Here is a 49,492-nt window from a genome sequence, read left to right on the forward strand (position 1 = left end):
CGCCCGGCCGCGCCGCCCGGCCACGGCCAGGGCGCGCTCTTCGACGCCCTGCCCGGCCCGCCGGGCCCGGGCATCGAGGCGCTGACCCGGGTGTACGCCGACCAGCTCGCCCGGATCGCCGCGACCGAGCACCCCGGCCGGTTCCGGCTGCTGGTCGCCGCCGAGTCGGCCGGCGCGCTGATCGCCGTGGAGATGGGTGCCGCCGGGTTGCCCTGGCGGGCCGAGGTGCACGACGAGATCCTCGCCGAGCTGCTGGGCGAGCCGTCCCCGGTCGGCGGCCCGCCCCGCCGGCTGGCCGAGCTGGCCGCCCGGATCGCCGATGTGTTCGGCGTACGCCAACTGCACGCCGACTCCCCGGCGGAGCTGTTGCGGGCGTTCGCCCGGGCCGGCGTGGAGCTGCCCAACACCCGCGCCTGGGTGCTGCGCGGGGTGGACCACCCGGCGGTGCCGCTGGTCCTGGAATACAAGGAGCTGTACCGGATCTGGACGGCGCACGGCTGGGCCTGGCGCGACGCCTGGGTGCGCGACGGGCGGTTCCAGCCGGAGTACGTCCCGGGCGGGGTGGTCTCCGGCCGGTGGGCCACCCGGGGCGGGGGCGCGCTGCAGATCCCCAAGGTGATCCGGCGGGCGGTGGTCGCCGACCCGGGCTGGCGGTTCGTGGTCGCCGACGCGGGCCAGTTGGAGCCGAGGGTGCTCGCCGCGGTCTCGGGCGACGCCCGGCTCGCCGCGGCCGGCGGCGCCGGCGACCTCTACGCCGCCCTCGCCCAGGACGCCTTCGCCGGTGACCGGGCCCGCGCCAAGGTGGCCCTGCTCGGGGCCATGTACGGACAGACCGGCGGGTCGGCGGTGCCTGCGCTGGCGGTGCTGCGGCGCAACTACCCGACCGCCTTCGGCTACGTCGAGGCGGCCGCCCGCACCGGCGAGGCCGGCGGGCTCGTGCGTTCCTGGCTGGGGCGCACCTGCCCGCCCGGCACGGCCGGGTTCGGCGACGGCGAGGAGGCCGACCCCGACGGCGGCGGCGACCCGCAGTCGCCGCGCGCCCGGGCGGCCCGGTCCCGGGGGCGGTTCACCCGCAACTTCGTCATCCAGGCCACCGCCGCCGAGTGGGCCTCGACCCTGCTGGCGACGCTGCGCGGCGGGCTCGCCGGCACCCGCGCCGAGCTGGTCTTCTTCCAGCACGACGAGGTGATCGTGCACTGTCCGGCGGAGCAGGCCGGCGCGGTCGCCGAGGCGGTCACCCGCGCCGGCGAGCGGGCCGCCGCCCTGCTCTTCGGCGACACCCCGGTCCGCTTCCCGCTGGACCTCTCCGTCGTCGACTGCTACGCGGACGCCGCGTGACGGGGCCCGGTCAGGAGACGGTGGAACACGTGGTCTTCACGAGCCTGGTCGGGGCCGGCGACCATCTGGCGTTCGCGTTGGCGCACCGGTGGACGGAGCGCCGCCTGCGGGAGAGCCGGCTGGGCTGGACGATCCTGCGCAACGGGCTCTACGCGGAGCTGTTCGGCCAGTTGGCAGCCCCCGTCGGCGGCGCGGTGACCGCCCCGTTCGGCGCGGGCGCGTTGGCGGCGGTGGCCCGGCAGGACCTGGCCGACGCGGCCGTGCGGGTGGCCGCCGACCCCGCCGCGCACCGCCACCGTACGTACGAGCTGACGGGGCCCGTCGCGCTCACGGCGGCCGGTCTCGCCGCCGCGCTGGAGGTGCCCTACCGTCCGGTGTCGCTGGGCGAGCGTCGTGCCGCGCTGGCGGGCCCGGGCCTGCTGCCCTTCCAGCCGGCGATGCTGATGTCGATCTACTCGGCCACGGCGGGCGGGTTCCTCGCCGAGACCCACGGCGACCTTGCCCGCCTGCTTCCGCGTCCACCCCGTGACCCGATGTCGGTCGCGGTCGCCGCGGCGAGGGCGTCGTCCTGACCGGCCGCACAGTCCGTGGCGGGCGATCCGGCGGGGTTGCCGGTTGGTAACAGTTGCACTATTTTCCCCTTTCGCCCCGCTACCCGGCTCGCCTCGTCCTCGTTGCTCCCGATGTCCGTACGACGGAGCGGGCCGTGCCTCGCGGCACGGCCCGCTCCATGGTGGAGGGGGCCCAGCTGAACCGGATCGCAGGAATGATCATCGCCGCGGGCGGGGGACGCCGCATCGGTGGCCCGGAGGCCCTGCTGCACCACGGGGAGAAGCCGCTGGTGGACCAGATGATCGACACGATGACCGAGGCGGGCTGCGAGCAGATCGTGGTCGTGCTGGGCGCGGCGGCCGACCAGGTCCGCGAGACGGCCGACCTGAGCCGGGCCACGGTGGTGATCAACCGGGCGTGGGGCACCGGCGTCGGCTCGTCCATCCGGGCCGGCCTGGCCGCGCTCGACGACGAGGGGATCGAGGCGGTCGTGGTCGTCCCGGTCGACATGCCCGGCCTCACCGCCGCCGCCGTCCGCCGGGTGACCGCGCTGCCGTACCCCGACGTGCTGGTCTGCGCCACGTACGCCGGGCTGCGCGGCTACCCGATGCTGTTCGGGCGCCGGCACTGGTCCGGCATCGCCACCCTGGCCAGCGCGGACGTCGGCGCCCGGCCCTACCTGCTGGCCCACAAGGACCAGATCGTCGACATCTCCTGCGACTCGGTCGCCGACGGCAGCCGGATCGACAGCCCGGAACTGATGGCGCTCTACGGGCTGACGGTCCCGCCCCAGCGGGTCGGCGTCTAGATGCCCCGCCCACCGGCGTCGGTGACTGTGCCTGGTCAGCGCCGGAAGGGGCGACCGTGAAGGCGTTGGTGTGGCAGGGCAGCAACGAGCTTGCCGTGACGCGGGTGCCGGATCCGCAGCTGCGCAACGAACAGGACATGATCGTCCAGGTGCGGAAGACCGCCACCTGCGGCTCGGACCTGCACCTGCTGGATGGCTACATCCCGTTCATGGAGCACGGTGACGTGCTGGGCCACGAGTTCCTCGGCGAGGTCGTCGAGGTCGGCCCGCAGGTACGCGAGCACAGGGTGGGCGACCGCGTGGTGGTCTGCTCCTTCGTCGCCTGCGGGCGCTGCTGGCACTGCCGGCAACAGCAGTTCTCGCTGTGCGACAACGGCAACACCAACCCGGCCGTCACCGAGGGCCGGTGGGGCTTTGCGCCGGGCGGATGCTACGGCTACTCGCACGCCCTGGGCGGTTTCGCGGGCAGCCACGCCGAGTACGTCCGCGTCCCCTACGCCGACCACGGGGCCTTCACGGTCCCGGACGGCGTCAGCGACGAGCGGGCCGTGTTCGCCTCCGACGCCGCCCCGACGGGTTGGATGGGCGCCGATCTCGGTGGCGTCAGGGCCGGCGACGTGGTCGCCGTCTGGGGCGCCGGCGCGGTCGGACAGCTGGCAGCACGCGCAGCCGTCCTGCTCGGCGCGGAGCGCGTCATCGTGATCGACCGGATGGAGTACCGGTTGCGGATGGCGCGGGACCACCTGGGGGTGGAGACGCTCAACCACCAGACCCAGGACGTCGGCGGTGAACTGCGGGAACGCAGTGGCGGACGCGGACCCGACGTGTGCATCGAGGCCGTCGGCACGCAGGCCCGCAGCAGCGGCCCGCAGTTCCTGTTCGACCAGGTCAAGCAGCAGTTGCGCCTCGAATCGGAGCGTCCCGTCGCCGCCCGCGAGGCGATCCACCACTGCCGCAAGGGCGGAAGCGTGTTCCTCCTCGGCGGCTACGCCGGCCCGGTCGACAAGTTCCCGCTCGGGGCCGTGACGAACAAGGGCCTCACCCTGCGCGGCGCCCGGCAGCACGGACAGCGCTACATTCCGATGCTGCTGGAGCGCATGGCCCGCGGCGACCTCGTCACCGAACACCTCGCGACCCACACCATGCCGCTCGCCGACGCCCCGCAGGGCTACCACCTGTTCAGGAACAGGCTCGACGGTTGCGTACGGGTCGTCTTCGAGCCGGCAGGGTGACCGCGACCGCCGAAGCGGGCCGGCGCACCGCCGCTCACCCGGGCGCCAGGCGTGACGTCGCTCCTGCCCGTCGGCGACGTGCCCCGCGTCAGGCGGGGACGCACGACGGGCGGTCCTTCCGATAGCGTCGGCGGGCGCGGCGCGGCGCCGCTCGCCGACGCGGGCCGGGGGAGTCCGCAACCGGGGAGGTTCCATGATCGGCACGGTGGCCCGGTACGTCGCCGGGGCGGTGACCGCCTGGCTGGTGTTCGTCGTCGAGGCGGTGGTCTGCTACCTGGCGCTGTTCGTGTTGGCGCTGGTCACGGGTGCTCCCCTGGGCAGTCCGGTGGCCGGGCCGTTCTGGGTGCTGGTCGCCGCCCTGCTGGGTGCCGCGCTCGTGCCGCTGGCGGTGGCGCCGGCCGTCGTGATCGCCGACGCCGCCGCGAGCCGCCGCGGGCCGGTGGCCCGCACGCTGGTGGCCTGCGCCGTCGCCGCGGTGATCGTCGGGCTGTACGTCGGCGGCGTCGCGGCGGTCACGGAGACGGCCGTCGCCGACGCGGCGCTGGCCTGGCCGCTCACGACGGCGGCGCTGCTCTGCCCCGTCGTGGCCTACGCCGCCGTCGTGCACGGCTCGCCGGCCGCGACCCGGTTCCTCGCCCGCTGGCGCCGCACCGGCCCGTCCGACACCGTGCCCGCCCAGCCGTCGCCCGGCGGCTCCGAGGGCCCGGTGCCGGCGGCCCGCCGGGCCGACCACGCCGACCGGCCCTGACGGTGACCGGCGTGCCGGACCGTCCACCGGCCGACCTGGTCCCCGCCGGCGTGCCGGCCGAGCAGCTCATCCACAACACGCTCAACGGGGTGACCGGCGGCATCTGGCGCACCTGCCGGGACGGACAAGCGGCTGTGCTGAAGCTGGTCACCCCGCCCGGCCGCCCCGGCCCGGCGCACTGGGCCGGCAGCGACGAGCCAGGGCATTGGAACTACTGGCGACGCGAGGTCGAGGCGTACCGCAGCGGCCTGGCCACCGCCGCGTACGCCGACGCGGGGCTGGCCGCGCCGACGCCGCTGGCGGTCGACGACCGGCCGGACGGCTCGGTGGCGCTGTGGCTGGCCGAGGCGACCGGCCGGCCGGGCATCGCCTGCACGCCTGTCGACCTCGGCGAGGTTGCCGCCCGGCTCGGCGCAGGACACGCCCGCTGGCTGGGCGATCCCGAGGCGCGGGACCTGCTGCCGGGCGGCCGGGTGCCGGACTGGCTGGCGCGGGACTGGCTGCGGGACTACACGCTCACCCGGCCGGTGGCCGCCCCGGTGCCGTGGGAGCACCCGGTCGCCGTCGCCGCCTGGCCGCGCCCCCTGCGCGACGCCCTGCGCGCGCTGTGGGAGCGGCGGCACGAGGTGCTGGCGGCCACCGACGCGCTGCCCCGCACGCTCTGTCACCACGACTGCTGGCCGATGAACCTGGTGTTCGGCGACGGCGGTCCGGTGCTGCTGGACTGGTCGGGCGTCGGGCCGGGGCCGCTCGGCGAGGACGCGGCGAACCTGGTACTCGACACCGTCCTCGACGGGCTGGTCGACGTCTCCCTGCTCGACGAGGTGGCCGCCACGGTGGTCGACCGCTACGTCGAGGGGCTGCGCGGCGCCGTCGCACCGGCCGTGGTCGTCCGGGCCGTCCGGCTCACCGGGGCGGCCAAGTACTTCTGGCTGGCGCCGATGATGCTCGGCCGGCTCGGCCGGACCGCGATCAGCGGGACGTACGACGGGCGTGACGAGGCGGAGATGATGGCCGGCCGCCGGCCGGTGCTGGAGTTGCTGGCGCGCTGGGCCGCCGAGGCGCTGTCCTGACAGCCCGGGGGGTCGCTCAGCCCTCGATGTTGAAACGCTGCAACACCGACGGGGCGACCAGCCCGAGCGCGGCGAGCACCGAGACCGCCGTCAGTACGGCCCGGACGACGATCACCTCGGTCTTGCTGCCGGCCCGCAGGGCGATCTTGTTCGGCAGGCCGATCGGCGTCCACATCCGACGTTTGATCGGGATCGGCCACAGGATCGGCACGCCCGCCCGGGTGATCATGTCGCCGAGGATGTGCACGAAGCAGCCCACGCCGACGGCGGTGCCGATCAGCGGGTAGCCCCGGTCGCCGGGCAGGTTGGCGAAGGTGAACCAGGCAGCCCCGGCCGACGCGAGGGTCACGATGACCCAGCCGGCCCGCTCCGCCCACTTGTCGAACAGCCCGCGCAGGGCCAGCCCGAACATGAAGAACAGGATGCCGATCACCGCCCACTTGCCGTACGCGGCGCAGAGCGTGGTGGTGCCCCAGCCGACCAGCAGGGTGAACGGGATGGTGTGGGTCAGCGTCCGGTGGCCGTTGTTGCGGCGGGGGTCCTTGCTGAGCTTGGTCGCGTAGTAGACCCCGAGCGAGATCTTCTCCATCACCTCGGCGATGAAGAGCGAGAACACGCCGAAGGTGCGGGCGACGGTGGCCCCGCCCTGGTTGCGGGTCACCTTGCCGGACAGGTCGAGGTCGGGGAAGAGCGCCCCGCCGGCGCAGACCGCGGTGCCGACGGCGAGCTCCAGCGGGGTCTGGTGGTAGTTGGCGAAGTGGTCCAGCGCCCAGGACCCGGTCAGCCACACCGCCGCGCCGGACAGCGCGTGGGACGGTCCCATCATGTCGGCTCGCCCTCCCCAGGGATCTTGAGCGCCAAAACTACGCCACTGTAGTTCGCCGCCGTGGCGCAGGGCATCACCCGGACGGTCCACAGAGGGTGGTGCCGGGGAGGGGGTGCCGGTCGATGCCGGGCCACCAGGAAGTATCGCGTGCCGACGGGCGGGCAGGGCCGTTCTGTCGGCCACCGGACGGCGTGTCGCGCGGGGGTGGGGTGGCACGCCGTCCGGTGCGGTGCCGGCCGGTTCAGCAGGCGGCGCCGCCGACCGCGAGGAGGTTTCCCTCGGGGATGGTGATCTTCGGCCGGGGCTCGCCGAGCCGGGCGGCGGCCTGCCGGGCCCGCGCCGGGCCGTGCTCGCGGCGGGCGGTCGCGTACGTGCCGGTGGTCCGGGCCGCGATGGTGGCCCAGCCGTACCGCCGGCCGACCATGGTGCGGGCCCGCCGGGCCACCCGTCGGGCGAAGACCTCGTCGCCGATGAGCCGGTCGACCGCGCCGGCGAGGGCGTCCGGGTCGCTGTGCGGGAAGGTCACGCCGGTCACGCCCGGCTCGACGATCTCCGCGAGGCCGCCGGTGCGGGCCACCGCGAGGGGCGCGCCGGCCGCCGCCGCCTCCAGGGCCACCATCCCGAAGGGCTCGTAGAGGCTGGGGACCACGGTCGCGTCGGTGGCGCCGAGCAGCGCCGGGAGCTGGGTCGAGTCCAGGAAGCCGGCGAAGCGCACGGTCTGCCCGAGCGCGAGCCGGCGGGCCTCCTCCTCCAACTCGGCGCGGTAGGGGCCGTCGCCCGCGATCACCACCCGCAGCCCGGGGTGCCGGTCGCGCAGGTGCGGCACGGCGTGCACCAGGTGCTGCACGCCCTTCTCGTAGACCAGCCGGCCGGCGTACCCGACGAGAGGGCCGTCCCCGGCGAACCGGGCGCGGGCCGAGGCGACCGCCCCGGGGCGCGCCCGCCAGGCCCGGTCGTCGACCCCGTTGGGCACCACGTCGATCCGGTCGGCCGGCAGGTCGAAGAGCGTGGCGACCTGCTCGCGCATGTAGCCGGAGCAGGCGATCACCCGGGCGGAGGCGTTGCTCAGCCAGTGCTCGACGCCGTGGATGGTGCGGTTCAGCTCCTCCGGCAGCCAGCCCTGGTGCCGGCCGGCCTCGGTGGCGTGGATGGTGCTGACCAGCGGCAGGTCCAGGTGCTCGGCGAGCGTGACGGCGGTGTGCGCGACGAGCCAGTCGTGGGCGTGGATCACGTCGTACGAGCCGGCCCCGGTGGCCCGCAGGGCGGCCCGGGTCAGCGTGTGGTTGAACGCCATCGTCCAGGCGAGCAGGGAGGAGGTGGCCAGCGGGAAGGTCACCGGGTCCTCGGCGGCGCGCAGGATGCGGACACCGTCGGCGTACTCCTCGAGGGGCGCGCCGTCGGCGTGCCGGGTGACGACGGTGACCTCGTGCCCGGCGGCGGCCAGGGCCACCGACAGGGCGTGCACGTGCCGGCCGAGCCCGCCCACGAGCACGGGCGGGTACTCCCAGGAGAGCATCAGCACCCGCTGCTGCCGGGCGGGGTGGATGTCGATCACGTCGGCGTCAGGTGACATGCGGCCCCCTCTGAGTTGTCTCCGAGCGCGCGTGCCGGCATCGCGGAGGGTGCCCGTCGGGTGTCGCGACCGGATCGGCACCCATCCTCCTGGCGGCTGGCTAACCAGCGGAGACGCCGCCGTTGCGGTCGTGTAAAGCGCTACCGGCGGGTGCGGCGCACGCGCAGCACCTCGGCGACCGACCACGCCTGGAACGGGCAGCCGGTCGCGCCGTGCGGCGGGAGGCCGTCGGCCGTCTCGCTCACCGATCCCAGCCCGTATTCGGTCAGATGAGCTTCGATGCCCACGAAAAGGTCGTCAACCGGCAGCTTGGCCCGCCGGGCCGCGTCGGCGTACGGGCCGAGCAGCCAGGGCCACACGGTGCCCTGGTGGTAGGCGCCGTCCCGCTCGGCCGGCCCGCCCCGGTGCCGCCCGACGAACTCCGGCGAGTCGGGGGAGAGGCTGCGCGGGCCCAGCGGGGTGAGCAGGCCGCCGGCGACCCGGCGCAGCGTGGGCTCGTCGGGCTCCAGCGGGGCGTACGGCAGCGACCAGGCCAGCAACTGGTTGGGGCGCAGCAGGTCGTCGTCGTGGTGCGCGGCACCGCCCAGCGGGTACGCCGGCGCGGGCGCGTCCACCACGTCGTGCAGCCAGCCCGCCGGGGCGGGAAACCGGTCCCGGAACGCGGCGACGGCCCGCTCGTGCAGCCGCCACAGGTCGGTCGCGTCCCGCCCGGCCAGCCCGGTCAGCTCGGCGAGGCCGGCCAGCCCGTTGACCCACAGCGCGTTGACCTCCACCGGCTTGCCGGTACGCGGCGTGACCGGCACCCCGTGCACCCGGGCGTCCATCCAGGTCAGCGCCGTGCCCGGGGTGCCGCCCTGGGTGACCAGCCCGTCGGCCGGGTCGACGGCGATGCCGAACCGGGTGCCGGCCAGGTGCGCGTCGACCACCCCGCGCAGAGCGGGCAGCAGTTCGTCGCCGAGGTCGGTGTCGCCGGTGACGGTGACGTGCCGGCTCACCGCGTGCAGGAACCACAGCGTCGCGTCGACGGTGTTGTACTCCACCCGGCCGGTGTCGGCGGTGTTGGCGAGCATCCCCTCCGACAGCGTCGCCGCGTACGCCCGCAGCAGCTCGCGGCCCTCGTCGGCCCGGTTGGTGCAGAGGAACAGCCCCTCGTAGGAGATCATCGTGTCCCGCGACCAGGCGCCGAACCACGGGTAGCCGGCCACCACGTCCGGCCCGGTGCCGGTGCGGATCACGAAGGCGTCCGCGGCCAGCGCGAGCGTCGCCTCGACCGGGTCCGCCGGCGTCGCCGCCGCCACGACCCGCCGGTTGCGGGCCCGGGCCCCCGCCACCACCTCGGTCGCCGGCGGCGGCTCCTGCGCCAGGTCGCCGGCCCAGGCGAGCACCGACACCGTGTCGCCCGGCCCGCCCAGCTCCCCCGAGAAGCGACCGGCGTACCAGAGATCCTCGTCGGGGTGCAGGCCGCGCGCCGCCTCCTCGCGGTGGTGCGCGCCGTGCCACCACTGGCCCTCCGGCGTCCAGTCCGGCCCGGCGAGCCGGAACCCGCCCTCCACCACCGCCCCGCCCGGCACCGGCTCCACCCGCGGGGCCGGCCCGTCGGCGCGGCGCTCGCCGTGCGCGTCCCGCCAGGTGCAGGCCGCCGCCAGTTCCAGCCGCACCGGCCCGCCGGAGACGAGCCGGTGCACCACCGCCACGCACGGGCGGCCGTGCGTCATCGCCAGCTCGCGCTCGATCACCACGTCGCCGACCCGCCAGCGCCACCGGGGCAGGCCGTCGGTCAGGTCGAACCGCTCCAGCAGCTCGAAGCCGCGCGGGTCGACGTCGCCGGAGGCCCACTCGTGCGCGCCCAGGCGCACCCGCGCGCCGGAGGGGAGGACCACCGCCGGGTCCAGGCTGACCAGTCCCACCCGCCGGGACGCCGGCCTCTCACCGGCCACCACCAGCAGGCCGTGGTAGCGGCGGGTCCGCAGGCCGCTGACGGTGCCCATGGCGTACCCGCCGAGGCCGTCGGTGACCAGCCACTCCCGGGTCGCCCCGCCGGTCAGGTCGCCGCACACCTGCGGGCCAAAGCTAATGTCGATCAACTTTCCTCCACCGGCCGCGGCGTGCGACGGACCACGACGAGAATGGCCCGTGTGGTGAAGTCCCCCGGCGGCGTCGAAGATGTGCGAGTGATCACCGACGTGCCGCCCCCCGACGACCGCGCGCCCGACCCCGAACGACTCCGGCTGGCTCAGGCCGACGCCGGGGAGCAGGACTGGCGCGCATGGGGTCCCTATCTGTCCGAACGGGCGTGGGGGACGGTACGGGAGGACTACAGCGAGCACGGTACGGCCTGGGACTACTTCCCGCACGACCACGCGCGGTCCCGAGCCTACCGGTGGAGCGAGGACGGGATGGCCGGCGTCTGCGACGACCGGCAGACGTTCTGCTTCGCCCTCGCCCTGTGGAACGGCAAGGACCCGATCCTCAAGGAGCGGATGTTCGGCCTCGGCGGCGACGGCGGCAACCACGGGGAGGACGCCAAGGAGTACTGGTGGTACGAGGACTCCACGCCCACCCACTCGTGGATGCGCTGGCGGTACCACTACCCGCAGGCCGCCTTCCCGTACGACGAGCTGGTCGCGGTCAACGCCCTGCGCGGCCGGGACGACACCGAGTACGAGCTGGTCGACACCGGCATCTTCGACGACGACCGGTACTGGGCGGTGACCGTCGACTACGCCAAGGCAACCCCGACGGACATGTGCATCGTCGTCACGGTCGCCAACCGGGGCGACCGGGCGGCCACCCTGCACGTGCTGCCCACCCTCTGGTTCCGTAACACCTGGGCGTGGGGGCTGCCCGGCTGCGACCGGGTGCCTCGGCTGGTCGGGGAGGGGTCGCGGCTGGTGGGGGAGCACCGGGTGCTCGGCCAGCTGCTGCTGGAGGGCGACGGCGAGCCCACGCCGCTGCTCTGCGACAACGACAGCAACGCCGAGCGGCTCTGGGGGCTGCGCAGCCGGTCCCGCTACCCGAAGGACGGCATCAACGACCACGTCGTGGACGGGGCCGCGACGGTCAACCCGGCCCGGGAGGGCACCAAGGGCGCGCTGCACTACGTGCTGGACGTGCCGGCCGGCGCGCAGCGGCGGATCCGGCTGCGGCTGACCCGTACCGCCCCGCCGCCGGGCGGCACCCCGCCCCCGCCGGCGGACCTCGGCGACGGCTTCGACGCGGTGGTCTGGGCCCGGCGGGCGGAGGCGAACCGGTTCTTCGCCGGCGTGATCCCGGCCGCGGCGACCCCGGACGAGGCCCTGGTCGCCCGGCAGGCGATCGCCGGGCTGATGTGGGGCAAGCAGTTCTACCACTTCGACGTCAAGCGCTGGCTGGAGGGCGATCCCGGGTCCGCGCCACCGCCCGGTCGCCGACACGGGCGCAACAGCGCCTGGTGGCACATGAGCAGCTTCGACGTGATCTCCATGCCGGACCCGTGGGAGTACCCCTGGTACGCGGCCTGGGACCTGGCCTTCCACTGCGTCAGCATCGCCCGGGTCGACCCCGGCTTCGCCAAGGCGCAGCTGCTGCTCCTGCTCCGCGAGTGGTACCTGCACCCCAACGGGCAGATCCCGGCGTACGAGTGGGCGTTCGGCGACGTGAACCCGCCGGTGCACGCCTGGGCGGCGCTCAAGGTGTTCGAGATCGACGGCAGCCGGGACCACGATTTCCTGGCCCGGGCGATGCACAAGCTGCTGCTCAACTTCACCTGGTGGGTCAACCGCAAGGACACCGGCGGCAACAACGTCTTCGAGGGCGGCTTCCTCGGGCTGGACAACGTCGGCCCGTTCGACCGTTCGGCGGCGCTGCCCGTGGCGGGGGTGCTGGAGCAGTCCGACGGCACCGGCTGGATGGCCATGTACGCCCTCAACCTGCTCGACATCGCGATCGTGCTGGCCGAGCACGACCGCACCTGGGTCGACACCGCCACCAAGTTCTTCGAGCACTTCGCCTACATCGCGGCCGCCGCGTACGAGCAGGGCCTGTGGGACGACGAGGACGCGTTCTTCTACGACGTGCTGCGGCTCGCCGACGGCACGAAGGTGCCGCTGAAGGTCCGCTCGGTGGTGGGGCTGCTGCCGCTGGCCGCCACCACCCGGCTCACCGCGCGTACCCTGCACCGGCTGCCCGAGCTGGGCGCCCGGCTGCGCTGGTTCCTCACCAACCGCCCCGAGTACGCCGACGTGGTCGGCGCCCGGCGGCTCGGCCCGGACGGCCGCCAGCACCGGCTGCTGTCCATGGTCGGCCCGGAGCAGATCGTCCCGCTGCTGGCCCGGATGCTCGACCCCGACGAGTTCCTCTCCGAGTACGGCCTGCGGACGCTGTCCCGGGCCCACCTGGACAAGCCGTTCTCGGTGACCCTCGGCGGCCAGGAGTTCAGCGTCGGCTACGAGCCGGCCGAGTCGACCAGTGGCCTGTTCGGGGGCAACTCCAACTGGCGCGGCCCGATCTGGATGCCGACGAACTTCCTGCTGATCAGCGCGCTACGCGACTACGCCACGTTCTTCGGCGACGACCTGCAGGTGGAGTACCCGACCCGCTCGGGGGTGAAGCGGACGCTCGACGAGATCGCCGACGACCTCTCCGCGCGGCTGATCTCGCTGTTCACCCGCGACGGCTGGGGCCGGCGGCCAATCTACGGCGCCGCCCAGCTCTTCCAGACCCACCCGGACTGGCGGGACCTGATCTGCTTCCCGGAGTACTTCCACGGCGACAACGGGGCGGGCCTGGGCGCCTGGCACCAGACGGGCTGGACGGCGCTGGTCGCCGACCTGATCCTCACCCTGCGCCGCTGACCGGGCGGCGCCCCGGGCACCCGTCAAGGCCCGGCGGAACCCGGATGACCGCGTCGGCGGAGGGCAGTACCGTGGCGCCGGCCGCCAACGGGAGGGAAAGCAATGGCAGACACGACGCGCCGGCGCGGCCGGCAGGTGCTCGTCTTCGACGCCGACGACACGCTCTGGGAGAACAACATCCTGTTCGAGCGGGTGATCGACGACTTCCTGGAGTGGCTGGACCACCCCACGCTCGACCGCGCCGAGACCCGCGCCATCCTGGACGACATCGAGCGGGCCAACACGGTCGCGCACGGCTACGGCAGCAAGGTCTTCCTGCGCAGCCTGGCCGAGTGCCTGGAGCGGCTGCGCCAGCGGCCCGCCACGGAGGCCGAGCGGCGCGAGATCGAGGGTCTGGCGGCGGCGCTGGCCGATCACCGGGTGGAGCTGATGCCGGGGGTGGCCGAGGCGCTGGACGACCTGGCCGGCCGGCACGAGCTGTTGCTGCTGACCAAGGGCGAGCCCGAGGACCAGCAGCGCAAGCTCGACGCCTCCGGGCTGCTGCACCACTTCCGGGCCGCCCACATCGTGCCGGAGAAGGACGTCGACACCTACCGGTGGCTGACCCGGGAGCACGACATCGACCCGGCCGTCGCCTGGATGATCGGCAACTCCCCGAAGTCCGACATCCTGCCCGCCCGCGCCGCCGGCATGAACGCCGTGTTCATCCCCAACGACAACACCTGGGTGCTGGAGCACGCCGAGTTGGACCCGGCCGACCGGGGCGTGCTGCGGCTGTCCGCGTTCCCCGAACTGCTGCTCCACTTCTGAGCCGTACGCTGGTCGCGGGCAGCGGCGCGAGGACCGCGGCACGGTGGTCGCCTCGACGGGGAACAGCGCTGGTCCGGGGGGCCGCGTTACGTCGACATGCCGCTTTTTCACCTTGACATCAATCACGCTCGCTCGGACCCGGTTCGTCCTTGTCCGGCCCGCGGACGCGCGCCTAACCTGATCCGGCGCTCACGGCTCGTCGGGGTGAGTCGGGGGCGCGCCGAAGTCCGGTAGTTGGGCACCGTGGAGCTGAGTGCAGGCGGCAGGCTCGCCGTGGTGAGCCCGGCGTGGGCGGCGTGCCACGCCCGCGCGCTCATTCGGTGATGTCCGCTACCACGCCGGACGGCTGGGGGTCAGGATCGGGGAGTTGCGGACCCGGTCCTGACCCGCCCCCGGCGGACAGACCTCTCAGGAGACCTCGCCGCGCACGATCGCCACCGCCACCCGGCAGAACTCGTCCATGTCCGGCTGGAATCCGGCCGCGATGTCGGGGTGCAGGCCGCCGCGCGTCTCGTCGAGCAGCCGCTGGCAGACCTGCTCGACCGGCTCACCGGCGTAGCTGGCCCGGACCCGTTCCGTCGCGGCCTGCAGCGCCGAGGTCAGCTGGTCCTCCAGCGGGCCGCGCAGCTTCTGCTGCACGGGATCGAGCCCGCGAGGGTCCAGCGTGACATGTGGCTCCGACATCGGCGCTCCCTTCGTCGGCGTCCGCGGTACCCCACCACGGCCGTCGGTCAAACCACGTTCGGTGCGGCGGCGACCCGCACCTGGTACGAGAATTCCTCGGCCGGTTCCTCCACGTACGACAGCCGGCGGATCTGCCGGTCGTCGTCGTAGAGGGCGACGTCCACGAGGACGCCGAGGTGCGCCAGGCCGATGCTGGCCACCCGCTTCTTGTCCTGGAGCACCGCGCACACCCCGCCGAGCAGGGTGCTGGCGTCGGAGGTGCGGTGCCCCGGCGGGCAGCGCAGCACGAGGTCCACCTCGACCGGCCCCGACAGCGGGGTCCAGCCGGTGCGCTGGGCCGCCTCGCAGGCCGCCAGGAGCAGGGCGCGGACCCTCGTCGCCTGCCGGTGCCCGGCGGCGAAGATGGACAGCGCCTCGGTCTTGACCGGTGGCAGGCCGCTCACCTCGAACGTCAGGGCGAGAGCGCGGGTGTCCTGCACGACGGCACCTCCTCGTTGGGGACGATCCTGCCCAACCGGTGGAGCGGTGCAGGGGAGTTCCCGCGAGAACCAACCGATCGGACAGGATGGGGTCGGCCGGAGGCGTGTCGACGTCGGCGGCGAACGCGCTGGCTGCGGAGCTACGGAAACGTTAGTCGACCGGCCGGCCGCTCGGTAGCTCCACGTTCACGGGGTGGGACGCGGCGCGAAGGCGCAGAACTCGTTGCCCTCGGGGTCGGCCAGGACCCACCAGCGGACCGCGTCGTCGGGCTCGCGCAGCAGCGTCGCGCCGGCCCGGAGCAGCGCGGTCGGCTCCGGGTCGGTCAGGTCGACGTCCCAGTGCATCCGGTTCTTGACCGTCTTGCGCTCCGGCACGGGGTCGAAGACCCACCAGTCCCACGGGAAGCCGGCGGCGCCCACGACCGAGGCCGCGCCCGCGTCGCCGGCCTCGACCTTGCCGCCCGTCACCCCGGCCCACCAGGCGGCCTGAGCAGCCGGGTCGGCCGCGTCGACGATCAGCTCGAACGGCCCGGGCCGGGTGCCCTCGCGGGGCGGGAACGCGCAGAACAGGTTGCCGTCGGGGTCGGCCAGCACCCACCAGCCGATCTCCGCGTCCGGCTCACGCACCAGCCGGGCGCCGGCCGCCAGCAGCGCCGCCGGGTCCGCCTCGGCCAGGCGCACGTCCAGGTGTACGCGGGTCTTGACCGTACGCGGCTCGGGCACCTGGTTGACCCAGATCGACTCGGCACCGGACCGGGCGGCCCGGGGGTCGACCCGGGTGTCCCCGTCGCCGAGGTCCACCGCGTCGCCGTCGAGCACCCGCGCCCAGAAGGCCCCCGTCTCGCGGGGGTCGTCGGCGTCCAGGCAGAGGTCCTTGAAACTCGCGATCACGCCCCCATCATCCCGCCCCACCCCGCCCGACCCGCCCCGCCACGCCCGCTCCGCCGACCAGTCCGCCTCTCCGCCCCAGCCTCCATCCGCCCCGTTGATCATGAAGTTAGCGACAACGAAGCGGACAATCCGCCCCAACAACCTCATGATCAACGGGTGAGGCGGGAGGCGGGGGGTCAGTGGCGGGCGCGCTTGATCTCGTGGAAGGCGGGCATCCGGATCAGGGGAAGCAGGCAATCCCAGATCGTCAGGGCGTCGTCGGTGCCGGGGACCTCGGTCAGGATGGGGCCGTGGATGCCGCGTTCGGCGCCGGGCAGCATCAGCACGGGTGAGCCGACGTCCGGGCCGGCGGAGGCGTACGCCAGCGCGTGCGACTCGCGTACCGCGTCGTCCCAGCGGTCGTCGTCGAGGGCCGGCGCGGCCTCCTGAAGGTCCGCCGCCTCGACGGCCGCGTCCACGATCTTCGGCGACAGCGGGTTGCCGGCGTCGTGGCTGCGCGCGCCGACCTCGGCGTAGAACCGGGCGACGTCGTCGTGGCGGCCGTCGGCGCGCAGCGCCTCCACCAGCCGCAGCGCCCGGCTGGAGGCGGACATCGCCTCGGCGAACTGCGGCGCGACGTTCCCCTCGTTGAGGATGGCCAGACTGAACGCCCGCCACTCGAGGTGCAGACCGCGGGCGTCGGCGACGGCGACGAGCCACCGGGACGTGCGCCAGGTCCACGGGCAGGCGGGGTCGAAGAAGAAGGTGGCGTCCATCGACCGAGCCTACGGGCGGCCCGGCGGACCCGCACCACACCCGGCCCCTGTCGGGGTCGTCTCACCAGCGTCAGGTTTCGCGACTTCGCAGGTCGGGCAGTGTTGGGGCCACGAAACGTCGGGGCGGCGGATCCGCAGGTCAACGCCCTGATCGTTCCGCCGTGCGCCGGGGCACGGAGCATCACCCCGGCTTTGGCCGACATGAGGGGAGGGGTGGTGAGCGACCCTGACAAGGCCCGACGCCGGGGACGGCCACGCGTACGCGCGGTGGCCGCGGCCGCGGCGCTGACGCTGGTGGCGCCGATGGCGGCGGCCTGCGGCTCCGGCGGGGACGGCGGCACGCCCACGATCAACCTGTACTACCCGCCGGAGCAGAACCTGCAGAAGGTCGTCGACGACTGCAACGCGCAGGCCCAGGGGCGCTACAAGATCGCCTACCGGGTGCTGCCGCGGCAGGCGGACGACCAGCGGGTGCAGCTGGTCCGCCGGCTGGCGGCACAGGACAGCGGCATGGACGTGCTCGGCCTCGACGTCACCTGGACCCAGGAGTTCGCCAGCGCCGACTGGATCCTGGAGTGGACCGGCCAGGACAAGGCCGAGGTGGAGCAGGGCACCCTCGCCGGCCCCCTCGAGACGGCCCGCTACCAGGACAAGCTCTACGGCGCGCCGAAGAACACCAACGTGCAACTGCTCTGGTACCGCAAGGACCTCGTCCCCGAGCCGCCGAAGACCTGGGACCAGATGATCTCCACCGCCCAGGAGCTGAAGCAGCAGGGCAAGCCGTACCAGGTGCTCACGATGGGCGCGCAGTACGAGGGCCTCGTCGTCCTCTACAACACCCTCGCCGAGAGCGCCGGGGGCAAGATCCTCAGCGACGACGGCGAGCAGGCCGTGATGGACGCCGGCACCGTCCGGGCGCTGGAGCAGCTCCAGCGGTTCGCCACGTCGGGCGTGACGTCGCCGTCGTTCAGCAACGCCACCGAGGACCCCGTCCGGCTGGAGTTCCAGTCCGGCAGCGGCGCGTTCCAGGTGAACTGGCCGTTCGTCTACCCGGCGATGCAGGAGGCCAATCCGGAGCTGGCCAAGCAGGTCGGCTGGGCGCGGATCCCGGGCATCGACGGGAACACCCCGAGCAAGGTCACCATCGGCGGGGTCAACATGGCCGTCAGCGCGTACTCGAAGCACCCCGAGGAGTCCTTCGAGGTGGCCAGGTGCATCCGCAACGAGAAGAACCAGAAGTTCTCGGCGATCAACGACGGCGTGCCGCCGACCATCGAGAAGGTCTACGACGACCCGGAGATGGCCGAGGCGTACCCGATGAAGGAGACCATCCTCGAGGAGCTCAAGGACCCGGCGGTCCGGCCGCTGACCCCGGCGTACCAGAGCATCTCCACCGTCATGTCGGCGATCCTGTCGCCGCCGTCGGCGATCAGGCCGCAGCAGACCGCCGACGAGCTGCGCGACGCCATCGCCGACGCCCTCGACTCGAAGGGGGTCCTGCCGTGAGCGTCAACGCCACGCCCGCCGGCGCCGACGCCACGGCGCAGGCCGAGCGCCCCGCCGGTCGGCACGCCGCGGTGCCGGCCCAGCGGGGCGGTCGCGGCCGGAAGGCCCCGCTGAGCGAGAACAAGAAGGCCGAGCGCCGGCTGGGCTGGCTGCTCTGCGCCCCCGCCGCGCTGGTCATGGTGCTGGTGACCGCGTACCCGATCCTCTACTCGGTCTGGCTGTCGCTCCAGCGCTTCGACCTGCGCTTCCCCGACGAGCGCGAGTTCATCGGGCTGGAGAACTACGTCACCGTGCTGACCAACGAGTTCTGGTGGACGGCGTTCGGGGTGACCGCGCTGATCACCGTGGTCACCGTCGCGGTCGAGCTGGTGCTCGGCATGGGGCTGGCGCTGATCATGCACCGCACGCTGGTCGGCCGGGGCATCGTCCGCACCGCGGCGCTGATCCCGTACGGCATCGTCACGGTGGTCGCGGCGTTCTCCTGGCGGTACGCGTGGACGCCCGGCACCGGCTACCTGGCGAACCTGTTCAGCGACGGCGCGCCGCTGACCGAGCGGGCCAGCTCCCTGGCGATCATCATGCTGGCCGAGATCTGGAAGACGACGCCGTTCATGGCGCTGCTGCTGATGGCCGGTCTGGCGCTGGTGCCGGAGGACCTGCTCAAGGCCGCCTCCACCGACGGTGCGACCGCCTGGCAGCGGTTCACCAAGGTGATGCTGCCGGTGATGAAGCCGGCGATCCTGGTCGCGCTGCTGTTCCGCGCGCTGGACGCGTTCCGGGTGTTCGACAACATCTTCGTGCTGACCGCGGGCGGCAACGAGACCTCGTCGGTGTCGATGCTCGCCTACAACAACCTGATCCGGGGCCTGAACCTCGGCATCGGGTCGACGATGTCGGTGTTGATCTTCATCGCCGTGGCGATCATCGCCTTCGTCTTCGTGAAGCTGTTCGGTACCGCTGCTCCGGGCAGCGACGACGGGGAGAGGCGTTGAAATGGCTGACACCACCACCCGGGCGAAGCTGCGCTGGGGCCTGCTGGACGCCATCGTGGTCGTCTTCGCGCTGGTGCCGGTGCTCTGGATCATGTCCTTGTCGTTCAAGACCCCGGCGACCCTGACGGACGGGAAGTTCATCCCGCGCGAGTGGACGCTGGACAACTACCGGACGATCTTCTCCACCGACCAGTTCGTCCGCGCCCTGGTCAACTCGATCGGCATCGCGTTGATCGCCACCGCGATCGCCGTGGTGCTCGGCGCCATGGCCGCGTACGCGATCTCCCGGCTGGACTTCCCCGGCAAGAAGCTGCTGGTCGGTGTCTCGCTGCTGATCGCGATGTTCCCGCAGGTGTCGCTGGTGTCGCCGCTGTTCGAGATCGAACGGCAGCTCGGCATCTTCGACACCTGGCCGGGGCTGATCCTGCCGTACATCACCTTCGCCCTGCCGCTGGCGATCTACACGCTGTCGGCGTTCTTCAAGCAGATCCCGTGGGACCTGGAGAAGGCGGCGAAGATGGACGGCGCGACGCAGGGCCAGGCGTTCCGGCGGGTCATCGCCCCGCTGGCCGCGCCGGGGCTGTTCACCACGGCGATCCTGGTCTTCATCTTCTGCTGGAACGACTTTCTCTTCGCCATCACGCTGACCTCCACCGAGCGGGCCCGCACGGTGCCGGTGGCGCTGTCGTTCTTCACCGGCGAGTCGCAGTTCGAGGACCCCACCGGGGCGATCTGCGCCGCCGCCGTGGTGATCACCATTCCGATCATCCTGTTCGTCCTCTTCTTCCAGCGCCGCATCGTCTCCGGCCTGACCTCCGGCGCAGTCAAGGGATAGGTGGTAGTCATGGCTGACATCGTGCTCGACAAGGTGAGCAAGAGGTTCCCGGACGGGACCACGGCGGTGCGGGACGTCGACCTGGAGATCGCCGACGGCGAGTTCGTGATCCTGGTCGGCCCGTCCGGCTGCGGGAAGTCCACCACCCTGAACATGATCGCGGGCCTGGAGGACATCAGCTCCGGCGAGCTGCGCATCGGCGGCGAGCGGGTCAACGACAAGGCCCCCCGGGACCGGGACATCGCGATGGTGTTCCAGTCGTACGCCCTCTACCCGAACATGACGGTGCGGGAGAACATGGCGTTCCCGCTGCGGCTGGCGAAGCTGGACAAGGAGACGATCAACCAGAAGGTGGAGGAGGCGGCGAAGGTCCTGGAGCTGTCCGCGCTGCTGGACCGCAAGCCGGCGAACCTCTCCGGCGGCCAGCGCCAGCGGGTGGCGATGGGCCGGGCGATCGTCCGGCAGCCGAAGGCGTTCCTGATGGACGAGCCCCTGTCCAACCTGGACGCGAAGCTGCGGGTGCAGATGCGCACCGTGGTGTCGCGCCTGCAGAAGCAGCTTGGCACCACCACCGTCTACGTCACCCACGACCAGACCGAGGCGATGACCCTCGGCGACCGTGTGGTGATCATGCGGGGTGGCGCGGTGCAGCAGGTCGGCCCGCCGCAGGAGCTGTACGACCATCCGCGCAACCTCTTCGTCGCCGGGTTCATCGGCTCGCCGTCGATGAACTTCCTGCACGCGGTTGTCGAGGACGGCACGCTGCGTACGGCGTTGGGCGACGTGCCGATCGGCGAGCGGATCCGGCGCGAGCTGTCCGGCGGCGACGCGCCGCGTGAGCTGATCCTCGGCATCCGGCCGGAGCACTTCGAGGACGCCGCGTTGATCGACGACGACACCCGCCGCCGGGGCATGGAGTTCGAGGCGCCGGTCGACATCGTCGAGTCGATGGGCTCCGACAAGTACGTCTACTTCAGCGTCGAGGGGGAGCGGGCCAGCGCCGCCGAGCTGGAGGAGTTGGCGGCCGACGCGGGCGCGGACTTCAGCGGCGGCGGCGCCAGCCTGGTGACCCGGCTGTCGGCCGAGTCGCCGGTGGCGGAGGGGCAGCATCGGCGGGTCTGGTTCAACCTGGAGAAGATCCACCTGTTCGACCCGTCGAACGGGCGCAACCTGACCCTGCACGAGGGACGCGCCGCCGGCGCGCTCGCCGACTGACGCGGCGACGTGCGGGGCGGGTGGGTCGCGCTGACCCGCCCGCCCCTTGCCGTTCGGCGGTCAGCGGCGTCGCCGGCTGGCCTCCGGGATCTCCGCCTCGATCCGCTCCCGCCGGATCTGGTCGTCGACGGGCTGCTGCTCGACGACCTCGTCCTTGGCGAGGTGGACCCGCTCGACGGGCACCGTGTCCTTGCCGACCACCGGCCGTTCGGCGCGCAGGGTCATCTCCTGCTCGGCCTCGCCGATGTCGGCGCGGACACCGCGGGCGTCGCCGGCGGCAATGGGCTCCCGCTCGACGTACACCTCGTCGTGCTCGACCGGCACGGTGGTGTGCACGTCCTCGGTGACGACGTACTTGCGCAGCCGCGCCGTACCGGCCGGCTGGCTCTCCGTGCCGACCCGCAGTCGCTCCTCGGACCGGATCAGGTCCTCGCCCGCCGCCGGCGCCCGCCCCCGGGCGGCGCTCGGCGCGCCCTGCGGCTGCAGGTGGTAGTGGGCGTAGAGCTGCTCGATCTGGGCCGTGTTCAGCGGCTCGTCGGTGCCGGCGTCCACCGCGGGGGCGTTCTTCACGGTGGACGTGTCGTAGTCGACCGCGAGCCCGCCGTCGGTGATCCGGGCCTTGTCCAGCGGAGCCATCGACTCCTTTCGGCCCATCGCGCCGGTCTTCACGCTGACCCAGGTCGGCTCGCCGGCGGCGTCGGTCCAGATCTGACCCACGCTGCCGATCTTCGAACCCGAGCGGTCCTTGACGTCCTGTCCGTACAGCGAACTGGCCTGCTGTGCGCTGAGCTTCATGGATCGTCTACCTCCCTCTCGTGTCGCCGGGTGGATACCCGGCCGACCGGAGCGGATTCGTCGGTGGCCCAGTGAATAGGAGCAGTAGGGTGCGGTCGGGGCCGCCGGGACTGATGGGGACGGTGTGGGCGACTCAGGCCGCCCAGTCGACGTGGAGTGCGCGGTCGAGGAAGGTCGCGTAGCGGCCGAGGGCGCGTTCCACCCCGGCCCGCTGCGCCGCGTCGAGCGGCGCCAGCGGGCGGACGCTCACGGCCACCCGGTCCCGGCCGACCGTCCGTTTCCAGGTGCCCACGACCCGGCCGCCGCGCACGACCGTGGCCTGGAAGACGCCGTTGCCGCCCGGCACGATGGCGTCCCGGTGCGCGGCGTCGAGCATCAGCGAACGGTCCTTGTAGCCCAGCAGGTATTCGTCGAAACCGGGCAGCACCAGCGGGTCGTCGTCGACCGGTGCGCGCGGCGCGTCCGGCAGGGCCGCGTCGACCAGCACCTCCTGCCCGTCGACCCGCACGCGGGCCAGGGCGTCGCCGGCCGCGGCGAGGCCCCGGCGGGCGTCGGTGAGCGTCAGGCCCGTCCAGCCGGCGAACTCCCGGTCGGTGACCGGCCCGTGGCCGCGGACGTAGCGGCGGGCGAGGATCGCCAGCGCCTCGTCCCGGTCGGGTCGGTGCGGCGCGGGTGCCCACTCGTCGAGCAGGGCGAAGGTCTGCTCGGTGCCCACGTTCGGTGCGAGGCAGGTGACGCCCCGCACGCTCGCGTACCAGAGCAGGTGGTAGCCGCGCTGCCCGGCGGTGCCGATGCCGGCCGCCTCCAGCGCCGCCAGGCACCGCGCCCGGGTGAGCCGGCCGCCGCCGGCCAGCGCGGCGCCGAGCACGTCGACCGCCCGGTCCGCGTCGGCCTGGGTCAGCCCGAGCTGCGCGCGTCGCGTCGCGGCGGCGGCCAGCGAGCGTACGCCGGTCAGCTCCAGCATCCAGCGGACGTCGCGGGGCGGCACGAGATGCACGGTGCCCCGCATCGGCCAGGTGCGCAGCGCCTCCCGGCGCTCCAGCGCGGCGTGCACGTCGGCGTGCCCGAGCGCGGGCAGCCGGACCCCGAGCGACCACATGCCGCTCGCCAGGTCCTGCGCCTGCATGGCTCCGAACCACTCCACCACGTCGGCGACCCCGCCCGGGTGGGCGGTGGGGTGCGGGCGCAGCAGCAGGCTGGTCATCCGCAGCGCGAGCGCCTCACGGCCGGTCAGGTCCACGGGGTCGGGCTCCTCGGGTCGGGGCAGGGCCACAGCTTAGGACCGGCCCCCGACATCCGACGCATGACGGCCGCCGCAGCGGGAAACCGGCCGCCGGCGGGCGCGTCACGCGCCCCGGAGGGAGCGACATGACTGCGTCCAGCGAGCCGGCCCGGGGTGCCGGCGCACCGACCCGTGCCGGCCGGGCGGGCCCGTCGGCCAAGACCAGCGCCGCCGCGGCCTTCGCGTTGGTCTTCGGGGTGGCCGCGCTGATCAGCGTGCTGACCGTGATCCTGTCCTGGATCGGCCTGCTGCTCGGCATCATCGGCGTGATCCTCGGCATCGTCGGGCTCAAGATGGCCCGCCGGCCCGGGGTGACCGGCCGGGGCGTGGCGCTCGGCGGCCTGGTGCTCAGCGCCCTGGCGGTGCTGATCGGGCTGGCCTTCGCCGCCGGGATCACCACTTTTCTCAACAACGAGAGCGCCGTGGACCGGATACAGCGGCAGGTCGACGACCTGCGCGACCGGTTGGACTGACCCGCTGGGGCATCTTCCCCTGATCATCATGCGTTCGGCATCTCGCTGGTCGGGTGGGCCGGGGATCTCGCCGGCCGTTTGACGCCGCAAGTAACGGGTAGTCGCCGGAGCTGACCCGACATGAGGAGGGAAACACCTGATGGCTGCCCAGACCAAGGTCGCGGTGATCTACTACAGCGCGACCGGCATCACGTACCAGATGGCGCAGGCGGCGTGCGAGGCCGCCGGTGAGGCCGGCGCCGAGGTGCGCCTGCGCAAGGTGCGCGAGCTGGCGCCGGACGAGGCGATCCGCTCCAACTCCGGCTGGCACGCGCACCGCATGGAGACCCAGGAGGTCCCGGAGGCCCAGTTGGACGACCTGTCCTGGGCGGACGTGGTGATCTTCGGAACGCCGACCCGGTACGGCGTGATGGCCGCCCAGCTCAAGCAGTTCATCGACACCACCGGGCCGCTGTGGTCGCAGGGCGCCCTGGCGAACAAGGTCTACTCCGCGTTCTGCACGACGGCCACCTCCCACGGCGGCCAGGAGGCGACCCTGCTGTCGCTGTTCACCGTCTTCTACCACTGGGGTGGGGTGGTGGTCACCCCCGGCTACACCGACCCGAGCCAGTTCGTCGCCGGCAACCCGTACGGCGCCTCGCACACCAGCAACAACGGCGAGACCGCGCCGGACGACATCGCCCTCGGCGCCACCGCCCTGACGACGAAGCGGGCGGTGCAGATCGGTGCCGCGCTGAAGGCCGGCCTGGCCGGCTGAGCCGGCGACGACCGGCGGTCCGGACGGGGGCTCTCGACCCGCCCGGCCCGCCGGTCGCATCCAGCCGTACCCCCGATCGGGACGACTATGCACGCTCGGCCGCCGCCGCCGACCGCTCGCCGGTCGCGGGCAGGTCCCCGGCCGGCGACCGTTCCCCGACCGTCGACAGGTGCCCGGCGGGGGACGGCAGCAGCCCGGACAGCAGGTCGGCCAGGACCGCCAGGCCGTCCGGGCTGAGCACCGACTCCGGGTGGAACTGCACCCCCGCCACGCCCCGCCCGCGCAGCGCGTGCACCGCGCCGTCCGCGCCGTCGCGCGCCACCTCGACCGGCCCGTACGGGGTGGTCAGCCCGTCGGCGTCCGCCCGGGCCGTGAACGTCGAGTAGAAGCCGACCCGGCGCCGCGTGCCGAAGAGCCGCACCTCCCGCTGGAGTCCCTGGTAGGGCGCGTCCCGGCGGTGCAGCGCCAGCCCGAGCAGGCCGCACAGCAGCTGGTGGCCCAGGCAGACCGCCAGGGTCGGCCGGCCCTCGGCGAGCAACCCGGCGAGCAGGCCGCGCATCGCGACCATCTTCGGCTCGGTCGTGCTGCCCGGGTCGCCCGGACCGGGACCGACCACCACCAGGTCGTAGCCGTCCACGGGGCCGGCGGCGTGCCACGGCCGCAGCGTCACCGCCAGGCCCAGCGCGCCCAACTGGTGGGCGAGCATCCCGGTGAACGTGTCCTCGCCGTCGACGATCAGCACCCGACGCCCGGCCAACCCGGGCAGGCCGGGCGCGTCCGGGGCGCGCTGGTCCAGCCAGAACCGGGCCAGCGGCGCGTTGCGGGCGGCCAGCGCCGCGCGGACCTCGGGGTCGTCGGCGAGGCGTACCGCCGGGCGCGCGCCGGCCGCGGGGGCCTGCGGGCCCAGGCCCAGCGCGGCGAGCACGCCGGCGGCCTTGGCGTGCGTCTCGGCCACCTCGCCCTCGGCCGTGGAGTGCCGGACCAGGGTGGCGCCGACCGGTACCCGCAGGTCGCCGGCGGGGGAGATCTCGGCGGTCCGGATCAGGATCGGCGCGTCCAGGCTCTGCCGGCCGGCGTCGTCGCGCCCGAGCAGCGCCAGTACCCCCGCGTAGTAGCGCCGCCCGGTGCGTTCGTGCCGGGCGATCACCCGGCAGGCGTTCTCCATCGGGCTGCCGGTGACGGTGGGCGCGAACATCGTCTCGCGCAGCACCTCCCGCACGTCCTTCGTGCCGCGGCCGGCGAGCAGGTACTCGGTGTGCGCCAGGTGGGACATCTCCTTGAGGTACGGCCCGACCACCTGGCCGCCGTGCTCGGCGACGGTGGCCATCATCTTCAGTTCCTCGTCCAGCACCATGTACAGCTCCTCGACCTCCTTGGGGTCGGCGAGGAAGCGCAGCAGCGCGCCCCGGTCGGCGTCCGCGCCGGTGTGCCGGAAGGTGCCGCTGATCGGGTTCATCATGACCAGCCCGTCGTCGACGCTGACGTGCCGCTCCGGGCTGGCGCCCACCAGGATGCGGGTGCCGGTGTGCACCACGAACGTCCAGTACGCCCCGCGCTCGCCGGACAGCAGCCGGCGCAACGCGGCGAGCGCGGCGACCAGCGGCGGCCCCTCGACGGTGGCGCGCAGGCAGCGGTGGATGACGAAGTTCGCGCCCTCGCCGCGCCCGATCTCCTCGGCGAGCACCCGGCCGACGGTGGCCGCGTACGCGTCGTCGCTGACGTCGAAGCCGGCGCCGGTGGTGCGCACGGGCATGTCGGGCAGCGCGGTGAGGGCCTCGCCGAGACCGATCCGTTCGTGCCGGGTGATCTCCAGGCACTCCAGCGGTACACCGTCGTCGACGCAGGCGAAGCCCCGCTCGGTGACCTGCCGGTAGGGCACCAGCGCCAGCGTGCGGGGGCCGGGCGGCCCGTCGGGCAGCGGGATGTCGGCCAGGCGTTCCGCCACGCGTACCGTGCCGGTGAACAGCTCCAGGTGGTCGGCGCCCTCGCGGCGGACGAGCGCGAACGGGCCGGGGTCGGCGCCGGCGGCGACGGCGGCCAGCAGCTCGGGCAGGTGGGTCATGGGGTCTCCTCGGGCCGGGCGGCACCCGGGCGGGGCGACCGGGAGGGCCGGGGAGAGACCGGCGGCCGCCTCGTCGGGCGGCCGCGTGGGAAGCTACGCGCGGGGGATGGCCGCCGGGTCGGCGGGCCACCAGCAGGTCAGGTGCGCGAGCATGGCACCACCCTACGCGGCGGCCCGCGGGCCGGGAAGCCGATCGGGCGTACGGCTCACCCGCTGGGACGCCGCAGCACGGCGCAGCGGGTAATTTGGCCGTCGATGAACATTCTCGCGCTCGACCTGGGCACCTCGTCGGTACGCGGGCTCGTGCTGGACGTGGACGCCCGCCCGCTGCCCGGCGCGCTGGCCCGGCGCAGGGTGAGCCTCGTCGTGCACGACGACGGGACCGGCACGCTGGACGGCCCCGGCTACCTGGCCTGCCTGGTCGAGTGCCTGGACGAGCTGGCCGCGGCGGGGCACCTGCGGGACGTGTCCCTGGTGGCGACGTCCGCGCAGTGGCACTCGGTGGTTCCCCTGGGCGCCGACGGTGCGCCCCTCGGGCCGGTGCTGACCTGGTTGGACACCCGGCCGGCGGCTCTGCCCGGCGTGCCGGGGCCGGCCGACCCGGACGATTTCCACCAGCGCACGGGCGCGTGGTGGCACCGCTGCTACTGGTCGATCCGGCTGCCCTGGCTGCGGGAGCACACCGGCGGCCCGATCGCCCGGTTCGCCGGTCTGGCCGAGTACGTGCTGGGCGAGCTGCTCGACGCCGCGCCGATGTCGATCTCCCTGGCGTCCGGCACGGGGCTGCTGGACGTGCGGACCCTGGACTGGGACGCCGAGGCCTGCGCGCTGGCCGGCAGCCGGGCCGAGGAGCTGCCCGAGCTGGCCCCGGCGCGGTGGCGGGGCCGGCTGCGGCCCGCGTACGCGAGGCGCTGGCCCCAGCTCACCGACGCGCCGTGGGCCGGGCCGGTGGGCGACGGCGCGGCGTCGAACGTCGGCACCGGCTGCGTCGCCCCGGACCGGGTCGCGGTGACCGTGGGCACCTCGGCGGCGGTCCGGCTGATGCAGCGCGGCCCGGCGGGCGAGGAGCTGCCCCCGCTGCCGGAGACGCTGTGGCGCTACCGGGTCGACCACGACCACGTGGTGACCGGCGCCGCGTACTCCTCCGGCGGCAACCTGTTCGCCTGGGCCAACCGGGAGCTGCGGCTGCCCGAGGGCGCGGAGCTGGAGGCGGCGTTGGCCCGGCTGCCGCCCGACGGCCGCCTGCCGGTGAACGTCCGCTTCGGCGGCGACCGGCCGCCCGGCCTGGTGCCGGCGGGCTCCGGCGAGCTGCGGGGGCTGAGCTTCGGCAGCACCGCCGTGGACATCCTGGCCGGGCTGATGCGGGGCCTGTGCGACCTGGTCGCCGAGGATCTCGCGGTGCTGGAGTCCACTGTCGACAAGCCGGTCGAGGTAGTGCTCGGCGGGGGAGCGGTGGCCGCCTCACGCTGGTGGCGTTCGGCGTTCGCCGCCGCGCTCGCGCCCCGGCCCGTGTGGCACGGGCGTAACCCGGAGGTCGGGGCGAGCGGTGCGGCGCTGGTCGCGCTGGGTCGCGTCGGCGACGCGACCCGGCTCGCCGACATCGGCCGGACGGACGAGCCCGCCTCACCCTCCTGAGTCGCACCTCAGCCCGGCCCGTTGACACAGCTCGCGGGCCTGATTGGATGGACTCCGTTCCCCGGGTCGCCGCGGCGGACGCGAGGGACGTAGGAGGCAGGTGTGGGCGCAGGTCCGGGCCCGGCACGGGGCGAGGTGCCGCACCACCGCCGGCGCCGGTTCGACGTCCGGGTCGTCCCGCACCGGCGCCGTTCGCCGTTCCGGTTGCGGGACTGGCGGATGCGCACCAAGCTCGCGACCGTGCTGGTCATCCCCTCGGTGGCGTTCCTGGTGCTGGCCGGCGTGCAGACCCACGCCCTGGTCGGGCAGACCACCGCGCTCGGCGACTTCGCCCGGCAGGTGGGCATCGGCCGGCAGATCACCGCCGTGATCCACCAGCTCCAGCAGGAGCGGGACCGGGCCGCCGGTGAGCTGGGCGAGCTGCGGCGCAGCGGCGCGGGTGCCGACCGGGACGCGGCCATCGTCGCGCTGAAACCGTTGCAGAGCGCCACCGACCAGGCCCTGCGCGAGCTGCGCCGCGCGGCCGAGCCGCTGGCCGACGCCGACGCGTCCTGGCGGGTCGCCTATTCCGAGGCGTTGGAGGCGTACCAGCAGGTCGTCTACATCCGGGCCGCGATCCCCCCGGCGGTGCTGGGCAGCGACACCATCCTCAGCAACTACCACCGCGCCGTCGACGCGCTGCTCAGCCTCCTCGCCGAGCCGTCTCCCGGCGAGGACCAGCCCGCCCTCAGCGACGCGGTGCTGCGCTACGTCCAGCTCGCCCGCGTCAAGGAGCTGTCCTCCCGGGTCCGCGCCCAGCTCTACGAGGCCGCCCGGTCCGGCCGGTACGGCGTGGAGGACCAGGTGGTCCTGACCGACCTGCGGGCCCAGCAGCTCACCGCGCTGGGCGCGTTCCGGGTGGCCGCGACGGCCGCGCAGATCGGCCGCTACGACGAGACCTCCGTGGACCCGGCGTTCCTGGCCGCCACCCGGCTGGAGGAGCAGAGCCTGCCGACGGGCGGCGCCCAGCCGGCCGTGCTGCCCGCTCCACAGTGGTGGGCGGCCAGCGAGCAGCGCCAGGAGCTGCTGCGCCGGGTCGAGGCGTCGGTGCTCGACGACGCCGTACGACAGGCCGACGAGGTGAGCGCCGCGCAGCTGCGCACGACGCTGCTGGTCGTCGGCGTGGTCGTCGCGGTGCTGCTGGTGGCCCTGCTCATCTCCGTCCTGGTCGGCCGGTCCATCGCCCGGTCCATGCGGCTGCTGCGCGGTCAGGCCCTGCGGATCGCCCAGCTCGAGCTGCCGGAGGCCCTGGACCGGCTGCGTACCGTGACCGGTGGCGTCCCCACGATCGAGGTCCCGCCGGCGGTGGTCCGCTCGCTCGACGAGATCGGCGAGCTGGCCGAGGCGTTCGTCGCGGTGCACCGCAGCGCGGTCAGCGTCGCCGTGGAGCAGGCCACCATGCGGCGCAACGTCAACGCGATGTTCGTCAACCTTGCCCGGCGCAGCCAGGTGCTGGTCGAGCGCCAGCTGGAGTTGCTGGACGACCTGGAACGCGAGGAGAGCGATCCGGACCAGCTGGAGAACCTGTTCAAGCTCGACCACCTGGCCGCCCGCATGCGGCGCAACGACGACAGCCTGCTGGTGCTGGCCGGGACCGAGTCGACGCGCCGGTGGAACCGGCCGGTGGGGCTCGGCGCGGTGCTGCTGGCGGCCAGCGCCGAGATCGAGCAGTACCAGCGGGTGCGCCACGAGGGGGTCGCCGATCTGCACGTCGTCGGCCACGCCGTCGGTGAGCTGGTCCACGTCCTCGCCGAGCTGCTGGAGAACGCCACCTCGTTCTCCCGCCCCGACACGGTCGTCGCCGTCACCGCCCGGGCCGAGGGCGCCGGCGCGGTCGTCGAGATCGCCGACGAGGGCCTCGGCATGAGCCCGGCCGCCCTGGCCGAGGCCAACGCCGTCCTCGCCACGCCGCCGGCGGCCGACGTCGCGACCGTCGAGCGGATGGGCCTGTTCGTGGTCAGCCACCTCGCCGCGCGGCTCGGCGTCGAGGTGCGGCTGCACGGCGGCGCGAACGCCGGCCTCGTCGCCCGGATCAGGCTGCCCGGTGACCTGCTGGCCCCGGCGCCGGCGACGGAGCCGGGCGCGTCCGCCCCGGCGCGGATGCTGACCTCCGCGGTCGCCTGGGCCGGCGCGCCGTCGCCCGACGAGATGCCGGTGGCCGGCCGGCGCCCGGAGGCCGCCGTGCCCCACCAGACCCGGCCGGTGGCGGCCGAGGAGGTGCCCGCGCCGGCGGCCGGGCCGCCCACGGGCGGGGGCTGGTGGTCCCGCCAGGGCCCGGCGCCGGCCCCGGTGCGGGAGACCTCGCCCACCCCGCCCGTCGTCCCGGTGACCGGCGGGACCAACGCCCGCGGGCTGCCCGTACGGGTGCCGATGGCCCAGCTCTCCGCCGTCACGCAGCCGGCGCGGCCGCAACAGCCGGTGGCACGCCACGACCCGGACCCGGAGGCGGTCGGCGGCATGCTGTCCCGGCTCTACAGCGGCGTCCGGCGGGCCGAAGCCGAGGACACCACCGAGATATTCATGCCGCCCGGCGGCGTGCGCCCCGAAGGAGGAGATCGATGACGACGTTGAGCCAGGAGGCCCGCGACCTGAGCTGGCTGGTCAGCGGATTCACACAGCGGGTGCCGGGAGTGGCGCACGCCATCGTGGTCTCCTCCGACGGCCTGCTGGTCGCGATCTCCGACCACCTGCCCCGGGACAACGCCGACAAGCTCGCCGCGGTGACGTCGGGGCTGATGAGCATCACCGCGGGCGCCGCCCAGATGTTCGACGGCGACGTGGTCAAGCAGACGGTCGTCGAGATGGGGCGCGGCTACTTCCTGGTCATGCAGGTGCGTGACGGGTCGATCCTGGCCACGTTGGCCGGCGCGGACGCCGACATCGGCGTGGTCGGCTACGAGATGGCGCGGCTGGCCAAGCAGGCGGGGGAGATGCTCACCCCGGCGCTGCGGGCGGAACTGCAGCAGGCCCTGCCTCGCTGACGACGGCGGACGGCGTGACGCGGGTGACCTCGGCCCTCGCGTCACGTCGAGGTCGGGCCGTGCGGCGTCGATGTGACCGAGCGCGCCGGTCAGGGTCGTGACGCAGCGGGTTGCCCCCGTTCCAGCATCGTCACGTCGTGCGCGACCAGCATGCTGTCGCCGGCCACCGAGCGCCACTTCCGCCCCGCCGCGGTGTGCGGTCAGTGGCCCGAGTACGCAGAGCTGCACGTCGGCCGTCCCCACCCACCACCTTCACCGGGTCGCCGTGGTCAGGCGGTCGGGTCACCGAGAGCGACGCAGACGTTGTCCTGTCGGCCGATCCCCAGCGTCAGCCGACGGGTGCCGGCCGGATCGATCGAGATGACATGCAGCCCGTCGAGGATGTAGTAGCCACGTGGGTAGCGGTCCCCCAACCGGAAGCCGAACCCCGCCGGCCCGACGATGGTGTAGCGCAGCCACCCGCCGTCCGGGCGGTATTCGAGCAGTCCGGAGCCGCCCGCGTCCCGGCGTACGGTTTTCCCGGTGTCGGTGTTGACGAAGTCCACGGTCAGCGGGCCGGCGTACTCCTCACGTCGGACGGCCCCGGTGGCATACCGGGCGAGCACCCGGACCCGTACGTCCTGGGAGACGACGCGGACGTGGAGCGGGAACGAGCAGTAGCGGCCGGCCGGCCCGGTCCATTCCTCCTGGATCGACGGACGCCAGGGCTCGGGGCGGTTGCCGGCCCAGCCTCGCCAACCGGACACGGTCGCCTGGGATCCGATGTCCCGAGCGGCCACCGGGCCGGTGGGAGCGGTCACGAGGGCCGTGGACACCATCAGCATTCCGAGCAGAGACCGACTGACGATCTTTCCCAGGCGCATGTTCATCACCTAACCAGTAAATGTCAGCTAACCGGTGTTGCTGACAGTACTGGTTAACTGCGCCGAGTCAAGGCACACTGTCGACATGCACTGGGTGAACGTCGAGGGCTATCCGATGCCCGCCCCGGTCGGCGGGCATCCCGCCCTGGAGCTCTGCAACACCTGGGCCGGCTGGGCGGCACCACCCAGCCCGGAACGGGAGTGGCTTCGCGACTACGACCGTCTGGCGGTGTGGACCGGGCACGTCCAGCTACTCACCCCGACCACCGTCGGTCGACTCCGGGAACACGGTCGCCGCCACCCGGCCGCCGCACACGACGTACTGGTGGCGACCCGGCTGCTGCGCACCGCGCTGCACGACGTCCTGCTCGACCCGGGCGACACCGCGGCCTTCCGGCACGTCGCCGAGCAGGCACAGCGGGCCGCCGCCGTGGCAGTGTTGGAATCGGACCAGGACGGGCTCGCCCACTGGACGCTGCCCGACGACGTCGGTCTGCTGCTGCCGCTGCTGGCCGGTGCCCGGGCCGCCGCCGACCTGCTCAGCACCCCGGCCCGCACCGAGGTACGCGCCTGCCCGGCCGTCGACTGTGGATGGCTCTTCCTCGACCGGCGGGGCCGGCGTCGCTGGTGCAGCATGGCCAGTTGCGGCAACCGGGCCAAGGTACGGGCCTATGCCGCCCGCCAGCAGCCGGACTGACCAACCGTCACTCCACCTGAAGGGGCGGGGCGGTGGGCCGGCCTCCGGCCGACGCGGCGGAACGGACCGACCCACCCCACCACCCGGATACGCAACGGGCGCGAAAAAGCCCGCAAAAACAGGCCGTCACGGGATCACGCACGGGACCGCGACGGAGTAACGTACGTCACCGGAGAGGCCGCTCCCCCCGTGGCGGCCTCTCCCTCATCTTTCCGCTGCGACCGCGACGGCCGGCACGACCGGATGCCGCAGCCCCGGGTGACCCGCCGGCAGTGACCGGCGCACCACCACCCAGCTCACCGCCAGCGCGGTCGCCACCAGCGGCCAGGTCAGCGCCACCCGGGCGACCGTCAGCGCGACCACCTGGCCGCCGAGCCACAGCGGCAGGAACACGAGCACCCGCAGCACGTAGGTCGCCGCCCACACCCAACTGCCCCGGCCGTACGCGCGCAGCAGCGCCGGATCGCGCCGCCACCGGCTGCGCTGCCCGAGCGCGACGCCCACCACCACCCCGAGCAGCGGCCAGCGCACCGCGATGCTGACGACCCAGGCCAGCGCGCTCGCCGCGTTGGAGAGCAGTTGGACGAGGAAGAAGTCCTCGGCGCGCCCGGTGCGCAACGCGACCAGCGCGGCCACGCAGACCGCCAACAGCCCGACCAGCACCGAGCGCGGTCGGTCGCCCCGCCGTAACCGCCAGCCGGCCAGCGCCGCGCCCGTGACGACCGCCGCGCCGACCCCGGCCCACAGCGAGTGGCCGCCGACCAGCCAACCGACCGCGAACGCCACCGGCGGCAGGGTGGCGTCGACCGCGCCCCGACGCCCGCCGAGCAGGTCGGCGAGGCTCTCCGGCCGGTCCGCCGGGGACGACCCGCGCTCCGGTGTGCTGACCACCCGCCACCTCCTCACGTCCGCCCCCCAAACCTATCCGGCGCCGGTGGGCAGGCCAGCGGGTGGCCGGGGCGGGCTGGCCGCTACGGTGTGCGGGTGCGAGCGACGCCGAGGGGTTGGACCGCAGTCTGGTTGGTCGTCCTGGCGATCGTTCAGGCAGCCGCCTTCCTGGCCGTGTGGCGGGTCGCCCTGCACATCGAGGCGGGCCAGTGGGTCGACACCGTCGCTCTGACCGGCAACCGGATAGGTCAGGACCGCATCGACGGCCCGGTGGACCGGATCCTCAACGCCATGTCGGTCGTGTCGCTCCTGGCGGCGACCGCGGTGATCGGCTTCATCGCGCTGATCCGGGGTCGCATCGCGCTCGCCGTCACGGCCACCCTGCTGATCGCCGGCGCGAACGGCACCACCCAGCTGCTCAAGTACGCACTGGCCCGGCCGGACTTCGGCATCGACCCGGAGCGGATCTACGCCGGCAACAGCCTGCCCAGCGGGCACGCCACCGTCGCCGCGTCGGTCGCGGTGGCCCTGGTGCTCGTGCTGCCGCAAAAGGTGCGGGCGCTCGGGGCCTTCCTCGGGGCCGGCTACGCCGCGGTCGCCGGAGTCGCCACCCTCTCCGCCGGCTGGCACCGGCCCAGCGACGCGGTGGCGGCGTTCCTGGTGGTCGGGGTGTGGGCGGCGCTGGCCGGGCTGCTGCTGCTGGTCACACAACGCGAACAGGCGCAGGTGGAGTCGGCCGACGCGCACCGGGTCGCCGCCACGGTGCTCGGCATCGGCGGCGCGCTGGCGGCGGTCGCCTGCGGTCTCGCCCTGGCCTGGCTGCTCGACCTGCGCGCCACCCCGCCCGACGAGCTGGCCCGCCGGCCGCTGTTCGTCGGGTACGCCGGCAGCGCCGCCGGCATCGCCGGAACGATGGGCGTGGTGATGGCGCTGGTGCTCGCCGCCGTCCACCGCCTGGTGCCCCGCGTCAAGGGCTGAGCCGGGCCCCGCCGCCTCCCGGCAGGGCTGACAGCGGCCCCGCTGCCTCCCGGCACCGGGTCGCCCCGGCTCGCCGCCTCTGGGCGGGCGTGGCGCCCGCGTCAGCGGGAGTAGGTGCCCACCATCGTCCCGCTCGCGATGTCCCGCTGTACGAGCGTGCGGTGCACGTCGTCGGCGTGCGGCGTGTCGGGCAGCTCCAGCGGCCGGTCCAGCGCGTAGAGCCGGAAGAAGTACCGGTGGGGATCGTCGCCCTGCGGCGGGTGCGGCCCGCCCCACCCGGTCGTGCCGAAGTCGTTGGGCCACTCCCGGCCGCCCAGAGGCACCCCACCCTCGGGCACCCCGGCCGCGGTGGGGGCGATGCCCGTCACCAGCCAGTGCAGGAACGGGGTCTTCCCGGCGTCCGGGTCCTCGACGAAGAGGACCAGCTCGGTCGCGGACTCCGGCACCTGCGACCACTCCAGCGGCGGTGAGACGTTGCCTCCCTCGCGGGAGAAGCGGGTCGGCAACATGTCGTGGTCGTTGAACGCGGTGCTGCGCAGCATGATCCCGGCCATCGGTGGCGCTCCTCTCCTCGGCCCGGCCGCGCGTACCCGCCCGGCGACCGCCGAAACGGCCTCGCCGCCGCCGATCGGCGGTGTGAGAGGGTCGGGGCGGCAGCCACGGACGGGGGAGGACCGGTGGAGCGGGTACGGGCGGCGTTCCGGGACGAGTGCGCACGGCTCGGCGAGGTGCTGCGCGGTGTCGACGAGGCGGATCTCGACCGCCCCACCGACTGCCGCCCCTGGACCGTGCGGGAGTTGCTGGCCCACGTGCGCACCGGCGCCGGGCGGCTGGTCGACATGCTCGCCGCGCCGGCCCCGCCCCGCGCCGAGGTCGACGCCGCCGCGTACTACGGCGCCGCCAAGTTCACCCCGCCGGTGGACGCCGCCCGCATCGACAGCGGCCGGCGGGAGGCCCGGGAACTCGACGGTCCCGCCCTGGTGGCCGACTTCGACCGGGCCTGGCGGGACGCCCTGGCCGCCGTCGACGCCCAGCCGCCCGGCCGGGTGGTGCGCACCCGCCACGGCGACGCGATGGCGCTGACCGAGTTCCTGCGTACCCGCGTCGTGGAGGTCGGGGTGCACGGCCTGGACCTGGCGGCGACGCTGGACCGGCAGCCGTGGCTGACACCCACCGCGGCGGAGGTCGTCGCCGGCCTGCTCACCGGCGGGCGACCCGTTCCGGCGGAGCTGGGCTGGGACCGGCTCACGCTGATCCGCAAGGCCACGGGCCGGGCGGACCTCACCGCCCGGGAGCGGGCCGTCCTGGGCGCCACCGGCTTCCGCTGGCTCTCCTTCGGCGGCTGACCCGTCTCCTCCCGCCGACCACGCGAGCCGTCGTCGCGTCCCGGCGACCGGCGAGGCCGGGCCGGGCTGGTCGCCGTCTCCCCGCGCGCCCGCCCCGTCCCCCGGGACGGTCGTCGCCGGGCGACGCGGGTCAGGTGGCGGCGAGCGGGTCCGCCGCCGCGCGCGGCGCGGGCACCCGTGGCACCGCCTTGCGCAGGTGGTCCAGCACCACGGGGTCGATGCGGCCGGGCACCAGCCGCTCCTCCAGGTTCTCCATCCCGGCCCAGGCGAAGAGCGCCTCCTCCGGCCGGTCCGGGTCGACCGACAGACCCAGCGCGGCCAGCAGCCCGCCGACCTCCGTCGCCACCGCCCCGGTCAGGTCGAGCAGAGTGGCCGGATCGGGCCGGCCGAAGAGCAGGGTGTGCAGCGCGAGCAGCCGGCCCAGCTCGGTCACCGGATCGGGGTGGTCGTCGACCCGCAGGTCGACCAGGACGTCGCCGGTGCCGCCGTACCCGCCGCCGCGCTCGACCACCAGCAGCCCGGCGCTCTGCCGGCCGCGCCGGTCACCGCCGGCCTGGTCCCCGGCGCGCAGCGCGGCGAGCAGCCGGTCGGGGAACGGCAGCGCCGCCCCGCCCAGCCAGGCGTCCCGCACCGCGTCGATCACCTGCGGGCCCGCCAGGATGTTGCCCTGCGCCGCCCAGCCGTCGCCGGCCTGGCCGCCGGCCCACGGGTGGCAGGCCGCGCCCGTCCAGGTCGCGCCCGCGCCCGCGGCGGCGACCACGCCGAGCTGACGGTGGTCCCGGTCGCGGTCGGCGGCGACGAGGCCGGCGACCACGTCGGCCGCGGCCACCCCGGTGCGCAGCAGCGTCAGCCCCTGCGGCCGGTACGCGAGGTTGACGTGCGCCTGGGTGGCGAGCGCGCCGACCTCCGCCTCGGCGGCCGGGACCAGCGCGCCGGCGGCCAGGAACCTGCTGGCCACGACGACGCCGTGCAGGCGGCCGTCGTCGGAGCGGGCGACGAGCGAGAAGGTCATGCCAGGAGACTAGCTCGCAGCCGGCGGCCATCGCCGGTGCTGGATGCGACCTCCTGACGGGGGCGGGCCCGGCGGTTCACCCGGGGCTCAGAAGGGCGGCGCCGCGGCCTCCGGCGGCGCGCCCCGGGCCCGGCGGGCGTCGGCGACCGCGACCGCGGTCAGCAGCGCGGCGGCGACGGCCGCGGCCACCAGCGACACGGTGCGCAGCAGCACCGGCATCAGGACCAGCAGCACGAGGGCGGCGATCCAACGCGACGGCGACACCCGGCTGAACACCTCGTACTCGAACCGGGCCCGGCCGGCGAGGAAGAGCACCGGCCCGCCGAGCACCATCGCCAGCCAGGCCGCCTCCGGGCGGTCCAGCGGGTGTTCGATCACCAGCTTGTAACCGATCGCGGTGGCGGTCAGCCCGACCACCATGACCAGGTGGGTGTCGGCCGCGGACCGGCCGATGCTGGCCGGGTGCCGGGCCCGCACGACGGCCTCGGCGAGGATCTGCCCGGCCCGCTGCACGTAGATCCGCCACAGCACGATCGACGTGACCAGCGCCAGGGCGAAGGCGAGCGTGTGCCCGCCGCCGGACGGGCCCTCGCTGTAGGCGAGGCCGGCGACCAGGATCGTCTCGCCGAGCGCGACGAGGAAGAACTGCTGGTACCGCTCGGCCAGGTGCTCCCCGGCGATGTCCCACCGGGAGACGGTCGAGCGGCCCAGCCCCGGCACCGGCCAGCCGAACCGGGCGGCCAGGTACTCGGCCGCGAGCGCGGCGGTCCACAGCAGCACCCGCGGATTGGTCGGCACGAACGCGCCGATGATCCAGAGCGTGCCGGTCGCGCTGAAGACGAGCAGCATCCGCAGGTTCAGCCGTCGGTACGGGTGCGAGCCCAGGGCGAGCAGCAGGATCAGCGGGCGGGAGAGCTGCGCGGCCACGTACGCCACGGCAAACATCAGCCCGGTTTCCCTGAACGCCCGGGTGATCGCCACCCCCATCACCATGCTGGCCACCAGGGCGGTGATGACGACAGCCTGCAACCAGGCGTGGTGCGGGTCGTACCGGCTGGTCGTCCAGGAGGTGCCCTGCCACACCGCCCAGAGCGCGAGGAGCAGCAGCAGCGTCTTGGCGCCGCCGGTGACCGCGCCCCAGCCCCGGGCGCCCCCGGGTTCCAGCGCCAGGTCCTCGAACGAGCGGACCGAGATGCGGGTGAGCGCGAAGACGTACACCAGGTCGAAGAAGAGTTCGAGGAACGTGGCCCGGCCGGCGTCGACGGCCGAGGGCAGCCGGCGTCCCGCCTCGTGGGTGGCCATGGTCAGCTCGCCCCGCCGTCACGTGCGCCCATCCCGCAGTCGTAACACCGCCGACCGCCCGACCGCCCGGCTACCGGGAAACAGGGGCGGGATCTTGATCCGGGTGACAGCCGGCGGGCACCATCGACCGATGACGACCCGATGGGGCATGACGGTGCCGCTGGACGGCATCCCGCTCGCCGACCACGCCGCGGTCTACGCCGCCCTCGACCGGGCCGGGTTCACCGACGTGTGGTCCTCCGAGGTCGCCGGGGCGGACGCGTTCACCCCGCTGGCGCTCGCCGCCGCCTGGCAGCCGCGGCTGCGCCTGGGCACCGCGATCACGCCGGTCTTCACCCGGGGGCCCGGCCTGCTGGCGATGAGCGCCGCCGCGCTCGCCGAGACCGCGCCCGGCCGGTTCGCGCTCGGCGTCGGCGCGTCCTCGCCGGTCGTCGTGCGGAACTGGAACGCCGTGCCGTTCGACGAGCCGTTCCGGCGCACCCGGGACGTGCTGCGCTTCCTGCGGGCGGCGCTGTCCGGCGCGACCGTCGACGAGGCGTACGACACCTTCGCCGTGCGTCGGTTCCGGCTGGAACGGCCGCCGGCCGTGCCGCCGCCGCTGCTGCTCGCCGCGCTGCGCCCGGGCATGCTGCGGCTGGCCGGCGCGGAGGCCGACGGCGTCATCCTGAACTGGCTCGCCGCGGGTGACGTGCCGCGGGCGCTCGCCGAGGTGGGCGAGCGGCGCCCGGGATTCGAGGTGGTCGCCCGGATCTTCGTCTGCCCCACCTCCGACGCCGCGCACGCCCGCGCTTTGGCCCGCCGGCTGATCACCAGCTATCTCACCGTTCCCGCGTACGCCGAGTTCCACCGCTGGCTGGGCCGGGAGGAGGTGCTCGGGCCGATGTGGCGGGCCTGGGCCGCCGGGGACCGGCGGGGCGCCAGCGCGGCGGTGCCCGACGAGGTGGTCGACGCGCTGGTGCTGCACGGCTCGCCGGAGCACTGCCGTGAGCAGGTCCGCCGCTACGCCGACGCCGGGATCGATGTGCCGGTGCTGGCCCTGCTGCCCACCCCCGAGGTGACTGCGGGTGGCACGGCGGCGCTGGCTGACCTGATCACGCGCCTGGGCCGGGGGGAGTCGCGGTGAACCTCACCGACCGGGTGGTGTGATCACCGGTGGGGCCGGCGGCATCGGATCGGCCCTGGCGCGGCGGTTCGCCGCCGAGGGCGCTGCCGCCGTGGTGGTGGCCGATCTCGACGCCGACGCGGCCCGCGCGGTCGCCGACGGCGTCGGCCCGGTCGCCCACGCCGCCGCCTTGGACGTGACCGACGAGGAGCAGGTCCGCGCGCTGGTCGCCGACACCGAACGGCGGTACGGGAGGATCGACCTGTTCTGCGCGAACGCGGGCGTAACCACGAGCGGGGGAGTGGAGGTCGATGACGCCGGCTGGGACCGCGCATGGCGGGTGAACGGGCCTCGGTGGCCGTCGCGGTGCGGGCGCCGCCGCGGCGGAAGGACAGCCCCAGCTCGACGGCGATGGCGGAGACACGCTTCTGGTGAATGCCGGTGCGGCGGCTGATCTCGTTGCGGCCGTGGCCCTCGGCGTGCAGCTCGGTGACGAGGCGTCGCTCGTCGTCGGTGAAGGGGGCCATGCCCATGGGTCACCTCACGGCGCCGGGCCGGGTCAGGGGTCGGCGGACAGCTCGACGTGGGCGGGCGGGGCGCCAAAGCCGACCGGCGAGCGGCGGGCGTCCTCGCTGGTCTGGCGGAACAGGTCGAGGGCCTTGGTGGCGACGACGTCCAGGGGTTCGGCGGCTTCGACGATGACGGTGTGGCCGGCGACGGTGATGTCCACCTTGGCCGGGCTGGGGGCGAGGTCGCTCATCCGGATCTCCTCTGACACTGTCACCGTGTCGTGCGATCGACACCGTTAGTGACCGGCCGGCGGATTTACCGCAGGTGACCAGGGTGTGCAGGCTGGCCGAATGACTTATCCACCACCTCCCCAACCTGACCCCACCCAGCCGCTAATGCCGCCGCCGCCGTCGTCGAAGCCGCGGCTGTCGAAGGGCGCGATCATCGGCCTCGTCGTTGGCGGGCTCGTCGCGATGTGCTGCGTGGGCGGGATCGTTGGGGCTGCCGTCGGCGGCGGCGGTAGCGAGCCGGAGAAGAAGCCGGCCGCGCAGCCAGTGCTCACCACCGCCCCGGCCACCACGGCACCGGCGCCGAGCGCCCCAGCCACCACGGCGCCGGCCGCGCCGGCAGCGCCATCGAGCACCGCCGCCACGGCTTCCCCTTCCCCCACCGTCGCTGAGGTGAAGATGCCCAACCTGGTCGGGGAGAACGCGCAGATCGCCTACGAGACGCTCAGCGAGCTGGGCTTCACGAAGATCACCTTCGGTTCCCAGGACACCGACGACAAGATCGTGCTGTACCCGCCGAACTGGACGGTGACGAAGCAGAGCACGAAGGCGGGCGTGAAGGTCCGTGTCGACCGGACGATCGTGCTGACCTGCACCAAGGAGGGGTGACGGGGTATGCGGGCAGGCCGGCCACCACAGCGGCTTGCCCGCTCCCCCCGGCCCGCGCGTCCCGACCCCGGACGCAGAACAGCCCGGGAGCCGTAGGGCTCTACCGGGCTGCGGGCACACTCCGCCTGTCGGTGGATGTGTGATGCGATCTTCGCTCGGTCAGGCGGCTGGCGTCAACTCGGCGCGCTGTGTGCCGCGTCGCGCCGGCCCCGCCCTTCGTCTGCCGGGTGGTGGCCTCGACGGCGGCGGCCTGGTCCAGGCGGTACCACGTGGTACCCCGACCGCGGCCGGGAACGTGGTGGGCGGGGAGCTGGCCGTGAAGCGGGTCGGCCGAGTTGCGTGAGCGGCGGGCCCAGTCGCGGATGCGGGCCTCGGTGACGTCGTCGCCAAGGCGGGCCGCGATCTCCCTGGCGGTGCCGTACTCGTGGCCGTTGCGCCAGATCATCGGCCCTGGGACAGGTTCTCGGCGTCGAGGTAGGCGTGGAGACCGGTGATGACCGGCATGCTCTCGTTCGGGTCGTAGTCAATGCCCACCGGCTGATCGGGCGAGATGCTGCCCGCAGTCTTGGCAAGCTCAACAAAGCGGATCAGCTCGCCCCACGTGAGCTGGTCGTCAAGGTCGAGGGTGACCTTGATGTTTCGGTCGGTCTTCACGAAGTCGTCAGCCACGCCGCCGATTCTCCCAGCCTCGGACAATCAAGCAAACCGACTGCGGCCGGGCGCGCCGGCCACTCAGACCGGCACGGCCACCGGCTCGTCTTGGCCGTCCCACGACACCCAGAGCTCCGTCGGGGAGGGCCGCCCCATGCTGCCCGTGATGAGGAACGAGACAGACTCGTTCGGTCCGACCGTGCCATTGCCGAGGTTCAGCCCGACCAGCGGGTGAGCCTGCCGGACGTCGATCTGCACTCCGGTGGCGGTTCCGACGCCAACATTGCGCAGGAGGTACCGCTTGTTGTTCACCCGCTCCACCTGCCATACCACCTGCGGCGGCGGCGGGGGGATGGCGGCCTCGGCAGCAACGGCCTGACGTTCGGCTGCATCGGCCGAGCGGCGGGCAGAGCCGGCCGAATCCTTCGAGGCGGCAGCGGAGTCGCGGGCGTGCCGGTTGGCGCGGGTCGCGACGTACACGGCGCCGGCGGAGATGAGGAGAGCGGCCCAGGCGGGCACGTCTCCCAAGTCGAGCTGCATGATCCGATCGTATCGATCCTTGCAACGATTCCTTCTGGGCTCTCTGTGCCGCGCAGCACGCTTGCTCGGCTCAGGGCGTTAGCGGCGAAGGACCATTACCTTGCCTCGCATGGACTGGACCAACGTCATTGCGATCATCATCTCCGTCGTGGCCGTCGCGTCTCGGCCTGGGGCCTGAGGCGCGAAGGCATCGGTAGAGGCAGCTCGGCGATCAGCAGAGGCTGCCGAACGGCAAGCGGCTGCGGCGGAGGCAGCAATTCCCCCGCCACCTCCGCCGGTGGCATGGCAGGTATTGCCGAAGGGAGCATCCAACAGCTACTTGCCTGCGCAATGTGGGCACCGAGCCAGCCTGGGAGGTAGAGATCCACAACGCGGGAGAAATGGTGAGACCGATCGAGCAGGGCCCTCTGGGGGCATCGCGGTTGAGCCCAGGAGAGTCGATCGGCTTTTGGGTGGTTACGGCTGCGGAGTTGCCGGAGATCAGCGAGATTCGGGTCCGCTGGCAGGGCGGCGGCGGGTGGGTGGTTGTGCCGCTGCCGTAGATGCGGGAATCCGCGCACCGGCTCGCTGGTTGACCAATCTGGACAGCGGCGCATTCGAAGCCGGCTGTCTTGAGCAGAGATCCGTCATTGTGGCGATGGCAGCGAGGAGAAATAAATGGGTAAGAGGCGATTTAGGTTAGTGATGTCGGTGGAGGTCGAGGTCGACGATCCGGTCGCGGTCACGGCGAGTCAGCTTCAGATGGTGGTGGACGGCGCTTCGGGCGAGGAGATTCCGCATGCGCATGCGCCGGAGCATGTCGAGCGCGCGCTGATGCAGATGCTGCAGAACGTCGTCTCCGAAACTCTACGAACCAACAGCGGGGTGACGATGGAGGGAAGCTCGGCCCTCATTCTCGAAGCGGCCGACGACGGGTCCTATCCGGAGGTGACGGTCCGAGCGCTGCCCGGCCCTGACGGCGCTACACCATAAGAGTCATCTTGGGCCACTTATCTGGATGCCGGCTGTGAATGGTTGACCTTGATTGCCCATGACGCGAGATGGACTCACGGGCCATCGTCGCTACCGCTTCTCAGGACCCTTGCCGTACCGCTCGCAGTCCCGGTTGTCGCATGACTCGTCCGGCAGGAAGTTCTCCACCCCGAGACGGTGGTCGGGGATCCAGTTGACGTGGTTGGGCTGACCGCATGCGGTGCAGTCAGCCGACTCGTAGGTGTGCATGTTCGCTCGGTTGTAGATCCGCTGAGGACTCATGGGCCCATTCTCCGCGCGGCCCCCGCGACGGCGCCGAGCACGGCGGCCCTCGGCCAGATGTGGACGACGCCCTCCACCCCGCCGGGCATGCCGCAGGGGTATCCGGCAGGCCCCAGGGTGATGAGGACAACAGCAATACGGTCAGCCGTCCTCCCTCAGCTCGTGTACGGTTCAGCAACTGACGGTAGTCGATGTGCGACTGCCAGCCACATAGGAAGGACGGGGAGGACTCTGTGATCAGAGCCAGGTTCCTCAAGCAACTCGCTGCGGTCGCCGCACTGGTCGTCGTCAGCACTACTGCTTTCGCGGGAGTCGCACACGCGAACGAGACGACTCCGACCGTCAGCGCATCGACGGCGGACAGGGTGCCACCCCCACCGCCTGGCGCGGTGCCAGCGAACGCCGGGGGCACGAAGGTCGTCCCTGGTGATGGCTACTCAGTCCAGGCCGCCTGGTGGTGCGAGCCCGGATACCCCTGCCTCTACGACTACGACAACGGCCTGGGGTACCCCTTCGTCCTGGATGGCTGCGGTTGGTGGAACCTGGGCGAGTGGCTTATCGGTGACGGCGCTGGCGGCAGTCGCCTCGCCAACGACTGGGCCAATTCGGCACGGACTCAGGGCAACAGCATCACGGTGTACAACTGGACCGGTACTTACTGGGACAACTGGGGCACGGTGCCTTCGTATCAGTACTGGAACTTCCAGTTGAAGAACCAGATCGACGCCGTCAACGTGAACTGCGCGTCGACCCCGCCCCCCTTCTAGCCAATGTGACGGCGGGCGCACCTCCGTCTTGACGTAAACATCAGCCAACATGAGGAAGGGCCTCACACCGTCTGGTGTGAGGCCCTTCCTCCTGGTCGCGAAGGGCCATGCCGTGTCGGCCGATGCCAGAGGCGTTCCGGGCTTCCTGGGCGTCTGCACCTCAGGCCTCCGGTGCGTCTCCCACAACCGCACCCGCGAGCACGTCCGCCCTTGGCCAGATGTGCGTGACGCCCTCTACCGCGCCGGGCATCCCGCACCGGCAGCCCTCGCCCCGGCAGCGGCAGCCGGCGGCGCACACCACCGTCCATGCGTCGACCGGCCCGGCGGTCTGCACCTCCAGGCGGCGCACCCCGCACACCACGCACTCCGGGGCGCCCGGCACCGGCTCCCGCGCCGGGGCCAGGTCGACGGCCTCGCGGATCCACCGGTCCTCGTCGCCGAGGTGCAGCGCGACCACGGCGGCCGTGCCGGGCATGGTGCGCGGGATGGCGGCGAGGATCCGGCCGAGCGGGTCGGGCCCGTCGACGCGCAGCATGCCGGCGATGCCGGTGATGCGGCGGTCGGCGCGGTCGAGGAGGCGCTGCCACCGGTTAGCGCGGGGTGGCCGGTCGGCGGTGGCAACCATGCCGGACGTGGGGTCGCCATGGCCGCCGAGGGCGTGCCGTCGGCCCCACGCCGGGGAGTGCAGGAGGGCGGGGGCCTCCAGCTGCCCGGCGGCGATTTAGGCGGCCTCCTCCTCGGCGAGCTGAGCGAGGCGGCGTCGGGCCGCCTGGAGGGACCAGGCGGCGGCGACGGCGTGCAGGTGGTGCGGAGAGGTCACGGACGACCCTTTCGGCTGGGCAAGTAGGCGACGAGCAGGTACTGGCCGAGGAACACGGCGATGAGGGCCTGGGCGACGGCCATCTCGGGGTCCCAGGTGATGTCGAGGGCGGCGGAGAGGCCGATGACGGCGGCGACGAGGGCGATGAGGGCGGCGGTGCCGGCGGTCAGGAGGACGCGGATCACGATGCCTCCTCGATGAGGGCGAGCTGCCCGGCAGCGGCGATCCGGGCGCGCCGGGTCGCCCGGCGGTCTCCCGGTGGTGATCGCGGTCGTAGTGGAGGTGGCAGCCCTGGCACATCGGCCGCAGGTTCTCCGGCCGGCAGTCCTCGGGCGTGTGGTTGAGGTGGGCGGTGGTGAGCACCACCCGGGAGCCAGTGCCGTACGCCGGCTTCCCGTGCCGGTTCGGGCAGCGGCCCTCGTGCGTGCCTCGCCCGCACTCCGCCTCGCAGGCGCAGCGCCAGCCGGCGGCCTCCTTGGCAGCGAGGGAGATCTCCGGCCAGTTGTCGGGGTACCGGTCGCGGTTCTCCGGGCGGATCGGCACGTCAGCTCACCCCGGGCAGCTCGACGGTAACGACCGAGGCGGCGTAGGGCACCTGCTCGGTCGGACAGGCGCCCTTGTGCTCCCACAGGCCGACACCGGGCAGCGGCGGGTCGTACAGGTCGTCGACCCGGATCACCTGGGAGCAGCGCTCGCAGTGCGGCCGGCCGTCGACGGCCAGGACCGGCGCGCTCTCGATCTGCTCGGCCCAGCCCTCGTGGCCCTGCGGCCAGTGGGGGCCTCGGCGGAAGCCGGCGATGCTGCCGGGGTCACCGATGGCGCGGCGGATCCAGGGAGCCAGCTCGCCCTCCTGCGCGCGACGCGGGCGGGCCTGCTCCATCGCGTCCTGGGCTGCCTCCACGGCCCGCCACACCCGGGCGTTCTCACACGCCCGTCCGTAGTCCGTGGCGGCGACGGCCGGGGAAGCGGCGACGAGCGCCCACACGGCGTCCCAGGCCGGCTGGCGAGGGTGCGGCTGCTTCTGCGCGCGACGCGAGGAACCGAGGCCCGGCGACGTGCTCTCCCACGTCTACGCGGCCCGGGCGGTGCTCCCGGCGATGCTGGCCCGGGGCGGCGGCTACCTGCTGCACACGTGCTCGGCGGCGGGCGTGCTGACGGTGGTCGGCGACGCGGCGTACACGACGACGAAGCACGCCGCCGTCGGCTTCGCCGAGTGGCTCTCCGTCACCTACCGGGACCAGGGCCTGCGGGTCAGTGCGCTGTGCCCGCAGGGCGTGGACACGCCGATGCTGGCCGAGGGGCTGGCCGCCGGGCACCTCGGGGCCCGGGTCATCGCCGCCTCCGGCGCGGTGCTCAGCCCGGACCAGGTCGCCGACTCGGTGGTCACCGGCCTGGCCGAGGAGCGCTTCCTCATCCTGCCGCACCCAGAGGTCGCCGCGTACGCCCTACGCCGCGCGGAGGACCCGGACGGCTGGCAGGCCGGCCTGCGCAAACTCGTCCGCCGCCTCCGGGCGTAGTGCTGCGACGGCAGTCATGGTGGGTAGCCGCGCCGGCGGTAGAGGCTGATACGGGCTTGGTGTCGGCGTCGGCGGCGCCAGCGCGGCAACCGACTCCGCAGGCCACGCATCGGCCTCCGGCACGGTGGCGGCAGGGATCGCGCACTACAGGCATCCGCAACTGCCGTTGCCATGGCAGCTCGTCACCGACCCGGACGGTGTCCGTCTCGGGGGAGACGAGGTGCGGTCCGAAGAGGAGCTTCCGCCCCGTGTCTGGGTGCCGGCCGGGGGTGCGAACCGGGCGTCGTGGCGCAGGTTCCATGGTTCATCGTTTGGTGGCAGGGCGGTTCCGTTCCAGAATTCGTGACATCATGCCTGTGTCGTCCGTCGCATCGGCGCGACTCGTAAAGGGTTTCGGTGGAGTCGCAATGGCCGGGCTGACAGGGGCGGCGATGCCTGGTATCACGCCGCTGAGTTCGCACGATCCGCACACGGCGGGCCCTACCGACTGCTCGGGCGGCTGGGTGCGGACGGCCAGGGCGTCGTCTACCCGGGCAGGGACGTGAACGACAACCGGGAGGTGGACGCGGACCCACCGTACGTGGTCAGCGAGTTCATCGAGGGCCCAACCCTGAAGCGGCACGTCCGTGAGCGTGGCCCGATTTCCGGGAACGCACCGCACCGACTGAGCGACCGTTGGCACCGCCACCGCGCCGATCGCGACGCGTCCGTCCGACCTGGTCCATCGCGACCTGAAGCCGGACAACGTCATTCCCGGATACGACGGTTTCCGCGTGATTGACTTCGGCCGGTCCGGGCCCTGACCCACGAACACGATCCGGTCGGTCCGCATCGCGGCTCGGCCGGGCTGGTGGCTGATGCCGACGTCGTCAGCCGACACTCTGGAGGGACCACATGGTTTCAGGTCGACCGACTGCCCGGCCGTGGCTGCCGTACACCACGGCCATCGTGGCCGGATTCGCGATCATCGCGGCGGCCTACCTGATCGTCCGGCCGGCGGCGGACGTCGAGTGTACGCCGCTGGAGGTCAGCTCGTCGATTGAGAAGGACGTGCTGCTCGGCGAGTTGGCAGAACGCTACAACACGAGCGATCGGCGGTTCGGTGGCCGGTGCGCCGTGGTGACCGTACATGGACTCTCGTCCGGTGCGGCGACGGACGCGTTGGCCGGCGAATGGTCGGTCAAGCAGCCCGGCTTGCCACGGCCGCAGGTGTGGTTGCCGACGTCAACCCTGTGGACCGGGCAGTTGAAGTTGCGGGACGAGGCCGCCGGGCGTCCGGCGCAGACCCCCGGCCGGTACCCGTCGATCGCGAACAGTCCGCTGGTCATCGCCATGCCGCAGCCGAAGGGAGAGCTGCTCCAACAGAAGGGTCCCCTCGGCTGGGGTGAGATCCTTGGCTCGTCCGGGCGCTCGGGCTGGGCCACCTTCGGTCGCCCCGAGTGGGGTCGGTTCACTTTTGGCAAGGTCAACCCGAACCTGTCCACCTCGGGGCTGGCGGCCACGATCGCGAGCTACTACGCGGCCATCAACCGGGCCAGCGACCTTACCGAGAGCGACCTCGCGAATCCGGCGGTGACCCAGTACGTCCGCCGCATCGAGGCCAACGTGTCCCACTACAGCGACGACATCGTGGATCTGCTGAAGGATCGCGCCGAGGCGGACCTGTCCGGCACGGCGGCTCCGACGGACATGAGCGCGGTGGTGACGCAGGAGGAGTTGGTCTACCAGTACAACGAGGGGGAGCTGAGCCCGACCCGGGGCGAGAAGCCGAGGGTCCCGCTGGTCGCGCTATATCCGAAGGAGGGCACGTTCAACCTTGACCACCCGTACGTGGTGCTCCCCTCGGCCAGTCCCGAGCAACGTGACGCCGCTGCCGATTTCCTGGCGTTCCTGCAGGAGCCGCCGCAGCAGGAGAGCTTCAGCCGGCTCGGGTTCCGCGACCACAAGCAGAACGCGTCCCGCCCGCTGATCGCCTCCGTCGGCGGGCGCGAGGCCCAAGATCTCACCTACTTCGACCCGCCGGATCCCACCGTGGTCAAGGCGATCCTCACCGGCTGGGGCACGCTGCGTAAGAAGGCGAACATCCTCGTGGCCGTCGACACGTCCGGTTCGATGAACGCAAAGATCGGTGACCGGACCAGGTTCCAGGTGGCGACCAGGGCCGCCGCCAAGGGCTTTGGCCTCTTGAACTCCGAGGACCAGGTCGCGCTCTGGTCGTTCTCGTCTGAGACGAAACAGCGGCCGAAGTCGCCGTACAGCGAGGAGGTCCGGTTGTCGGCGTTCGACCAGAAGGCGCTCACCAATAAGATCAACAACCTCCACGTCGAGGGCGGCACCGCTCTGTACGCCACCGTACGGGCGGCACACCGTCACATGCTCGATCACTATGACCAGTCCCGGATCAACGCGGTGGTCGTACTGACAGACGGCAAGAACGAGTACAACAAGGACAGTGACCTTGCCCGGCTGCTCCAAGATGTCGCGTTGGATCCGGAACGACCGATCAAGATTTTCTGCATCGCCTTTGATGAGCAGTCCGATTTCGGGACGCTGGACCGGATCGCCAAGGCGTCCGCGGGCAAGGCGTTCGACGCCCGTGACCCGGCGAAGATCGACGACGCGTTCGTCAAGCTGGTCAGTAGCTTCTAAGAGGGCATCTGATCCGTGTAGTGGCTGATTCACGTTCGGCCGTTGCGGGGATGGGGCTGGTTCGTTGATCGCCGCGTGGGCGTGCGGCGGCGTGGGTATCGGTCGGACTTGTCGGATGAGCGGTGGGCGTTGATCGAGCCGGTGCTGACCGCGTGGCGGGCGGCGCGGGTGGGTTTGGGGATCAGCCGGCCGGTGCATGACCTGCGGGAGATCGTCAACGCGATCCTGTACGTGGCCAGGACGGGGATCGCGTGGGAGTACCTGCCGCACGACTTCCCGCCAGCGAAGACGGTGTACGACTACTACGCCAAGTGGGAAGCGGACGGAACGACGCAGCGGATTCACGATCTGCTGCGGGAGCGGGTCCGGGTCGCTCGCGGCCGCCGCGGGAGCCCGTCGGCGGTGGTTCTGGACTCGCGTGAAGACCTCATGCAACGTAGGCGAGGGCAGCCAGGGCGTCGACGCGGCGAAGAAGATCAAGGGACGCAAGCGGCACATCGCCACCGACACCCTCGGACTGCTCCTCG

General features: G+C 73.3%; 47 protein-coding genes and 4 pseudogenes. 28 read left to right on the forward strand and 23 right to left on the reverse strand.

Translation table 11 applies throughout. From position 1 onward, the window contains the following. The 6 genes from AB0L34_RS12030 to AB0L34_RS12055 form a co-directional block, all read left to right on the forward strand. The coding region (locus AB0L34_RS12030) for a bifunctional 3'-5' exonuclease/DNA polymerase (protein ID WP_363704210.1) at positions 1-1,338 on the forward strand (1,338 nt) is incomplete at its 5' end. A gap of 29 nt (positions 1,339-1,367) precedes the next feature. After that, on the forward strand, positions 1,368-1,910 hold the full coding sequence (locus tag AB0L34_RS12035) for a hypothetical protein (RefSeq protein ID WP_363704212.1): 543 nt from the start codon (positions 1,368-1,370) through the stop codon (positions 1,908-1,910). A gap of 194 nt (positions 1,911-2,104) precedes the next feature. Then, positions 2,105-2,698, forward strand: a complete 594-nt coding sequence (locus AB0L34_RS12040) for a nucleotidyltransferase family protein (RefSeq protein WP_363704288.1) — start codon at positions 2,105-2,107, stop codon at positions 2,696-2,698. 56 nt (positions 2,699-2,754) lie between these two features. Next, positions 2,755-3,930 (forward strand): zinc-dependent alcohol dehydrogenase, encoded by a 1,176-nt coding sequence (locus AB0L34_RS12045; RefSeq protein ID WP_363704214.1) that lies wholly within the window; start codon positions 2,755-2,757, stop codon positions 3,928-3,930. Between the two features lie 193 nt (positions 3,931-4,123). Next, the gene (locus AB0L34_RS12050; RefSeq protein WP_363704216.1) at positions 4,124-4,678 is read left to right on the forward strand and encodes a hypothetical protein; all 555 of its coding nucleotides are present in this window, start codon (positions 4,124-4,126) and stop codon (positions 4,676-4,678) included. A gap of 11 nt (positions 4,679-4,689) precedes the next feature. Then, positions 4,690-5,751 (forward strand): phosphotransferase, encoded by a 1,062-nt coding sequence (locus tag AB0L34_RS12055; protein ID WP_363704218.1) that lies wholly within the window; start codon positions 4,690-4,692, stop codon positions 5,749-5,751. A gap of 16 nt (positions 5,752-5,767) precedes the next feature. On the opposite strand, the gene AB0L34_RS12060 is transcribed toward AB0L34_RS12055, so the two are convergent. The 3 genes from AB0L34_RS12060 to AB0L34_RS12070 all read right to left on the reverse strand — a co-directional run bounded on the left by AB0L34_RS12060 (position 5,768) and on the right by AB0L34_RS12070 (position 10,234). Beyond that, a complete protein-coding gene (locus tag AB0L34_RS12060; RefSeq protein WP_350711186.1) occupies positions 5,768-6,577 on the reverse strand; it encodes a metal-dependent hydrolase in 810 nt (269 codons plus the stop codon). Positions 6,578-6,818: 241 nt separating this feature from the next. Continuing rightward, complete coding sequence (locus tag AB0L34_RS12065) at positions 6,819-8,150, reverse strand: glycosyltransferase family 4 protein (protein WP_363704220.1); 1,332 nt, start codon at positions 8,148-8,150, stop codon at positions 6,819-6,821. A gap of 140 nt (positions 8,151-8,290) precedes the next feature. Beyond that, positions 8,291-10,234 carry an amylo-alpha-1,6-glucosidase gene (locus tag AB0L34_RS12070; RefSeq protein WP_363704222.1) on the reverse strand — a complete coding sequence of 648 codons (1,944 nt, stop codon included), beginning with the start codon at positions 10,232-10,234 and terminating at the stop codon, positions 8,291-8,293. Positions 10,235-10,276: 42 nt separating this feature from the next. On the opposite strand from AB0L34_RS12070, the gene AB0L34_RS12075 reads away from it, so the two are divergent. After that, positions 10,277-12,982, forward strand: a complete 2,706-nt coding sequence (locus AB0L34_RS12075; protein WP_363704224.1) for a glucosidase — start codon at positions 10,277-10,279, stop codon at positions 12,980-12,982. Between the two features lie 102 nt (positions 12,983-13,084). Next, positions 13,085-13,792: an HAD family hydrolase gene (locus AB0L34_RS12080; protein ID WP_363704226.1), complete on the forward strand. Its 708-nt coding sequence runs from the start codon at positions 13,085-13,087 to the stop codon at positions 13,790-13,792. 408 nt (positions 13,793-14,200) lie between these two features. On the opposite strand, the gene AB0L34_RS12085 is transcribed toward AB0L34_RS12080, so the two are convergent. The 4 genes from AB0L34_RS12085 to AB0L34_RS12100 form a co-directional block, all read right to left on the reverse strand. Further along, positions 14,201-14,476, reverse strand: a complete 276-nt coding sequence (locus tag AB0L34_RS12085) for a hypothetical protein (protein ID WP_350684079.1) — start codon at positions 14,474-14,476, stop codon at positions 14,201-14,203. A 47-nt stretch (positions 14,477-14,523) separates the two neighbouring features. Next, positions 14,524-14,955 (reverse strand): hypothetical protein, encoded by a 432-nt coding sequence (locus AB0L34_RS12090; protein WP_357458908.1) that lies wholly within the window; start codon positions 14,953-14,955, stop codon positions 14,524-14,526. A gap of 186 nt (positions 14,956-15,141) precedes the next feature. Continuing rightward, a complete protein-coding gene (locus tag AB0L34_RS12095) occupies positions 15,142-15,846 on the reverse strand; it encodes a VOC family protein (RefSeq protein WP_363704228.1) in 705 nt (234 codons plus the stop codon). Positions 15,847-16,022: 176 nt separating this feature from the next. After that, on the reverse strand, positions 16,023-16,601 hold the full coding sequence (locus AB0L34_RS12100) for a DsbA family protein (protein ID WP_363704230.1): 579 nt from the start codon (positions 16,599-16,601) through the stop codon (positions 16,023-16,025). A gap of 213 nt (positions 16,602-16,814) precedes the next feature. Here AB0L34_RS12100 and AB0L34_RS12105 point away from each other — a divergent pair, with 213 nt between their 5' ends. Genes AB0L34_RS12105 through ugpC form a run of 4 tightly spaced genes read left to right on the forward strand, consistent with a single transcriptional unit; the run spans position 16,815 to position 21,149 of the window. Then, positions 16,815-18,107, forward strand: coding sequence for an ABC transporter substrate-binding protein (locus AB0L34_RS12105; RefSeq protein ID WP_363704232.1), 1,293 nt, complete (start codon positions 16,815-16,817; stop codon positions 18,105-18,107). Then, positions 18,104-19,099, forward strand: a complete 996-nt coding sequence (locus AB0L34_RS12110; RefSeq protein ID WP_363704234.1) for a sugar ABC transporter permease — start codon at positions 18,104-18,106, stop codon at positions 19,097-19,099. Before AB0L34_RS12105 ends, AB0L34_RS12110 begins: the two co-directional genes overlap by 4 nt. A 1-nt stretch (position 19,100) precedes the next feature. Then, the gene (locus AB0L34_RS12115; protein WP_363704236.1) at positions 19,101-19,934 is read left to right on the forward strand and encodes a carbohydrate ABC transporter permease; all 834 of its coding nucleotides are present in this window, start codon (positions 19,101-19,103) and stop codon (positions 19,932-19,934) included. Positions 19,935-19,943: 9 nt separating this feature from the next. Then, complete coding sequence (gene ugpC, locus AB0L34_RS12120) at positions 19,944-21,149, forward strand: sn-glycerol-3-phosphate ABC transporter ATP-binding protein UgpC (RefSeq protein ID WP_363704238.1); 1,206 nt, start codon at positions 19,944-19,946, stop codon at positions 21,147-21,149. Positions 21,150-21,209: 60 nt separating this feature from the next. Here the strand turns inward: ugpC and AB0L34_RS12125 are convergent, their stop codons facing one another. After that, the gene (locus AB0L34_RS12125) at positions 21,210-21,944 is read right to left on the reverse strand and encodes a YsnF/AvaK domain-containing protein (protein WP_363704240.1); all 735 of its coding nucleotides are present in this window, start codon (positions 21,942-21,944) and stop codon (positions 21,210-21,212) included. A 133-nt stretch (positions 21,945-22,077) separates the two neighbouring features. Then, positions 22,078-23,148: a winged helix DNA-binding domain-containing protein gene (locus tag AB0L34_RS12130; protein ID WP_363704290.1), complete on the reverse strand. Its 1,071-nt coding sequence runs from the start codon at positions 23,146-23,148 to the stop codon at positions 22,078-22,080. Positions 23,149-23,312: 164 nt separating this feature from the next. Between AB0L34_RS12130 and AB0L34_RS12135 the strand changes: the two genes are divergently transcribed. Beyond that, positions 23,313-23,699 (forward strand): DUF4190 domain-containing protein, encoded by a 387-nt coding sequence (locus AB0L34_RS12135; protein WP_357458885.1) that lies wholly within the window; start codon positions 23,313-23,315, stop codon positions 23,697-23,699. A gap of 139 nt (positions 23,700-23,838) precedes the next feature. Next, complete coding sequence (wrbA, locus tag AB0L34_RS12140; RefSeq protein WP_363704242.1) at positions 23,839-24,456, forward strand: NAD(P)H:quinone oxidoreductase; 618 nt, start codon at positions 23,839-23,841, stop codon at positions 24,454-24,456. 85 nt (positions 24,457-24,541) lie between these two features. On the opposite strand, the gene AB0L34_RS12145 is transcribed toward wrbA, so the two are convergent. Next, positions 24,542-26,518: a chorismate-binding protein gene (locus AB0L34_RS12145; RefSeq protein ID WP_363704244.1), complete on the reverse strand. Its 1,977-nt coding sequence runs from the start codon at positions 26,516-26,518 to the stop codon at positions 24,542-24,544. Between the two features lie 255 nt (positions 26,519-26,773). Between AB0L34_RS12145 and AB0L34_RS12150 the strand changes: the two genes are divergently transcribed. From AB0L34_RS12150 to AB0L34_RS12160, 3 genes are all read left to right on the forward strand, one after another. Continuing rightward, a complete protein-coding gene (locus AB0L34_RS12150; protein ID WP_363704246.1) occupies positions 26,774-28,153 on the forward strand; it encodes an FGGY family carbohydrate kinase in 1,380 nt (459 codons plus the stop codon). Between the two features lie 102 nt (positions 28,154-28,255). After that, the gene (locus tag AB0L34_RS12155) at positions 28,256-30,754 is read left to right on the forward strand and encodes a nitrate- and nitrite sensing domain-containing protein (protein ID WP_363704248.1); all 2,499 of its coding nucleotides are present in this window, start codon (positions 28,256-28,258) and stop codon (positions 30,752-30,754) included. Between the two features lie 5 nt (positions 30,755-30,759). Continuing rightward, entirely contained in the window at positions 30,760-31,173 is a 414-nt protein-coding gene (locus AB0L34_RS12160; protein WP_350711208.1) for a roadblock/LC7 domain-containing protein, read from the forward strand. A gap of 269 nt (positions 31,174-31,442) precedes the next feature. On the opposite strand, the gene AB0L34_RS12165 is transcribed toward AB0L34_RS12160, so the two are convergent. Further along, positions 31,443-32,036: a hypothetical protein gene (locus AB0L34_RS12165; RefSeq protein WP_363704250.1), complete on the reverse strand. Its 594-nt coding sequence runs from the start codon at positions 32,034-32,036 to the stop codon at positions 31,443-31,445. 85 nt (positions 32,037-32,121) lie between these two features. On the opposite strand from AB0L34_RS12165, the gene AB0L34_RS12170 reads away from it, so the two are divergent. Continuing rightward, complete coding sequence (locus tag AB0L34_RS12170) at positions 32,122-32,733, forward strand: CGNR zinc finger domain-containing protein (RefSeq protein WP_363704252.1); 612 nt, start codon at positions 32,122-32,124, stop codon at positions 32,731-32,733. 204 nt (positions 32,734-32,937) lie between these two features. Here the strand turns inward: AB0L34_RS12170 and AB0L34_RS12175 are convergent, their stop codons facing one another. Then, positions 32,938-33,624, reverse strand: a complete 687-nt coding sequence (locus AB0L34_RS12175) for a DUF3159 domain-containing protein (RefSeq protein WP_363704254.1) — start codon at positions 33,622-33,624, stop codon at positions 32,938-32,940. A gap of 87 nt (positions 33,625-33,711) precedes the next feature. Here AB0L34_RS12175 and AB0L34_RS12180 point away from each other — a divergent pair, with 87 nt between their 5' ends. Next, positions 33,712-34,599 carry a phosphatase PAP2 family protein gene (locus tag AB0L34_RS12180; protein WP_363704256.1) on the forward strand — a complete coding sequence of 296 codons (888 nt, stop codon included), beginning with the start codon at positions 33,712-33,714 and terminating at the stop codon, positions 34,597-34,599. 101 nt (positions 34,600-34,700) lie between these two features. On the opposite strand, the gene AB0L34_RS12185 is transcribed toward AB0L34_RS12180, so the two are convergent. Then, complete coding sequence (locus AB0L34_RS12185) at positions 34,701-35,153, reverse strand: YbhB/YbcL family Raf kinase inhibitor-like protein (RefSeq protein WP_363704258.1); 453 nt, start codon at positions 35,151-35,153, stop codon at positions 34,701-34,703. 123 nt (positions 35,154-35,276) lie between these two features. On the opposite strand from AB0L34_RS12185, the gene AB0L34_RS12190 reads away from it, so the two are divergent. Beyond that, a complete protein-coding gene (locus AB0L34_RS12190; protein WP_363704260.1) occupies positions 35,277-35,945 on the forward strand; it encodes a maleylpyruvate isomerase N-terminal domain-containing protein in 669 nt (222 codons plus the stop codon). A 130-nt stretch (positions 35,946-36,075) separates the two neighbouring features. Here AB0L34_RS12190 and AB0L34_RS12195 read toward each other — a convergent pair whose 3' ends face one another. Continuing rightward, a complete protein-coding gene (locus AB0L34_RS12195; RefSeq protein ID WP_363704262.1) occupies positions 36,076-36,957 on the reverse strand; it encodes a DUF1028 domain-containing protein in 882 nt (293 codons plus the stop codon). An 87-nt stretch (positions 36,958-37,044) separates the two neighbouring features. Continuing rightward, the gene (locus AB0L34_RS12200) at positions 37,045-38,259 is read right to left on the reverse strand and encodes a low temperature requirement protein A (protein WP_363704264.1); all 1,215 of its coding nucleotides are present in this window, start codon (positions 38,257-38,259) and stop codon (positions 37,045-37,047) included. A gap of 148 nt (positions 38,260-38,407) precedes the next feature. Here AB0L34_RS12200 and AB0L34_RS12205 point away from each other — a divergent pair, with 148 nt between their 5' ends. Both AB0L34_RS12205 and AB0L34_RS12210 read left to right on the forward strand, forming a co-directional pair. Then, positions 38,408-39,382 (forward strand): LLM class F420-dependent oxidoreductase, encoded by a 975-nt coding sequence (locus AB0L34_RS12205; protein WP_363704292.1) that lies wholly within the window; start codon positions 38,408-38,410, stop codon positions 39,380-39,382. Further along, positions 39,379-39,707, forward strand: a pseudogene (locus AB0L34_RS12210) (SDR family oxidoreductase); the annotation flags it as partial. The gene AB0L34_RS12205 and the pseudogene AB0L34_RS12210, both read left to right, overlap by 4 nt. A 213-nt stretch (positions 39,708-39,920) precedes the next feature. Here AB0L34_RS12210 and AB0L34_RS12215 read toward each other — a convergent pair. Next, the gene (locus tag AB0L34_RS12215; RefSeq protein ID WP_363704266.1) at positions 39,921-40,121 is read right to left on the reverse strand and encodes a hypothetical protein; all 201 of its coding nucleotides are present in this window, start codon (positions 40,119-40,121) and stop codon (positions 39,921-39,923) included. 145 nt (positions 40,122-40,266) lie between these two features. Between AB0L34_RS12215 and AB0L34_RS12220 the strand changes: the two genes are divergently transcribed. Beyond that, positions 40,267-40,767: a PASTA domain-containing protein gene (locus AB0L34_RS12220; protein WP_363704268.1), complete on the forward strand. Its 501-nt coding sequence runs from the start codon at positions 40,267-40,269 to the stop codon at positions 40,765-40,767. A 100-nt stretch (positions 40,768-40,867) separates the two neighbouring features. Here AB0L34_RS12220 and AB0L34_RS12225 read toward each other — a convergent pair whose 3' ends face one another. The 3 genes from AB0L34_RS12225 to AB0L34_RS12235 form a co-directional block, all read right to left on the reverse strand. Then, positions 40,868-41,212 (reverse strand): hypothetical protein, encoded by a 345-nt coding sequence (locus AB0L34_RS12225; protein ID WP_363704270.1) that lies wholly within the window; start codon positions 41,210-41,212, stop codon positions 40,868-40,870. After that, positions 41,209-41,436: a hypothetical protein gene (locus AB0L34_RS12230; protein ID WP_363704272.1), complete on the reverse strand. Its 228-nt coding sequence runs from the start codon at positions 41,434-41,436 to the stop codon at positions 41,209-41,211. Before AB0L34_RS12230 ends, AB0L34_RS12225 begins: the two co-directional genes overlap by 4 nt. A gap of 63 nt (positions 41,437-41,499) precedes the next feature. Further along, on the reverse strand, positions 41,500-41,958 hold the full coding sequence (locus AB0L34_RS12235; RefSeq protein WP_363704274.1) for a hypothetical protein: 459 nt from the start codon (positions 41,956-41,958) through the stop codon (positions 41,500-41,502). A gap of 684 nt (positions 41,959-42,642) precedes the next feature. Here AB0L34_RS12235 and AB0L34_RS12240 point away from each other — a divergent pair. Beyond that, a complete protein-coding gene (locus AB0L34_RS12240) occupies positions 42,643-42,930 on the forward strand; it encodes a hypothetical protein (protein WP_363704276.1) in 288 nt (95 codons plus the stop codon). Between the two features lie 90 nt (positions 42,931-43,020). On the opposite strand, the gene AB0L34_RS12245 is transcribed toward AB0L34_RS12240, so the two are convergent. Beyond that, positions 43,021-43,212 (reverse strand): hypothetical protein, encoded by a 192-nt coding sequence (locus AB0L34_RS12245; protein WP_363704278.1) that lies wholly within the window; start codon positions 43,210-43,212, stop codon positions 43,021-43,023. Between the two features lie 233 nt (positions 43,213-43,445). Between AB0L34_RS12245 and AB0L34_RS12250 the strand changes: the two genes are divergently transcribed. Beyond that, positions 43,446-43,979 carry a hypothetical protein gene (locus tag AB0L34_RS12250; protein ID WP_363704280.1) on the forward strand — a complete coding sequence of 178 codons (534 nt, stop codon included), beginning with the start codon at positions 43,446-43,448 and terminating at the stop codon, positions 43,977-43,979. Between the two features lie 160 nt (positions 43,980-44,139). Here AB0L34_RS12250 and AB0L34_RS12255 read toward each other — a convergent pair. From AB0L34_RS12255 to AB0L34_RS12265, 3 genes and pseudogenes are all read right to left on the reverse strand, one after another. Then, positions 44,140-44,799: pseudogene (locus AB0L34_RS12255) on the reverse strand (hypothetical protein). After that, positions 44,796-44,984, reverse strand: coding sequence for a hypothetical protein (locus AB0L34_RS12260; protein ID WP_363704282.1), 189 nt, complete (start codon positions 44,982-44,984; stop codon positions 44,796-44,798). The pseudogene AB0L34_RS12255 and the gene AB0L34_RS12260 overlap by 4 nt, the downstream one beginning before the upstream one ends. A gap of 359 nt (positions 44,985-45,343) precedes the next feature. Then, complete coding sequence (locus AB0L34_RS12265; protein ID WP_363704284.1) at positions 45,344-45,700, reverse strand: hypothetical protein; 357 nt, start codon at positions 45,698-45,700, stop codon at positions 45,344-45,346. A gap of 151 nt (positions 45,701-45,851) precedes the next feature. Between AB0L34_RS12265 and AB0L34_RS12270 the strand changes: the two are divergent. From AB0L34_RS12270 to AB0L34_RS12280, 3 genes and pseudogenes are all read left to right on the forward strand, one after another. Next, positions 45,852-46,316, forward strand: a pseudogene (locus AB0L34_RS12270) (SDR family NAD(P)-dependent oxidoreductase); the annotation flags it as partial. A 948-nt stretch (positions 46,317-47,264) separates the two neighbouring features. Then, the gene (locus tag AB0L34_RS12275; RefSeq protein WP_363704286.1) at positions 47,265-48,965 is read left to right on the forward strand and encodes an extracellular solute-binding protein; all 1,701 of its coding nucleotides are present in this window, start codon (positions 47,265-47,267) and stop codon (positions 48,963-48,965) included. A gap of 81 nt (positions 48,966-49,046) precedes the next feature. Then, positions 49,047-49,492, forward strand: a pseudogene (locus AB0L34_RS12280) (IS5 family transposase); the annotation flags it as partial.

The sequence above is a fragment of the Micromonospora sp. NPDC052213 genome, from assembly GCF_040679695.1.
GTDB lineage: Bacteria > Actinomycetota > Actinomycetes > Mycobacteriales > Micromonosporaceae > Micromonospora.

Coding starts and splice junctions, on each gene's coding strand:
- AB0L34_RS12185 (WP_363704258.1), bottom strand. CDS start 35,153: ATGGCCGGGATCATGCTGCGCAGCACCGCGTTCAACGACCACGACATG.
- AB0L34_RS12235 (WP_363704274.1), bottom strand. CDS start 41,958: ATGCAGCTCGACTTGGGAGACGTGCCCGCCTGGGCCGCTCTCCTCATC.
- AB0L34_RS12240 (WP_363704276.1), top strand. CDS start 42,643: ATGTCGGTGGAGGTCGAGGTCGACGATCCGGTCGCGGTCACGGCGAGT.
- AB0L34_RS12135 (WP_357458885.1), top strand. CDS start 23,313: ATGACTGCGTCCAGCGAGCCGGCCCGGGGTGCCGGCGCACCGACCCGT.
- wrbA (WP_363704242.1), top strand. CDS start 23,839: ATGGCTGCCCAGACCAAGGTCGCGGTGATCTACTACAGCGCGACCGGC.
- AB0L34_RS12085 (WP_350684079.1), bottom strand. CDS start 14,476: ATGTCGGAGCCACATGTCACGCTGGACCCTCGCGGGCTCGATCCCGTG.
- AB0L34_RS12150 (WP_363704246.1), top strand. CDS start 26,774: ATGAACATTCTCGCGCTCGACCTGGGCACCTCGTCGGTACGCGGGCTC.
- AB0L34_RS12060 (WP_350711186.1), bottom strand. CDS start 6,577: ATGATGGGACCGTCCCACGCGCTGTCCGGCGCGGCGGTGTGGCTGACC.
- AB0L34_RS12195 (WP_363704262.1), bottom strand. CDS start 36,957: ATGACCTTCTCGCTCGTCGCCCGCTCCGACGACGGCCGCCTGCACGGC.
- AB0L34_RS12050 (WP_363704216.1), top strand. CDS start 4,124: ATGATCGGCACGGTGGCCCGGTACGTCGCCGGGGCGGTGACCGCCTGG.
- AB0L34_RS12215 (WP_363704266.1), bottom strand. CDS start 40,121: ATGAGCGACCTCGCCCCCAGCCCGGCCAAGGTGGACATCACCGTCGCC.
- AB0L34_RS12205 (WP_363704292.1), top strand. CDS start 38,408: ATGACGGTGCCGCTGGACGGCATCCCGCTCGCCGACCACGCCGCGGTC.
- AB0L34_RS12200 (WP_363704264.1), bottom strand. CDS start 38,259: ATGGCCACCCACGAGGCGGGACGCCGGCTGCCCTCGGCCGTCGACGCC.
- AB0L34_RS12125 (WP_363704240.1), bottom strand. CDS start 21,944: ATGAAGCTCAGCGCACAGCAGGCCAGTTCGCTGTACGGACAGGACGTC.
- AB0L34_RS12075 (WP_363704224.1), top strand. CDS start 10,277: ATGGCCCGTGTGGTGAAGTCCCCCGGCGGCGTCGAAGATGTGCGAGTG.
- AB0L34_RS12100 (WP_363704230.1), bottom strand. CDS start 16,601: ATGGACGCCACCTTCTTCTTCGACCCCGCCTGCCCGTGGACCTGGCGC.
- AB0L34_RS12165 (WP_363704250.1), bottom strand. CDS start 32,036: ATGCGCCTGGGAAAGATCGTCAGTCGGTCTCTGCTCGGAATGCTGATG.
- AB0L34_RS12225 (WP_363704270.1), bottom strand. CDS start 41,212: ATGATCTGGCGCAACGGCCACGAGTACGGCACCGCCAGGGAGATCGCG.
- AB0L34_RS12065 (WP_363704220.1), bottom strand. CDS start 8,150: ATGTCACCTGACGCCGACGTGATCGACATCCACCCCGCCCGGCAGCAG.
- AB0L34_RS12130 (WP_363704290.1), bottom strand. CDS start 23,148: ATGACCAGCCTGCTGCTGCGCCCGCACCCCACCGCCCACCCGGGCGGG.
- AB0L34_RS12080 (WP_363704226.1), top strand. CDS start 13,085: ATGGCAGACACGACGCGCCGGCGCGGCCGGCAGGTGCTCGTCTTCGAC.
- AB0L34_RS12115 (WP_363704236.1), top strand. CDS start 19,101: ATGGCTGACACCACCACCCGGGCGAAGCTGCGCTGGGGCCTGCTGGAC.
- AB0L34_RS12245 (WP_363704278.1), bottom strand. CDS start 43,212: ATGAGTCCTCAGCGGATCTACAACCGAGCGAACATGCACACCTACGAG.
- AB0L34_RS12145 (WP_363704244.1), bottom strand. CDS start 26,518: ATGACCCACCTGCCCGAGCTGCTGGCCGCCGTCGCCGCCGGCGCCGAC.
- AB0L34_RS12220 (WP_363704268.1), top strand. CDS start 40,267: ATGCCGCCGCCGCCGTCGTCGAAGCCGCGGCTGTCGAAGGGCGCGATC.
- AB0L34_RS12040 (WP_363704288.1), top strand. CDS start 2,105: ATGATCATCGCCGCGGGCGGGGGACGCCGCATCGGTGGCCCGGAGGCC.
- AB0L34_RS12170 (WP_363704252.1), top strand. CDS start 32,122: ATGCACTGGGTGAACGTCGAGGGCTATCCGATGCCCGCCCCGGTCGGC.
- ugpC (WP_363704238.1), top strand. CDS start 19,944: ATGGCTGACATCGTGCTCGACAAGGTGAGCAAGAGGTTCCCGGACGGG.